Origin of the sequence: Pseudomonas sp. V88_4, from assembly GCF_029967985.1 — a bacterium.
Taxonomy (GTDB): Bacteria; Pseudomonadota; Gammaproteobacteria; order Pseudomonadales; family Pseudomonadaceae; genus Aquipseudomonas; species Aquipseudomonas glycinae.
In genome coordinates, this window is the sequence record NZ_JASCAF010000006.1 from 1 (window position 1) to 43920 (window position 43920).

Annotated in this window: 30 protein-coding genes; 17 read left to right on the forward strand and 13 right to left on the reverse strand. The window is 61.0% G+C overall.

Annotated features, from left to right (window positions below):
* Positions 1-94: 94 nt before the first annotated feature.
* Together QLG12_RS06185 and QLG12_RS06190 are read right to left on the reverse strand one after the other, a co-directional pair.
* Positions 95-439, reverse strand: coding sequence for a hypothetical protein (locus tag QLG12_RS06185; protein WP_282474132.1), 345 nt, complete (start codon positions 437-439; stop codon positions 95-97).
* A complete protein-coding gene (locus QLG12_RS06190) occupies positions 436-13488 on the reverse strand; it encodes a hemagglutinin repeat-containing protein (RefSeq protein WP_282474133.1) in 13053 nt (4350 codons plus the stop codon). Before QLG12_RS06190 ends, QLG12_RS06185 begins: the two co-directional genes overlap by 4 nt.
* A gap of 413 nt (positions 13489-13901) precedes the next feature.
* On the opposite strand from QLG12_RS06190, the gene QLG12_RS06195 reads away from it, so the two are divergent.
* The 3 genes from QLG12_RS06195 to QLG12_RS06205 are packed head-to-tail and all read left to right on the forward strand — an operon-like array spanning position 13902 to position 19365.
* On the forward strand, positions 13902-15146 hold the full coding sequence (locus tag QLG12_RS06195; protein WP_282474134.1) for an exonuclease SbcCD subunit D C-terminal domain-containing protein: 1245 nt from the start codon (positions 13902-13904) through the stop codon (positions 15144-15146).
* A complete protein-coding gene (locus QLG12_RS06200; RefSeq protein ID WP_282474135.1) occupies positions 15143-18784 on the forward strand; it encodes an AAA family ATPase in 3642 nt (1213 codons plus the stop codon). Before QLG12_RS06195 ends, QLG12_RS06200 begins: the two co-directional genes overlap by 4 nt.
* Positions 18781-19365, forward strand: a complete 585-nt coding sequence (locus QLG12_RS06205; protein WP_197868040.1) for a glutathione S-transferase — start codon at positions 18781-18783, stop codon at positions 19363-19365. The genes QLG12_RS06200 and QLG12_RS06205 overlap by 4 nt, the downstream gene beginning before the upstream one ends.
* 5 nt (positions 19366-19370) lie before the next feature.
* Here QLG12_RS06205 and QLG12_RS06210 read toward each other — a convergent pair whose 3' ends face one another.
* The 8 genes from QLG12_RS06210 to QLG12_RS06245 all read right to left on the reverse strand — a co-directional run bounded on the left by QLG12_RS06210 (position 19371) and on the right by QLG12_RS06245 (position 26063).
* Positions 19371-19628, reverse strand: a complete 258-nt coding sequence (locus tag QLG12_RS06210) for a hypothetical protein (RefSeq protein WP_197868041.1) — start codon at positions 19626-19628, stop codon at positions 19371-19373.
* Entirely contained in the window at positions 19625-19837 is a 213-nt protein-coding gene (locus QLG12_RS06215) for a hypothetical protein (protein WP_236195421.1), read from the reverse strand. The genes QLG12_RS06210 and QLG12_RS06215 overlap by 4 nt, the downstream gene beginning before the upstream one ends.
* Positions 19838-20092: 255 nt before the next feature.
* A complete protein-coding gene (locus tag QLG12_RS06220) occupies positions 20093-20272 on the reverse strand; it encodes a hypothetical protein (protein ID WP_064380406.1) in 180 nt (59 codons plus the stop codon).
* Positions 20273-20428: 156 nt separating this feature from the next.
* Positions 20429-21604: a lactonase family protein gene (locus QLG12_RS06225; protein ID WP_282474136.1), complete on the reverse strand. Its 1176-nt coding sequence runs from the start codon at positions 21602-21604 to the stop codon at positions 20429-20431.
* The gene (locus QLG12_RS06230; RefSeq protein ID WP_236195423.1) at positions 21601-21909 is read right to left on the reverse strand and encodes a DUF5629 family protein; all 309 of its coding nucleotides are present in this window, start codon (positions 21907-21909) and stop codon (positions 21601-21603) included. Before QLG12_RS06230 ends, QLG12_RS06225 begins: the two co-directional genes overlap by 4 nt.
* A 98-nt stretch (positions 21910-22007) precedes the next feature.
* Positions 22008-23588, reverse strand: a complete 1581-nt coding sequence (locus tag QLG12_RS06235) for an aldehyde dehydrogenase (NADP(+)) (protein WP_282474137.1) — start codon at positions 23586-23588, stop codon at positions 22008-22010.
* Positions 23589-23597: 9 nt separating this feature from the next.
* A complete protein-coding gene (araD1, locus tag QLG12_RS06240) occupies positions 23598-24590 on the reverse strand; it encodes an AraD1 family protein (RefSeq protein WP_282474138.1) in 993 nt (330 codons plus the stop codon).
* A 150-nt stretch (positions 24591-24740) separates the two neighbouring features.
* Positions 24741-26063: an MFS transporter gene (locus tag QLG12_RS06245; protein ID WP_197868048.1), complete on the reverse strand. Its 1323-nt coding sequence runs from the start codon at positions 26061-26063 to the stop codon at positions 24741-24743.
* Positions 26064-26256: 193 nt separating this feature from the next.
* Here QLG12_RS06245 and QLG12_RS06250 point away from each other — a divergent pair, with 193 nt between their 5' ends.
* Together QLG12_RS06250 and QLG12_RS06255 are read left to right on the forward strand one after the other, a co-directional pair.
* Positions 26257-27993, forward strand: coding sequence for an IlvD/Edd family dehydratase (locus QLG12_RS06250; RefSeq protein WP_282474139.1), 1737 nt, complete (start codon positions 26257-26259; stop codon positions 27991-27993).
* Positions 27994-28179: 186 nt separating this feature from the next.
* Positions 28180-28899, forward strand: a complete 720-nt coding sequence (locus tag QLG12_RS06255; protein ID WP_039766869.1) for a FadR/GntR family transcriptional regulator — start codon at positions 28180-28182, stop codon at positions 28897-28899.
* 262 nt (positions 28900-29161) lie between these two features.
* On the opposite strand, the gene QLG12_RS06260 is transcribed toward QLG12_RS06255, so the two are convergent.
* Both QLG12_RS06260 and QLG12_RS06265 read right to left on the reverse strand, forming a co-directional pair.
* Positions 29162-31546 (reverse strand): RND family transporter, encoded by a 2385-nt coding sequence (locus QLG12_RS06260; protein WP_236195428.1) that lies wholly within the window; start codon positions 31544-31546, stop codon positions 29162-29164.
* A gap of 28 nt (positions 31547-31574) precedes the next feature.
* Positions 31575-32603, reverse strand: a complete 1029-nt coding sequence (locus QLG12_RS06265; protein WP_064380420.1) for a YCF48-related protein — start codon at positions 32601-32603, stop codon at positions 31575-31577.
* Positions 32604-32927: 324 nt separating this feature from the next.
* Between QLG12_RS06265 and QLG12_RS06270 the strand changes: the two genes are divergently transcribed.
* From QLG12_RS06270 to QLG12_RS06300, 7 genes are all read left to right on the forward strand, one after another.
* On the forward strand, positions 32928-33518 hold the full coding sequence (locus QLG12_RS06270) for an amino acid synthesis family protein (RefSeq protein WP_007957412.1): 591 nt from the start codon (positions 32928-32930) through the stop codon (positions 33516-33518).
* A gap of 31 nt (positions 33519-33549) precedes the next feature.
* Positions 33550-34383, forward strand: a complete 834-nt coding sequence (locus QLG12_RS06275; protein ID WP_039766874.1) for an alpha/beta fold hydrolase — start codon at positions 33550-33552, stop codon at positions 34381-34383.
* Positions 34380-35861 carry an aldehyde dehydrogenase gene (locus QLG12_RS06280; RefSeq protein ID WP_282474140.1) on the forward strand — a complete coding sequence of 494 codons (1482 nt, stop codon included), beginning with the start codon at positions 34380-34382 and terminating at the stop codon, positions 35859-35861. Before QLG12_RS06275 ends, QLG12_RS06280 begins: the two co-directional genes overlap by 4 nt.
* Before the next feature lie 12 nt (positions 35862-35873).
* Positions 35874-36359, forward strand: coding sequence for a flavin reductase family protein (locus tag QLG12_RS06285; RefSeq protein ID WP_197868051.1), 486 nt, complete (start codon positions 35874-35876; stop codon positions 36357-36359).
* 135 nt (positions 36360-36494) lie between these two features.
* Complete coding sequence (locus QLG12_RS06290) at positions 36495-36884, forward strand: carboxymuconolactone decarboxylase family protein (protein WP_065259878.1); 390 nt, start codon at positions 36495-36497, stop codon at positions 36882-36884.
* A gap of 58 nt (positions 36885-36942) precedes the next feature.
* Positions 36943-37695 (forward strand): GntR family transcriptional regulator, encoded by a 753-nt coding sequence (locus QLG12_RS06295; RefSeq protein WP_282474141.1) that lies wholly within the window; start codon positions 36943-36945, stop codon positions 37693-37695.
* A 1-nt stretch (position 37696) separates the two neighbouring features.
* Positions 37697-38260 (forward strand): NUDIX hydrolase, encoded by a 564-nt coding sequence (locus tag QLG12_RS06300; protein WP_085711336.1) that lies wholly within the window; start codon positions 37697-37699, stop codon positions 38258-38260.
* Between the two features lie 18 nt (positions 38261-38278).
* Here QLG12_RS06300 and QLG12_RS06305 read toward each other — a convergent pair whose 3' ends face one another.
* Positions 38279-38572, reverse strand: coding sequence for a DUF1330 domain-containing protein (locus QLG12_RS06305; protein WP_011334617.1), 294 nt, complete (start codon positions 38570-38572; stop codon positions 38279-38281).
* Between the two features lie 65 nt (positions 38573-38637).
* On the opposite strand from QLG12_RS06305, the gene ribBA reads away from it, so the two are divergent.
* From ribBA to QLG12_RS06330, 5 genes are all read left to right on the forward strand, one after another.
* Complete coding sequence (ribBA, locus tag QLG12_RS06310; protein WP_197868054.1) at positions 38638-39747, forward strand: bifunctional 3,4-dihydroxy-2-butanone-4-phosphate synthase/GTP cyclohydrolase II; 1110 nt, start codon at positions 38638-38640, stop codon at positions 39745-39747.
* Positions 39748-39913: 166 nt separating this feature from the next.
* Positions 39914-40939 carry an ABC transporter substrate-binding protein gene (locus QLG12_RS06315; protein WP_085703580.1) on the forward strand — a complete coding sequence of 342 codons (1026 nt, stop codon included), beginning with the start codon at positions 39914-39916 and terminating at the stop codon, positions 40937-40939.
* Positions 40936-41880, forward strand: a complete 945-nt coding sequence (locus tag QLG12_RS06320) for an ABC transporter permease (protein ID WP_064380433.1) — start codon at positions 40936-40938, stop codon at positions 41878-41880. The genes QLG12_RS06315 and QLG12_RS06320 overlap by 4 nt, the downstream gene beginning before the upstream one ends.
* 6 nt (positions 41881-41886) lie before the next feature.
* Positions 41887-42696 (forward strand): ABC transporter permease, encoded by an 810-nt coding sequence (locus tag QLG12_RS06325; protein ID WP_197868055.1) that lies wholly within the window; start codon positions 41887-41889, stop codon positions 42694-42696.
* Positions 42697-42713: 17 nt separating this feature from the next.
* Positions 42714-43868 (forward strand): ABC transporter ATP-binding protein, encoded by a 1155-nt coding sequence (locus tag QLG12_RS06330; RefSeq protein WP_207983019.1) that lies wholly within the window; start codon positions 42714-42716, stop codon positions 43866-43868.
* Positions 43869-43920 lie beyond the last annotated feature (52 nt).

Consider the following 43920-nt stretch of genomic DNA (forward strand, 5'->3'; position numbering starts at 1 on the left):
GGCTGAGGTCAGGAAAAACGGGCATGCTAAACATGTTAAGTAAGTGCCATTCGGGGCAGATTTATTTAATCAAATAAATCTGCCCCCCTTTTACTCACACTTCCGAACGAACAAGATCAATGGCAGCCATCAGCTTTCTTCGCTCTCCCTTGGATAGCTTTTTTCGAATATAACTTTCAACCGACCACACTTCGACTAATGGACCGTTCGACATTCCGCTCACTGAGCGAGGAATTTCAATAATCGCTAACCGTGAAGCGTCAACAAGCACCCAGTAAATATCTTCGGCCTGCTCAGGAATCCAGTCTAGGACAAACGCGATATTTATGGTTGGAAAACTCTCCTGCATTACCCTTAGCAATTCGGTATTCGTCTGCCCCGAAAACAGCGACTCCTTGGACTCCAGCAACTCCTTTTTCAGTTTTTCATCCGAAATCATTCCAGCACTCCCGGAAACGCCGTAACCAAATTACCAAATTTGTCAGTCATGACGGTCATTATTTGAGTGCCTTTACCGTCATTGAATTTATCTGTCCCAATCTCTCTGCCGACATTAACTTCACGCACATATCGTTCCCCCTGCTTGCTCTCAACTATTCTCGTTATCGGCGTGCCTATCACCGTTTTGCTCTGCAAAAGCGTACGAATTTCGGCTTCACTGAGAGAAAACTGGCTAGCATTCGACTTACCTGAAAGATGACGAGAAATCAAATGCTCCATGCCGGAGTTTTTTAAATTGACACGAGTTTTCACTCGACCTGGAATGATAGGTAATGTTGGCCCCTTATCACTCTCTAGATGTGGCTTACCAGGTCCTGGGCCGCCACTTACACCCAAAATTCGGCCGCCGGCCTTGATGCCTAAGCCGGTAACCCCATCCAAAACAGCACCAAGTAGAAACTTGGTAGCCATCACGTATGGATCCCCCTTTAACGTGCTGTCAGGGTTCGACTTGTCGCTCTCGTGAAGGTACCTCATGTCATCCGGAGTACGACCCGTCACCCTGGCTGCCAACGCAATAGCTGCGTTCTCCATAGCCTCATCGTATTGTTCTTTGACTAGGCCTTTCAGCGCGCTCGCCGTCACAGTTACGACCAGCTTGAACGGCCCCATCAATGCCTGGATCGATAGCGAGATGGCCATAAGTTGCTCTGGCGGAACTTTGCCCGCAAGCTTTAACGCAGTAACAACCGGGGCGAGTAATGCCTCACCCGCATTTCGAGGAAGGTCATCGGTGAACGTTGTACCGATTTCAAGAAGCTGTCCCGGTTTCCAGCCATCCTGTTGATTCAACTTACACGTATTGTTTTTGATGCAGTCCTGCAGCTTGCCATCGTAGATCGCGGCTTGAGCCTCAAAATCGACAAGCGCCTGGACGATTTTAGGATCAAGGGTTTCCAGTATTTCTGGATCAAGCCCGGCGCGAACCAGATTCTTGGTAATGGTGAGCGCGCGTTTCTCTCCAAACTTTTTAATTAAGCCTTTCGAAACATCATCAGCTTCTACGTGCTGAGCCTGAATATCATTCCAGACATTATCTATGGAGCTCAAAATCAGAGCTATCTGGGCCGCTTGATCCTTTTGATTCTGGGTAAAGTCAGCAACGCTCTTTTCCCAGTTTTCTAGCGTGGTAATTGGGTGTCTTACTGCATCAATTGAACTACTGCTGACATACAGATCCGTACGATGCTCTTCATCCTTGGTGACCTCGTAGGCCTTATTCACATCCCGATTCAGCCCGACCGTGGAATCCTGTCCGGTGACCTTGTCGTTGCGAACGATGATCTGGCCCGCGCCGACGGTGGCATTGAGGGTCTGCTCACGATCCTTGTCGTATTTGTAGCCTTCCACCGCCCAGCTTTTCTTGGCCTCCCCCTCCATGCCTTTGTTGGGCTTATCGGCTTGGGCATCACCGCCCGGGCTATAACTGCCGCTGACATTGAGGTAGTAACCGTGCTCGTTGTCCTTGCCGGTGATGTTGCGGTAGCCGAGGGTTCCGGTGTCGAGCTTCAGGTTGCCGTTATCAGCCGTGATGACCGCACCGTCCAGCTGCGTGTGGTCCTGGGTGCGGATATCGACTTTGCTCTTGCCATTGATGACCGTCTGGTTTTCGACCCAGTTGGTTTTACCGGTGGTTTTGCCGTAGCCAACGGAACCGCTCGCACCATAGAAAGAGCCGGTAATACTCAAGTCGAGTTCTTGTCCGCTGACCTTGCCGGTGTTCGGCACCGACGTCACGGTGAGGTTTCGCCCGACATCGCCGATGACTTCATCACCACGCAGCGTGGCGCCCGCGATGTTGGTGTCGCCCTTGCTCTCGAAACTCAGTTTGTTACCGGCGTACAGATAGGCTTCCTGCTGCTTGACACCCTCACTATTGAGGTCACCGATCCCCACATTCGCCGAGCCATAGATGCCGAAACCTTGCTGGCCAAAGATGATGCCGCCCTCGGCCCCCCAGCTGCGTCGATCATTCGAGCTGCTGTAGGCGTTCTGTGACGACAGGATGTTCAGGTCATTGCCGGCCTTAAGCTTGATGTCACGCTCTGCGGTGACCTGGGTACCCACCAGTGTCAGATCGTTTTTTGCATCCAGATTGATGCTGCCGCCAGCATTCAACTGAGCGGTCGTCGAAGTCCCCTGCGCGGACTCGCCTACGTTACCGGCGTTGCTGACCCCTACACCGAGTTTGAAGCCGCCGGTGGTGCCGCCTTTCACGCCGCCTTTGCTTTGGGTCGAATGATCCTCGGCGTTCTCGGAACCGTGGGCCACATCGAACCGGATGTCTTTGCCCTTGACGTTGATGTCACGCCCGGCATTGAACTGGCTGCCGCTCACATTGACGTTGTTCCCTGCATCAACGGTGATGTCGCCTCCCGCCGACAATGTCGACGGACGTTGAGTCACCGAGGTCTGCGTGCTGCTGGAACTGACGCTGGAAGCACCGGCATGTCCGTCAAACTTAGGCCCGCTGAAGAATTGATCGAGGGTATCGACCGACTTCAGCACGCTGGAGCCCTTGCTGACCCCGTCCTCACCCTTGCCCGTGCCTTTGAGGCCGTCAATGGTGTTGCCGATGTTGTAGGCAACCGTCGTGGTCGTCCCGTTGCGTTTCACGCTGTCACGAATGGTGACTTCGCTGGCTTCTTCCTTGGCATCGATATTGATGTCGCGGTCGGCCTTAAGCCGGATATTGTTTCCCGCCGTAAAATCGGAGCCTTGCTGGTTGATGTCACGACCGGCATTTACATTGAGGTTCATCCCGGCATCGATGGAGCTACCGGCAGCGGTGTAGCCACTGCTGTCGACACCGTGTTTGATCGTCTCGTTACCGACAAACGTAGTGAATCCATTGTTGTCGATGGTCTGTTTGATGCCGTAGCTCTTGTCGGTTTTCCACTCATTGCTGCGTTGCTTATCGATCGACGCGACCACGTTGACATCGCGTCCGGCGTCAAGCGAAGCGTTGTTATCGGCACTGATGCCGCTGCCGATGATGTTGATGTCACGGGCCGCATTGAGAATTGCATCGTGACCGGCATTTACCTGACTGCCGACACTGTTGGAGCTGATGACCTCGCGCCCGTTTTTGTGCGATGCATTGAGCGTGATGTCAGCTCCCGCACCCGGCGTGCCCGCGAACAGACCGATGGTGTCCTTGAGCGACAGGCCCAGCTTTTTCTTGTACTCCTCGGCGCGGCTGTAGGCCTGATCGTCGGCTGACGACAGGGTGATGTCGCCTTCCTTGTCCACCAGCCCCGCGTGCAGCTCGGCATCGTTATCGGCATTGATCTGGCTGGCGTTCAGACGCACATCGCGTCCAGCCAGCACCACTGCGTCCCGGCCGGCGTTGAGTTCGCTGCCAATCTGGGTGACGGTGGTCTGCAGCTGGCTCTTGCCGCTGCTGGACATGCCGAACAGCCCGGTCTTGGTTTTCTTGCTGTAGTTGCCTGCCTCTTCAGTGGCGGAGAGCACGGCCACGTCTTTGGTCGCACCGACCACCAGGTCATTACCTGCCTTCAACTGGCTGCCGATGATGGTGACGTTGCGTCCACCATCGAGACTGACCGAGCCATCCTCATCCTTGGATGTGTTGACGGTGAGGTCGTGGCCCGCCTCGATCACCGAGGCGACGTTCTCGCTTTCATAGCTTTGGCGCTCGGTCGTCTTGCTACGCCCGAACGAACCTTTTTTCTTCTTGTAGTAGTAGGACGAACTCTCGTCCTTGGCGGAAGCAACCGTGATGTCCTGAACCGCATCCAGGCTGACGTTTTCCTCGGCCTTGATACGACTGGCGATGATGCCCAGATCATTGCCCGCGTTCAGCGCGATATCGCGTCCGGCGTTCAGCACGGATGCTTGTTGAGTGATGCTGTGGGTTTCGTTGGCGAACCTCTTGCCACGCGCAACGTAGCCGCTTTCATTGGCCGCCGAGGTGATGATGATGTCGTTACCGGAATCGATACTCAGATCCCGCTTCGCATCCAGCCGACTGCCCACAACCGCCACATCACGATCGGCACTGATCGTCAGATCCCGCCCGGACTTCACTTCAGCGCCATGCTGGGTAATGGTCTGATTGAGGAAGCTACTGCCCCGCCCTGTGGTGCTGCGATCCTGAACCGAGGTGATGTTGACGTCGCGATCGGCGTCGAGCGTCATGTCACGGCCGCTTTGCAGCACACCGCCGATGTTGTTGATGTCTTTGCCGGATTTGATCGTCAGGTCATTGGCTGCTTCGATCCGCGCGGCATTATTTAGATAGTCGCGGTGGTACACATTGCCACCGCCACTGACATCGACACTGGTCACGTCACGCTGGTTGATCACGCTGCCGTTGGTGGCGGTCAGGCTGACATCCTTGCCGGAGATAATGCCGCCGGACTTGTTGATGATGTCGTTGCCGGCCTTGAGGGTCAGGCGTTCGCCGGCTTCGATCAGGCCGGTGTTGGTGAGGTTGTTGCCGGCCTCGGCCGACAAATTGTTGGAGGCACGCAGGGTGCCGGCGTTGTTCAGGTCGCCACCGGCGATCAGGGTCACGTCACCGCCCTGGATCAGCGCGCCGTTCGGCGCCAGACGGTTGTTGGCCTGGGCCAGGTACAGCACCGGCACCAGCACCTTTTCACCGTTCACTTCGTGCTCTTCGAGCCAGACGATGTCGTGGGTCAGCGCCGCCACTTGCTGAGCCGTCAGGGTCACGCCGAGGGACAGATTGAGCTGATCCTTGCTGGCGACCGCATTGTTCATCAGGTACTTGAACATCGCTTCGTCGGAGGTCTGGCCGTCGATGAAACGCTGGCCGGTGCGGGCGACCACGGCCTGCTGCACCATGCGCTGCTCGAACAGGCCGTCACCCAGGCGTTTGGCGCTGGTGTCGGGGTCGTAGCCGAGCTTGCCCAGCAGGTAGTCCGAGCTCATGAACTGCTTGAGGTTGGTCAGCGCCGGGTTGGTTTCGATCAGGTACTTGTGCGGGTTGGAGCGCACGCTGGTGTCGGGCAGGCCCTGTACGCGTGGTACGTCGAACGAAACCTGGCCACGGTTGGGCGCCAGTACGCCGACCGGGCCGTCACCGGCGACCGCGTTGACGTTGATCAGCACGGTCTTGTCGTTGAGGTTCAGCGACGGACGCGAGGCCAGTGTCAGGTCACGCTTGTTCGTCGAGACCGGATCATTCTGGTCGAACTGCAGTTGGGTAGTCGGTCTGGCGGGCATGCCGTCCGAGCGCTGGGTGGAGCTGGCAGCGATGGTGCCGATGGTCCAGTCGCGACCGGCTACAAGGTTTTGTTCACTACCGTCCTTGCTGCTCAGATGAAACAGGCCGTTGTTGCCGGTTGGCAGGGTAAAACCCGGGAGAGCCAGCGGGTTGACCTGTTGTTGGGCAAGGTCCGGTGGCAACTGGGAATTGATGCGGATGACCGTCGGGATTACCTGGCCACCCAGTTGAGTGGAGCCCAGACGAGAGGCGCCGCCCGCCGATGCGTTGCCGTTGCGAACGACGCCGTTGTCCAGTTTGTTTGTTGCGTTGATGTAGACGGTGCCGCCTGCCTGGACTACTGCGTTGGCGTTTGCAGTCGGGCTGCGTTCAACGATGGTATCCCTGAAATACGCTGCATTCTTGGCGGCGTCAGGTGCCTCTACTCGTACCCCGTCATTGTAGTGGGGCGCTGGAATGTAGAACTTGCCGTCATAATCGAGATGGAATGAACCGAATGCGATATATCGAGCCGCCTCATTACCCGCCGTACGACTGCGCACACGCGTCAACGATTCAACCTCATTGACGTTCCAGACATGCAGGTTGGGTCTGGCAAATGCACCTTGCCCCGCGATATAGCCGAGCTCCCCGGAATCGTAATCCGGATCGTTAGCCGCGTTGTAACTCAAGACTGCTTCCCAGAATCTCGGGTCTTTGGGAGCGTTGAACCAACGGGTAACGGTGTATTCACCGACAGACGCCCCCTGGTTGGTAAAGTTCTGGACATTAAGCGTCAGGTTGCTGCCCGCGCTGACCACGGAGGCGTTGTTTATAAACTCGCGGCCATTGCCGGTCAGGTTTCGACCTGCCGTCAAAGTGCCCGAAGCCGAGTCCTTAACAATGGTTGACTTGTAGTTTTCAACCCAGACCATATGACTCGGGGAACCTTCACCTTCACTGAACTCACCGAAAGAAGTACAGCTGTAGCACCGAACACCAATCGCCCCGGAGATCAACCCGCCCCCGGCAGCCACCTCAAACACATCCTTGCGGTTCTCGATGTGATCCGCCGCCAGGCTCAGGTCACCAGTGCTCTCGATGGTCCCGGAAATGTTGTTGATCGAGGAACTCCAGCCATTGCTGTCGTCCCGGGCGATGCTGATGTTGCCGATGCCGTAGATGTCGGCATAACGGTTGGTCAACGTACCGACCCGCAACGCCATGTCATCGCCGCTGAAGATCAGCCCGTTCTGGTTCAGCAGGGAATTGCTGTTGATCCGCAGCTTTCCACCGCCACCAAGAGTGCCGTTGTTGACCAGAGAATCGGCATTGACAGTCAGTCGATCAGCCGAGGTGAGGCGCCCGAGGTTGGTCAGGCTGCCGCGACTGGTGATCGTGGACTCAGAGGCGCCGGTGATGCTCGCCGCGGCAGTCACATCTATCTGCGAAGCGGTGAGGCCCATAGTGCCAACGCTACTGATCCGGCCATTCCCGCCGTAGCTACCACCCAGTTGGATATCCATCCCGCTATCACTGGCAATCAACCCGTCGTTGTACCAGTTCACCCCGCGCCCGGTGAGCTGGTTCGAGGCCAGCACCTGGCCGCTGGCCGTTTGCGTGAAGTTGTTGATGTTGAGTGTCAGGCGCCCGGCCTGAATCACGCTGCTGTTGGTCCAGCTGTCGGCGTTGAGGGTCAGGCCGCCACGAGTCACCAGCGAGCCGCCGGCGTTCATCACGTTGGCGGTGGAGATGTCGAACTCGCCCACGCCCACGTGAGTGACCGACCCACCGGCGTTAAGGAAACTCGGCGCTGCCAGAGTGAAATGAGTGTTGGCGGTTTCCACCAGGCCGTTGCGGTTATCGAACAGGCTGCCGATCTGGAAGTCAGTCTTGCCGCTGGTTCCGAGGGCGCGCAGTTTGCCGCCCTGGTTGTCGAGGTTGGTGGCACGCACAGCCAGGGTGCCGGCGCTTTCGATCAGACCACCACGGTTGGTCAAACTCGTGCCCGCACCGAGGTCGATAACGCTGCCGCTGACCTGGCCGGCATTGTTGTTCATCGAGCCGGCGCTGACTTTTACCTGGCCTTTGGCGTAGATGCCGCCGCCGCTGGTGTCGAGCGCATTGACGCCGGCATCCAGCAGGATGTCGCCACTGTTGGCAGCGATGCGGCCGCCGTCGCTGTAGATGCCGCCGAGTGCGCGCAGGTCGAGGCGGCTGCCTTCGATCTTGCCGCCCTGGCCGTTGCGTAATACACCGGTCAGACGGGTTTGCAGCAAGCCCTTGAGACTGGACAGCACCCCGCCCCGACTGTCGAGGCTGGCGGCGGTGATGTTCAGGTCACCGGTCTGGGCGATGAGTTTACCGCCCTGGTTGTCGATGGCCCCGGTGCCGGTGTTCACGGTCAGCGCGGTGAAACTCTGCACCGCGCCTTTGCCGTTGTTCAGCGCGGCGGCGGTCAGGTTGACGGCGGCATCGCGGCTGGAGATCAGGCCGTCGGCGTTGTTGTGCAGGGTGCCGTCGGTCTTGAGGTCGAGTTGGCCGTTGGCCGAAATCGTGCCGCCCGCGCTGTTGTTCAGGTCACCGTGGGTCAACAGGTCGAGCAGGCTCTGGCTGATCAACTGGCCACCGCGGTTGTCGACGCTGGCCGAGCGCTTGATCACCAGCGGCCCGGTGCTGCCGAGCGCGCCGTTGACGTTGATCAGGGCACCGAGCAGGTCGAGGGTGACGCAGTCCTTGCCGACCAGACTGCCGCCGCTGTTGTCCAGTTGCGTACCGGTGAAGGTCAGCGCTTTGCTGGCCGTGATCCGGCCACCGGCGTTGTTCAGGGTGGCCGCGCGAACATCGAGGGTGTCGCCGCTTTCAATGAAACCACCGGCGCCGTTGCTGATCGTGCCGCCGGTGAAGGTCAGGGTCTGTTTGCCACCGCTGGTGACGGTGCCACTGGTGTTGTCCAGGCGGGTGGCCTTGATGGTCACCTCGCCGATGCCGCCCAGCCCGCCGTTGCTGTGGTTGATCAACGCACCGCTGAGGTCGATGTTCAGGTTGCCGAGCAGGCTGGAGACGCTGCCTTCCTGACTGTTGTCGAGGGTGCCACCATTGACGGTCACGCCCTTCCAGCCAGAGATCAGACCGCCCTGGTTCTTCAGCTCCGACGCGGTGAGGGTCAGTTGATCGTTGCTGATCAGGTTGCCGCCGCGGTTGTCCAGACTGTTACCGGTGAGGCTGAAACTGTTGACGCTGGAGATTTCACCTTTCTGGTTATTCAGGGCACGCAGCGTGGCGATGCTCAGCACGCCCTTGCTGTTGATCACGCCGTTCTGGTTATTGAGGTCACGCAGGTGGGCAATGCTCAGCAGGCCTGTGCTGCTGATCATGCCGTCCTGGTTGTTCAGGTCCTGAGCGGTAGTGCCCAGGTCAATGGCCAGGCCGGCAATGCCCACCAGCGTGCCGCCCTGGTTGTCCAGACCGGTGCTATTAAGCGTCAATTGTTGCGCCGCCTTGATGCTGCCTTTGTTGCGGTTGCTCAAGAGGCCGTCGACGGTCACCTCGAGATCGCTGTCGCTCAGCAACACGCCACCATCGCTGTTATCCAGGCTCGCCGCCCGGATTTGCAACGCGGCGGCGGCGATCTTGCCCTTGATCGAGGTCAGGGCCTTGTCGATGGTCAAGGTGAGTTTCTGGTTGCTCAGCATCTGGCCGCCGCTGTTGTCCAGCGACGTGGCGATCAGGTCGAAGGCCTGCTCGCTCGAAATCTCGCCGCCCCGGTTGTTCACCTCACCGAGTTTTTTCAGCAGCAATTGGCCCGGTGCCGTGATGAAGCCGTCCTGGTTGTTCAGCGCACCGCCTTTCAGATCAAGACTCAGGTTGCCGGTACTGAACAGTTTGCCACCCTGCTGATCGAGCCCCTTGAGGTTGGCCACCAGAGCATTGGCCGCGCCGATGCTGCCGCCAGTATTGGTCACTTGATCTGCGTTCAACTCCAGTCGATCGGCCGAGTAAATGCTGCCCTGACTGTTGTTGAGGTCACCGGTGTTGATGTTCAGGCCGGTCTTGCTGCTGATGACACCCTTTTGCTGGTTATCCAGCGCACTGCTGTTGATCGTCAGCGCGGTGTCGGTGAGCAGTTTGCCGCCCTGGTTGCTGACGGCGCCTCGGGTGTCGACCGTGAGGTTTTTGGCGCTGGAGAGCGTGCCGCCGTTGTTGCTCAGGCTTTGGGCATTGATCGCCAGTGCGCCTTCGCTGATCAGGCTGCCCTGATTGTTGTTCAGGTCCGATGACAGGGTGATCGCCAGGTCTTTGCCGCTGCTCAGACGACCGCTGTTTTCCAGGGTCTGCCCGGTCAGTGTGAGACCGCTGTCGCCGCTCATCAGGCCCTTGTTGTGGTTGATGACCTGGCCCACCGTCAGCGCCAGATTGCCGCCGGCAGCGATGTAGCCGCTGTCGCTGTTGTCGAGCCAGGCGCCAATCAGGCTCACACCGGCCTTGCTCGACAGCTCACCGCTGCGGTTGTCGACGCGGTCAACGGTGAGTGTCAGCGCTTTTGTAGACCCCACCAGACCTTCCTGACGGTTGTCCAGCAGGGCCGCCGTGACGCGCAGGCCATCGTCCGCGATGACCACGCCGGCCTGGTTGTCGAACAGGTCGGTCACGGTCAGGTCGACCTCGCCGCGCCCACGGATTTCGCCGCCGGTGTTGTCCAGGCTGGCGCTGCGGCTGTCGAGGCCGGCAGAGGTAATCAGGCCCTTGATGTTGCTCAAGGCCTGATCGACAACCAGCGTCAGCTTCTGGTTGCTCAGCAACTTGCCGCCGTCGTTGTTCAGGCTTTGCGCATTCAGGCTCCAGGCATTCGCACCGGAAATTTCACCTGCGCTGTTGTTCACCTCGGCGAGGTTTTTCAGCAGCAGCTGACCCGGCGTGTGCAGGTTGCCGCGCTGGTTGTTCAACAAGCCATGGTTCATGTCCAGCGTCAGGTCAGCGTTGCTGAACAGCTCGCCGCCATCCTGCTCCAGCGAAGTGACCGACACGTCGAGTTGCTGCTGGCTGCCGATGCGCCCGCCGGAGTTGTCCAGGTGGGCGGCTTTCAGCTGCAGGGTGCCGTCGGTGGCCAGGCTGCCTTCATGACGGTTCTTGAATTCACCGGTGGTCAGCGTCGAATCGGCCTTGGCGCTGATGATGCCCTGGTCGCTGTTGTCGAGGCTTCCGCTGTTGAACACCAGGCCTTTTTGCGAGGCGATCAGACCGCCCTGGTTCATCACTGCGCCGGTCGAGGTCAATGCCATCGCCTCAAGGCTCGACAGTTTGCCCAGACGATTGTCGAGGCTGCCGGCCTTGAGAGTCAGCCGTCCTTCGCTGCTGACCAGACCGCCCTGGTTGTCCATGGCTTCATCGAAGGTCAGTTGCAGATCCGCCTGGCTGACGATCCGCCCGCCGACGTTGCTCAAACCAATGCCACTGAGCGTGCTCGCACCCTTGCTGAAAATCAGGCCGTTGGTGGCGTTGATGATCTGCGCGACCTTCAGGCCCAGCGTGGTGTCGGACAACACCTTGCCGCCTTCGCTGTTATCCAGACGCGCACCGTTGACCAACAGCGCTTGCTGGCTGGACAACGAACCGCCGCGGTTGTCGATCTGCTCGACATTCACGGTCAGGTTTTTCAGCGAGCCAACCAGGCCGTCCTGGCGGTTGTCGAGGTTTTTGCCGGTGAGCAGCAAATTGCCTTCGGCGACCAGTTCACCGCCCTGCTGGTTCAGGGTGTCGATGTTGGCGTCGATATCGGCCTTGCCGGAAATTCGCCCGGCAGCGTTGTTCACTTCGCCGGCCTTGAGCGTCATCAGCCCGGTCGAGGTCAGCAGGCCGCCATTGCGGTTGTCCAGCGTGCGGCCTTCAAAAGTCAGTGCCGCTTTGCTTTCGAGCCGGCCCTTGTCGCGGTTGTCCAGTTCGTCGACCAGCGCTTTCAGCGCCTTGTCCGAACGAATCACACCGCCACGGTTATCCGTGTTGGCACTGCTGACCGTCAGGCTGTCGAGGCCGGAAATCTTGCCGGCGCGGTTGTCCAGGCGAGTGGCCTGCACGTCCATGGCGCCGTTGGCCTGAATCAGGCCCTTGTTCTGGTTGTTCAACTGGCCGCTGATGCGGGTGGTCAGCGTGCCTTCGCTGATCAACTGGCCTTGCTGGCTGTTGTCGAGATTTTGCGCGTGCACGTTCAAGGCAGTCTTGCCACCGAGTTTGCCGGTGGCGTTGTTAATCGCTCCCGACGCGGTGATGTCCAGCATCCGCCCGGCCATCATCAGGCCGGCGACGTTATCCAGCGACGTGACGGTCAACACGGTGTCGCCCTGACTGCTCAGTTCACCGTTGCGATTGATGAGCTGTCCGACCGTGCCGGTCAGGTTGCCCGCGCTGTTGATCACGCCCTGGGTGTTGAGCACCTGACCGGCGTTGAGGTTCAGGGAGGCGCTGCCCAGCATGCGGCCGACGTTGCGGTTGTCCAGCGTGCCGGCGGCAATCCGGGTGTTCTGACCGCTGAGCGTGCCGCTCTGGTTATTCAGGGTTTGTGTGGCGTTGACCGTCAGGTTGCGGCTCGCGACCAGGCCTTTGCCACGGTTGTCGATGTTTTGCGCGCTCAGGCTCAGATCACCATTGGCATTGCGACTGCCGTCAGCATTGACCCCGGCCTCAATGGCCCCGGCGTTAGTCAGCTGACCGCCCGCACTGAGGCTGATGCTGTCCCGCGCCGCAAGCGTCTGCCGGTTGGTCAGGTCGCCCTGGGTCTGTACATTCAGCGAGGTGCCGGCGTACACCGCCGAGCGGGTTTCCAGGCCGGCGGCCTTGACGTTGACCGCGCCAGTGGCGGAGGTCTCGGCCAGGCTCAACTGGCCGTTGGCGTCGAGCTGGATGTCGCCGCCGCTGGCGATCAGTTTGCCGTCGAGTTTCACCCCGACCCCGGCCTCGGTGCCGACCAGTTTGATCGCCCCGGCGTACATCCCGCCCAGTGCCGAAGAGTCGATGGCCAGTTGCGGCTTGGCGCTGCCGTCGTCGGCGCGGGCCGTAGCATTGAGGTTGTCGGCGTTGACGTCGTTGCGCCCGGCAACGATGGTCAGGTTTTTCGCCTGGATTTCGGCGTTGATCTTTGCGCTGCGGGTGATGATTTCGAAGCGGTCGACGTTGGTTGCGTTGAGCCCGGCGCCCTCGATGGCGACGCTGCCCTGATCGACCTGGAAACGATCCAGCCGACCGCTGCCATCCAGCACCGGTTTGCCGGTGGCGAGGGTGACGCGAGGCGTGTTGATGAAACCGCAACCGTTGCAACTGATGCCGTACGGGTTGGCGACGATCACCCGTGCCGACTGCCCCGCCACTTCGGTGTAGCCGCGCAACTGGCTCGGGCTGCCACCGATGACTTCGTTGAGAATCGCCTGTGCCGAACCGCTGTTCTTCAGGTGCGGGTTGTCAACGATGTAGCCGCCCAACTGAGTGGACGAAGCCTGGTTGGAGCCGTTGTTGAGGATGACGCCCTGCGCGCTGACGTTGTAGTCATGAAACTGGTTGTGCGACAGACCAGCCCCATTGGGCGTGGCGATGTTGATGATCTGCACGCCGTTGCCGGCGCGGTCGAGCGTAGTGCCAGGGTTGGCCACCACAATGCCGTCGGCCTGGGCCCACATCGGTTGCCAGAACATGACGTTGGCCAGCAAAAACGCCAGTCCGCGCTTGGGCATACCGCAGAACTGATCACGGTTCTTTACGGCGGCAGATGGCAGGCGAGCGAGAAAGGCGAACTGACGAACGTCCATGTAAAGGTCTCAATGCACAGGCAGGATGGGCGATTTGAAGGCAGGCGCGACGATTCCGACGGGGTTGCGAATGGCGCCCGTCAGAGCAAAATCGAATAGGAAGAAAGTTGCGCAATGCGATCAAGCGTTGCCCGGATGATCACGGCAAAAGCCATGAAAGCCCGTTCGTTCCCTCGTAGCGGCACACTGATATCAAATTAGTGGCGCGATATTAGATGGCCACTATTTTGACGTCAATTAATGGTTGCAACACTCCAGCGTTGCCGACGAACGGTCATGACCCCGTTACATACTCGTTAGCTGACGTCCCCGGCCCCGGTCAGCCCTCCTGGCGCAATAATCTGTAAACTCTCCCCTCTTTCGCCGCCCTCTCATTCCGGCGGCCATCACCTCTTTATATTGCGGAGTCAGCCTTGCGTCTGTTTCACACCTCCGACTGGCACCTTGGGCAGAACCTGCACGGCCAGGAGCGCGATTTCGAGCACGCCTGTTTTCTCGAGTGGCTGCTGCGCCAATTGAAGCTGGCGCAGCCGGACGTGCTGCTGATCGCCGGCGATATCTTCGACACGGTCAATCCGCCGGTCAAAGCCCAGGAACGCCTCTACGATTTCATCGTCAGCGCCCACGAACAACAGCCGTTGCTGACCATCGTGATGATCGCCGGCAACCACGATTCCGGCTCGCGGATCGAACTGCCGGCGCCGTTGATGCGGCGTTTGCGTACCCATGCGCTGGGCCGGGTGTTGTGGCTGGACGACGGGCAGCTGGATGCGGAACGCCTGCTGTTGCCGCTGCCGGACGCCACCGGTGAAATCGCTGCATGGTGCCTGGCGCTGCCGTTCCTGCGGCCTGCCGAAGTGACCGGCGCGCATCTGGGCGACAACTATCTGCGCGGCATTGGCCAGGTGCATGAATGGCTGATCGAAGCGGCGAATGCCAAGCGTCAGCCGGGTCAGGCATTGGTCGCCATCAGCCACGCGCACATGGCCGGCGGCTCGGTGTCGGAAGACTCCGAGCGCAGCCTGATCATCGGCAACGCCGAAGCCCTGCCTGCCAGCCTGTTCGGGCCAAGCATCAGCTATGTCGCCCTCGGCCATTTGCACAAGCCGCAGAAGGTCAACGGTGAAGAACGGATTCGCTACAGCGGCTCGCCGATTCCGTTGTCGTTTTCAGAAATCAGTTATCAGCACCAGGTTCTCGACGTCGTTCTGGACGGCGAAACCCTGGTCAGCGTCGAGCCTATGCTGATCCCCCGCTCCGTAAACTTGCAGCGCCTCGGCCCTGCGCCGCTGGCCGAAATTCTGCTGCAACTGGCGGACCTGCCGAACATCGACCTCCTGGCCGAAACCCAGCGCCAACCGTGGCTGGAAGTGCGGGTGCGCCTCGACGAGCCGCAACCGGATCTGCGCCATCAGGTCGAAAGCGCCCTGCAAGGCAAGGCTGTGCGACTGGTGCGGATCGCCGCCGAATACGCTGGCAACCGTGGCGCTGACGGCGCCGAGGACAGCAGCGCGCTGATCGAGCTGGACCAGCTCACGCCGCAGGAATTGTTCAGCCGCGCCTGGCTCGACAATTACGGCAACGAGGTCGACGAGCAAACCCTCAAGGACTTCGCCGAACTGCTGCAAGACGTACAAATGGAGGGCGAGCAGCCATGAAGATTCTCGCCATTCGCTTGAAGAACCTCGCTTCGCTGGCCGGCCCTTTCGAAATCGACTTCACCGCCGAACCGCTGGCCAGCGCCGGCCTGTTCGCGATCACCGGCCCGACCGGCGCCGGTAAAAGCACTCTGCTCGATGCCTTGTGCCTGGCGCTGTTCGGCGCCGTGCCACGCCTGAACAACACCGGGCGTGACGCCAAGGTGCCGGACGCCGACGGCGAAATCGCCACCGGTGACCCGCGCACCCTGCTGCGTCGCGGCACCGGTGAAGGTTTTGCCGAAGTGGATTTTGTCGGCGTCGATGGCCGTCGCTATCGCGCGCGCTGGGAAGCCAACCGCGCCCGGGAAAAGGCGGGTGGCAAGTTGCAGGCCAGCCGTCAGAGCCTGCGCGACATCGATCAGGATCAACTGCTCGCCAGCCAGAAAGGCGAGTACAAGACTCAGCTCGAAGCCGCACTGGGCCTGAACTTCGAACAGTTCACCCGCGCCGTGCTGCTGGCCCAGAGCGAGTTCAGCGCCTTCCTCAAGGCCGATGACAACGACCGCAGCGAACTGCTGGAAAAGCTCACCGACACCGCGCTCTACACCCGCCTCGGCCGCCGCGCGTTCGACAAGACCAAAGAGGCCCGCGAAGCCCACAAGCAGTTGCAGGATCAGGCCACCGGCGTGACTCCGCTGGCCCCTGAGGCCCGCGCGGAGCTGGACGAGCGCTTCAACGCCGTCCAGCAACAACTGAAGTTGCAGCAGGCGCAGCTCAAGCAGATCGAGCAACAGCACGACTGGCTCAAGGAGCTGCTGCGGCTGCAAGACTCGCAACAAGCCGCCGCCGAACAACTGCGCAGCGCCGAGCACGAACGGGAGTCGCTGGCCGGTGAGCGTCTGAAGCTCACCCGCCTGGAACAGCTCGCCCCGCAACGGCACCAGTTCGCCCGCAAAACCGAACTGGATGCACAACTGACGCCATTGGCGGAACAGATCAATGCGCACACCCGGCAACAAGGCGAACTGGCTGAGCGCCAGACGCGACTGGAACAGGATCTCGCCGCCGCACAGATCGCCCTGACCCAGGCGCAAACGCAGTTGAGCGAAAGCGCCCCACTATTGCGCCAGGCTTTCGAGGAGCAAAGCACCCTCGCCCGCCTCGCCAAGGACGTTGCGTCCGGCGCCGAAGCGAAGCACGCCGCAGAGCAGGCCTGCACTCAGGGCCAAAGCACGATCCAGTCCCTGCTCGATCAGCAAAAACAGGTCGCCGAACGCTTGCAGCACATCGCCACCGATCTTGAGCAAAGCGCTCATCTGGCACCGTTGAGCGAAGCGTGGAATGCCTACCGCGACCGCTTGCAGCAACTGATGCTGATCGGCAATCGATTGAACAAGGGCCAAAGCGAACTGGCGTCCCTCGAAGAAAACGCCACCCGCGCCACCGAAGCGCTCGCCACGCAGAAGCAGCAGCTGGAAGTGCTGTTCAAGGAGGCCGGTGCCGAACCGGACGCCGTCGCCGAACAGATTGGCATCCTCGGCACTCTGTTGCAGGACAATCGCAAGCAACTGCGCGCCATCGAAGACCTGACGCGCCTGTGGGCCAGTCAGCAAGAGCTGGACAAGCGCAGTGCCGAACTGCAACAGCGTCAGTTCGATGCGCAACAGGAGCGCGAGCGCCTGACTCAGGACGGGGTGAAAACCAAGTCCGAGCTGACCGTCGCCGAACAGACCCTCAACGTCACCCGCGAACTGCTCGAACGCCAGCGTCTGGCCCGCAGTGCCAGTGTCGAAGAGTTGCGCGCGCAGTTGCAGGACGACCAGCCGTGCCCAGTGTGCGGCAGCAACGAGCACCCGTATCACCAGCCGGAAGCCCTGCTGCAAAGCCTCGGCCGTCACGATGAAAGCGAGCAGGCCAGCGCGCAGCAAGCCGTCGATCAACTGAAGGAAAAACTCACCGAGCTGCGCGCTGATGTCGGTGGGGTGATTGCTCGGCAAAAGGAACTGCTGCAACAGCAGGAACAACTGGCCGCCCAGCAGCAGGCGCTGACGCCGAGCATCGAGGCACATCCGCTCGCGACATCGTTGCTGAATCAGGACACTGACAAACGCACTGCGTGGCTCACCCGCCAGAATGAACAACTGAATCAGAGCATCACCCAGGACGAACAGCGCCAGACCGCCTTGCTCACGCTGCAACAGGAGGCGGCGCGCCTGACTCAGCAATTGCGTCAGGCCGAGACCGCACACCAGCAAGCGACCCAGCACCTGAGCAATCAGCAACGTGAGCTGAGCGCTGACCGCCAGCGCCTGGACGAAGAACTCGCAGCGTTTGCCACACTGCTGCCGAGCGACACCCTCGATGCCTTGCGCGCTGAACCGGCTGCGACCTTCATGCAGCTTGACCGGCAGATCGCCGAACGTCTGGCGCAAGTCGATCAGCAAAAGGAAGAGCTGGCCGAACAGCAACAACGCCAGCAGACGCTCGAGAAAGAACAGGACCGCCAACAGGGCCGTGTGCAGCAGCTGCAAAACGCTGAGCAGCAGCTCAACTCGCTGACCGCGCAACAACAGGCCAGCCAGGAAAAACTGGCGCAATTGTTGGGCGATCACAGCTGCGCCGAGCACTGGCAGCAGCAACTGGAACAGGCCGTGGAGCAGGCGCGCAACGCCGAATCCACGACGACTCAGGCGTTGCAGGACGCACGTACGCAGCGGGTGCAAATCGCCGCCGAACTGAAAGCGCAGCAAGAGCGTCTGCAAGCGCTGGAAACCGAAGATCGTGATCTGGCCGGCAAGATTGCCGACTGGCGTGGGCGCCATCCGGAACTGGATGACGGTGGCCTCGAAGAGCTACTGCGGATCGATGACGCGCAGGTCGACGAACTGCGCCAGCGCTTGCAGCACAACGAAAAAGCCGTTGAACAGGCCAAGGTGTTGTTGCAGGAACGCGATCAGCGCCTGCGCGATCATCAGGCCCAACACAACGGCAATCTGGATGCCGAACAACTCGCCAGCGCCCTCGCCGACCTGCAAAACCAGTGCACGGCCAGCGAACAGCAATGTGCCGAACTGCGCGCCGAGCAGGCCGAAGACCAGCGGCGCCAGAACGCCAATCAGGCGCTGGCGCAGCAGATCGCCGATGCCTATGCCGAGTATCAGCGCTGGGCGCGGCTCAATGCGCTGATCGGCTCGGCCACCGGCGACACCTTCCGCAAGATCGCCCAGGCCTACAACCTCGACTTGCTGGTGCATCACGCCAACGTGCAGCTGCGGCAACTGGTCAAGCGCTATCGCCTCAAGCGCGGCGGCAGCATGCTCGGCCTGCTGGTGATGGACACCGAAATGGGCGACGAACTGCGCTCGGTGCATTCGTTGTCCGGCGGCGAAACCTTCCTCGTGTCGCTGGCCCTCGCCCTGGGCCTGGCCTCGATGGCGTCGAGCACGTTGAAGATCGAATCGCTGTTCATCGACGAAGGCTTCGGCAGTCTCGATCCGGAATCCCTGCAACTGGCCATGGACGCCCTCGACGGCTTGCAGGCGCAGGGGCGCAAGGTCGCGGTGATTTCCCACGTGCAGGAAATGCACGAGCGGATTCCGGTGCAGATTCAGGTACAGCGCCAGGGCAACGGTCTGAGCACACTGGAGGTGAAATGAACACGCTGTATTCCTTCCGCCGCTGCCCGTACGCGATGCGGGCACGGATGGCCCTGCGTTATTCGGGCGTGCCGGTGGAGATCGTCGAAGTCAGTCTGAAAGCAAAACCGGCGCAGATGTTGGCGATCTCGCCCAAGGGCACGGTGCCGGTGCTGGATGCGGACGGTCAGGTGATCGATGAGAGCCTGGAAATCATGCGCTGGGCGCTGGCGCAGAATGATCCGGATGACTGGTTGCTGGGTGGTGATTCAAGGATCGCCGAGTTGATCGAAGCCAACGATCGCGTATTCAAGATTCACCTGAATCGCTACAAGTACGCCGAGCGCTATCCGGAACAGCCGATGGAGGTTTATCGGGCGGAAGGTGCTCTGTTCTTGCAGAAACTGGATGAGTTGCTCGAGGGTCGCGATTACTTGCTGGCCGGGCATCCGAGCCTGGCCGATATCGCGCTGTTGCCGTTCGTTCGCCAGTTTGCTCACGTTGATCGTGACTGGTTTGCACAGACGCCTTACGTGCGGTTGCAGGCCTGGTTGCAGCGGTTTCTGGAATCGGAGCTGTTCACCGGCATCATGAAAAAGTAGGCGCGTTACGCCAGCACTTCACACATGCCTATAGCCGAGCAATCCACTTCGAACGGGCCGAGAAAACCGCTGTGGGTTTTCACTGGTGGGTTGCCGGCCAGAAGCCCCAGCGCATTGGCCCGTTCGATGTTGTGAGCAATGCTGTGGTTGGCCTCTATGGCCCGGGCCAGTCCGCCGACCGAACCCTGGCCGAATCCCAACAGGGAAGCACCGTTGGTCATGAACGCCAGCCCGGCGATGACCCAGAGTCTGTAGCCTTTCATGCTCCGCCGACTCCCGCGAGTTCAGTTGAGCCGACCGCCGCGTTTTGCGAGCGAAGTTCGAACTGGATGCCAGGATGGGCGACGTCGATCGGTGCTTCGAAGCTGTGTTGCGACTGCGACGCCAGACTGACGAACAACACCATGACCAGGTACAGACCGATGGCCAGGTAGGCGCCGCGTTTGGCGGAAGTGATGATTGAACTGGCCATGATGTGTGCTCCGTGGACAATGTTTCGAGGTCCACAGAATCGATCAAAAAAGCCGGGGTAACCACTCAGGGTTTTCCATAGTAACCATCAGCTTCGTTGATTATTTAGCCGGTCTATCTCGCCGTTTGAAAATCGCTATCGCCGGTCGTTGCGCAGACAAAAAACTGCCCAAGGCTGCGATCTTTTGATTTTGCTTTTTGGGAAACAAGATCAAAGGATCGCAGCCTTGGGCAGTTCCAGGGCGTGACGGAAATTTCAGTGTTGAGCTTTGTGATCCAGCGCGGCGTAGAAGTTGGCGCTTTGTTGCAGGTATTTCTGGGTGTAGCTCTGGGTGTGGGCTTTTTTGTCGCTGATTTCAACGTTGGCGCTGGCTGGCAGAGCCACGGTAGCGGAGATGGCGGAAGCGGCAATTACGGAGAAGAGATTGAAGTTCATGGCGGTAACCCTCGTGTTCAGTTGGCTGGCTTGCCCGGTTGGGCCGTGAAGCAAACTTAACGCTCGAGGGTTGATCGCTTGAAATGCTTTGCAACATTACCTGTTATCAGCAGGATTAATACAAAGCTTCAGGCCCCGCAGACCGGGGCCTGCGGCTTATTGACGCACAAGAAACTTGAGATCGCTCGGGGCGTCCATCGGCAGTTTTTGCACGGTTTTGCCCAGCAGACCGGTCTTGCCGTCGCGCTCGACCACGACAATCTGGTTGCTCTTCTGGTTGGCGATCAGCAGGAATTTGCCGCTTGGATCGAGGCTGAACTCGCGCGGGTGATCGCCTTCCACCGAACGTCGCTGCAGCTCCTTGAGCTGGCCGCTGGCCGGGTCAATGGCGAACACCAGCAGCTGATTGGCGGTACCACGGTTGCTGACGTAGAGGAATTTGCCATCGGCGGACGCGTGCAGCGCGGCGGCGGCTTTGTCCGAGGTTGGCTGGCCGGCCGCCAGATCGACCAGTTGCGTCTGGGTCAGCACGCCGTCCTTGTAGTCGAACACCGCGACCTGAGCGCTCATTTCCATGGTCAGCCAGGCATGGTTGCCGTCCGCGCTGAACAACAGGTGACGCGGGCCGCTGCCGGCTGGCAGTTGCACCGACGCGGTTTTCGCCGGGGTCAGCGGCAGGTCCGGGTTGGCTTTCGGGTCGAATTGGTAGATGAAGACCTTGTCCGCACCCAGGTCATTGGAGAACACGTAACGGCCGTCCGGCGAGGACACCGTCGAGTGCACGTGGTTCGAGGCCTGACGCTCGGGATTGACCCGGCTCGCCGGGTGCGCGCTCATCTGCACCACCGGTTTGAGCTTGCCGTCGCTGCCCACCGGCAATACCGCGAGGGTGCCGCCCGGATCTTCAACCACCGAGTAGTTGCTGACGAACAGATGGCTGGCGTCGCCGCTGAGGCTCGAATGGGTCGGCTCGTTGCCCAGGCTCTGGACCTGATTGATCAGGGTCAGCGCGTAGGTCTTCGGATCGATGGCGTAGCTGCTCACACGGCCGACCGGATCTTGCTGGCCTGGGCCGTTTTCGTTGACCACGAACAACCGGCGCTGATCCTTCGACAGGGTCAGCCACGACGGGTTTTCGCTCTTGATCACTTGCAGCGGCTTGGCGTCGATCTGTCCGGTGGCGCTGTCGAAGTTCATCCGGTAGATGCCTTGACTGGTGCCGGCGGTGTAGGAGCCCACCAAAAACTGGAAGCTCTCGGCCGAGGCACTGGAAAGTCCCATCGCGCCGACGCTGCCGGCCATCAGCAATGGCCAGAATTTACGCATGTTCATTCGGCTTCATCCTCGTCGTCGGCGCTGCTCAGTACATCCCCGAGGCACACCAGACGGTGTTCGCCGACGGTCTTGGTATCGCTGGAAAAACCGACGATCAGCCAGCTCTGCAGGTCTTCATCAAACGTCGCCGCCGTCACCTGAGCCGGGGTGAATTCCCAGTGCTTGGCTGTTCGGCCATCGATGCATTCGATGTGCAGGTTGTCGTCTTCGTCGAGGGCGAATTCGAAAGCGTGCAGGCCGTCGATTTCGACCATACCGCAGTGTTCGAGGGCGTTGAGAAGGGAGTCGGTTACGGCAGTCATGGCAATCATGTCTTTCAGGGGGAAAGGGGCAATGATAGCTCAAAGCCCCGCTCTTGATCGTTCCCACGCTCCCCGTGGGAACGATCATGGCATGGGGCTTAGAGGGCTTCGCGCGATGGCTTGCCGTCGACCAGCCGCTGAATACGCAGCGGGTTGGCGTTCTTCAGCGGCTCCGGCAGCAGGCTGTCGGGGTAATTCTGGAAGCACACCGGGCGCAGGAAACGATCGATTGCCAACGTACCCACCGAAGTGCCGCGAGCATCGGAGGTCGCCGGGTACGGCCCGCCGTGAACCATCGAGTCACAGACTTCGACACCGGTCGGATAACCATTGAGCAGGATCCGTCCGACCTTTTGCTCCAGCAATGGCGTGAGTTCCGGGAAGCGCTCGAAATCCGCCTGCTCGCCGATAATCGTCGCCGTCAGTTGCCCATGCAGGCCCTGCAACGCCGCGCTCAGCTGCGCCTTGTCAGCCACTTCAACGATCACCGTGGTCGGGCCGAACACTTCTTCCTGCAGCACTTCATCGCCATCGATCAGCAGGCTGACATCGGCCTTGAACAACTGCGGCTGCGCCTGATTGCCCTGCTGCGGATTGCCCGCCAGATGCTCGATGCCGGCGTGGGCCAAGAGTTTTTCCAAGCCTTTGCCGTAGCTGCCCAGCGTTCCGGCATTGAGCATGGTTTGCGCCGGTTGATCACCGATCAGCGCCGCGACTTGCTCAACGAATGCGGTGAACTGTGGCGAACGGATACCGATCACCAGACCCGGATTGGTACAGAACTGACCGCAGCCCTGCACCACCGACGCGGTCAGATCGCGGGCGACGGTTTCCGAACGCACGGCCAAAGCCTGGGGCAACACGATCACCGGGTTGATGCTCGACATCTCGGCAAATACCGGGATTGGCTGAGGCCGCGCGGCGGCCATGTCACACAGCGCCCGTCCGCCTCGCAGCGAACCGGTGAAACCCACGGCTTGAATGGCCGGATGTTTGACCAGCCATTCGCCGACACCGCCGCCGTAGATCATGTTGAACACGCCAGCGGGCATCGCGGTTTTTTCTGCGGCACGGATTAGCGCATCGGCGACAAGTTCAGCGGTGGCCATGTGACCGCTGTGGGCCTTGAACACCACCGGGCAACCGGCCGCCAGCGCCGACGCGGTATCACCGCCGGCGGTGGAGAATGCCAGTGGAAAATTGCTCGCACCGAACACCGCCACCGGGCCGAGGCCGATGCGGTACTGGCGCAGATCCGGACGCGGCAGCGGCTGACGATCCGGCAACGGCAGGTCGATGCGTGCACCGTAGAAATCACCGCGCCGCAGCACTTTGGCGAACAAGCGCATCTGGCCGCTGGTACGCCCTCTTTCACCTTGAATCCGTCCGGGAGGCAGTGCGGTTTCGCGGCAAACCACGGCGATGAAGTCATCGCCCAGCGCGTCAAGCTCATCGGCAATCGCATCGAGAAACTGCGCGCGGCGTTCGGCGCTGAGGCTGCGATACGCCGGATACGCCGCCGCAGCGGCCTTGGCGGCAGCGTCCACTTCCGTTTCCGTGGCTTGAATGAAATCGTGGGGCAGTGCTTCGCCCGTGGTGGCGTCGACGCTTTGCAGTTTGACGTTGCCCGCCGCGCTGCGACGACCGCCGATGTAGTTGTGACCGAGAATCTGAGTCATGGGATCTCCTTAAAGGGTGCCGATGCTGTCCGATTCGAATGCCGCTGCGACCGGGTCGATGCCGTTGACCAGCGGTGCGCCGAATTCGGACTGGCTGATTTCGAACACGTCGCCCGGTTGAGTGCGAATGCCATCGGCGAACGACAGGGTCGCGGTGCCGAAAAAGTGAATATGCACGTCGCCCGGGCGCAGGAACTGGCGGTACTTGAAGTGGTGGTACTCGAGGTTCGCCAGGCTGTGGCACATGTTGGCCTCGCCGCTGAGGAACTCGTTTTGCCACAGCACTTCGCCGTCGCGCAGGATACGACTGGTGCCCGCCAGGTGTTGAGGCAATTCACCCGTGCGAAGTTCCGGGCCGTAGCTGCAACTGCGCAGTTTGGAGTGGGCCAGGTACAGGTAATTCTTGCGCTCCATGACGTGATCGGAGAACTCGTTGCCCACCGCAAACCCCAGGCGATACGGCTTGCCGTCGTGGCCGATGACGTAGAGGCCGGCCATCTCCGGTTCCTCGCCGGCGTCTTCGGCAAACGGCGGCAGCGGGAATGGCTGGCCAGGACGCACGACGATGCTGCCGTCGCCCTTGTAGAACCATTCCGGCTGCACCCCGGCCTGCCCCGCCGCCGGTTTGCCGCCCTCCACGCCCCATTTGAAGATACGCATGGTGTCGGTCATCTTCGCTTCGTCGCCGACCTGCTGATGCATCTTGTCCCGGGCCGAGGCACTGCCCAGGTGCGTGAGGCCGGTGCCGCTGACCAACAGGTGCGCCGGGTCCGGGTGGTCCAGTGGTGGCAGGATGCGCAGTTGGGCCAGCAGTTCGGCGTAATCGTGGCTGATGCCCAGGCCAAGGGACTGTACTTGCTGTGCGAGCGTGTTGCCGGCCTCGATCGCGGCCAGGGCCAGATCACGAACCGTGCGCGCATCCTGCACTTCACGCACCAGACCGTCCTCGACCACCCCGACACGGCGCTCGCCGCTACTCAATTCGAATTGAACCAGATGCATAAATCCTCTCCTGTAAACAAGCCTTCGAAACACCCCAAGACCCTGTGGGAGCTGGCTTGCCAGCGATAACCATCTGTCAGATACATCAATGCTGAATGTGCTGACGTCATCGCTGGCAAGCCAGCTCCCACAAGGGATAGCGCCGATCATTCAGGTTCGAGTGGCACCCCGTGCACTCGCTGCAAATTGGTCGACTGGCAGTACATGCTTGCGCTCCAGCACGCGATAGACGACGCCCGTCAGAATCAGCCCGAACACCATCACCCCGGACAGGAAGTACAGGCCCGAAGCGAGGTTGCCGGTGTATTCCTTCAAGGCGCCGATCACGAACGGGCCGATGTAGCCGCCGAGGTTGCCCACCGAGTTGATCAAGGCAATCCCGGCCGCCGCACTGGCACCGGCAAAGAACCGCCCCGGCAGCGTCCAGAACACCGCTGTGCAGGAAAACAGCGCGAACGCCACCAGACACAACGCCGCCAGTTGCGCCACCGGCAGCGACAGCCAGGCACTGAGGAACAGGCCCATGGCGCCCAGCACATAGAGCACCGCCAGATGACCATAGCGATCATTCAAACGGTCGGAACTGCGCGGAATGATCAGCAGGCCGATAATCCCGAAAATGTACGGCACCGATGACACAAAACCGGTCACCAGATCACTGCCGCCAAACTGTTTGATCAGGGTCGGCAGCCACAGGCCCAGGCCATAAATGCTCAGGGTCACCGGCAGATAAAACAGCGCCAACAGCAACACACGTTTGTCTTTCAGCGCATGCAGCGGATTGCCGTGACGGGTCTGGCCGTATTCCTGCAGGTCCCTTTTCAGCTCACCGGTCAGCCAGTCCTTCTCGGCCTGGTCCATCCATTTCACTTGCTGCGGGCCGTCCGGCAACCAGCGCAATACCGGCCAGGTCAGCAGGATCGCCGGGGTGCCGATGACGATGAACAGCCACTGCCAGCCGTGCAGACCGAGGATGCCGTCCATGCCAAGCAGGCCGCCGGACACGGGGCCGGTGATCATCATCGCGATGGGTTGAGAGAGGATGAACAGCCCGAGGATCTTGCCGCGATGACGCACCGGGAACCACTGAGTGATGTAGTACAGAACGCCGGGAAAGAACCCCGCCTCCGCCGCGCCGAGCAGAAAGCGCATCACGTAGAAACTGTGCGGGCCCTGAACGAAGGCCATGCCAATGGTGATCGCGCCCCAGGTGATCATGATCCGCGCAAACCAGCGCCGCGCGCCAAAGCGTTCGAGCATCAAATTGCTGGGGATCTCAAACAGAAAGTAGCCGATGAAAAACAGCCCGGCGCCGAGGCCATAGGCGGCATCGCCAATGCCGATGTCGGCGCCCATGTGCAGCTTGGCGAAGCCGACGGCGGAGCGATCCACATAGGCGATCAGGTACAGCAGGATCAGGAAGGGAATCAGTTTCAGCGTGATGCGCCGGACAAGCCGCAGTTCCTGGCTCATGGGATCGGTCTCCGATTGTTGTTTTTATGGAACCTCGGGGGACGCCTCTCGCGAAAAACCGCCAGGGCCATCCCTCCGTCGAAAACGACTATATAGTAATACTAATTACGCAACAACACTTCCAAAGCAGCGATTTTGCGCTTATGTTTAGCCGAAGCTCGCAAACAATAGTCTTACAATAAGAGAATCGATCATGTCTGATAAGAAACCCACCCTGCGCTCCGCCCAATGGTTTGGCACGGCCGACAAGAACGGCTTCATGTACCGCAGCTGGATGAAGAATCAGGGCATCGCCGACCATCAGTTCCACGGCAAGCCGATCATCGGCATCTGCAACACCTGGTCGGAACTGACCCCGTGCAACGCGCACTTCCGCCAGATCGCGGAGCACGTCAAACGTGGGGTGATCGAGGCCGGTGGCTTTCCGGTGGAATTCCCGGTGTTCTCCAATGGCGAATCGAACCTGCGCCCGACTGCCATGCTCACCCGCAATCTGGCGAGCATGGACGTCGAGGAAGCGATTCGCGGCAACCCGATTGACGGCGTGGTGCTGCTGACCGGTTGCGACAAGACCACCCCGGCCCTGCTGATGGGCGCAGCCAGTTGCGACGTGCCGGCGATCGTCGTCACCGGCGGGCCGATGCTCAACGGCAAGCACAAGGGCAAGGACATCGGCTCCGGCACCGTGGTCTGGCAGCTCAGCGAACAGGTCAAGGCCGGCACCATCACGATTGACGATTTCCTTGCGGCCGAGGGCGGCATGTCCCGCTCCGCCGGTACCTGCAACACCATGGGCACCGCGTCGACCATGGCCTGCATGGCCGAAGCACTCGGCACTTCCCTGCCGCACAACGCGGCGATTCCGGCGGTGGATGCGCGGCGTTATGTGCTGGCGCACATGTCCGGCATGCGTGCGGTGGAGATGGTGCGTGAAGACTTGAAGCTGTCGAAGATCCTGACCAAGGAAGCCTTCGAAAACGCGATCCGGGTCAACGCAGCCATTGGCGGTTCGACCAACGCGGTGATCCATCTCAAAGCCATCGCCGGGCGCATCGGTGTCGAGCTGGATCTGGATGACTGGACCCGCATCGGCCGTGGCATGCCGACCATCGTCGACCTGCAGCCGTCCGGGCGTTTCCTGATGGAAGAGTTCTACTACGCGGGCGGCCTGCCGGCCGTACTGCGGCGTCTTGGCGAGGCCAATCTGATTCCCAACCCGAACGCGCTGACCGTTAACGGAAAATCCATCGGCGAGAACACCAAGGACGCACCGATCTATGGCGAGGACGAAGTGATCCGCACCCTCGACAACCCGATCCGCGCTGACGGCGGGATCTGCGTATTGCGCGGCAACTTGGCGCCACTGGGCGCGGTACTCAAGCCGTCAGCCGCCACGCCGGAACTGATGCAGCACCGTGGCCGCGCCGTCGTTTTCGAGAACTTCGACATGTACAAGGCGCGGATCAACGATCCGGAACTGGACGTCGATGCAGACTCGATTCTGGTGATGAAGAATTGCGGGCCGAAGGGTTATCCGGGCATGGCCGAAGTCGGCAACATGGGGTTGCCGGCCAAGCTGCTGGCACAGGGCGTGACCGACATGGTGCGCATCTCCGATGCACGGATGAGCGGCACCGCTTACGGCACCGTTGTCTTGCACGTTGCTCCGGAAGCGGCGGCCGGCGGGCCTTTGGCGGCGGTGAAAGAAGGTGACTGGATCGAGCTGGACTGTGCCAGCGGGCGTCTGCATCTGGATATTCCGGACGCTGAACTGGCGGCGCGGATGGCGGATCTGCAACCGCCGCAGCTGCTGTTGGTCGGTGGGTATCGTCAGTTGTACATCGACCATGTGCTGCAGGCGGATCAGGGTTGCGATTTCGACTTCCTCGTCGGTTGCCGAGGAGCTGAAGTGCCGCGCCACTCGCACTGACACCGCCGCCCCTGTGGGAGCTGGCTTGCCAGCGATTACGGTCTGCAAGCTGACATTCATGTTGACTGACACTCCGCCATCGCTGGCAAGCCAGCTCCCACATTTGCTCTGTGTATCCACCTCAAGATTGTGTCGTGCCTGCTATGATGCGCGGCATCTCCATCGCTCAGGATCGCGCCACTCCCCATGGATTACCGCAAACCTTCCGACCGTAAAAGCATGCACTCGCGCATCGTCCAGGAACTGGGCATGCAGATTGTTTCCGGACGCTTTCTGCCCTGCGACAAACTGCCCGCCGAAGCCTTGCTCTGCGAGGAGTACGCGGTCAGCCGGCCGGTGTTGCGCGAAGCCACCCGGGTGCTGGTCGCCAAGGGCCTGGTGTATTCGAAGCCGCGCGTCGGCACCGTGGTCAAGCCACGCCGCGAATGGCACATGCTCGACCCGGACGTACTGCACTGGCTGATGCAAAGCAGCCCGCAGAACGAGTTCTTCAATGTCCTGACCAGCGTGCGCAGCATCATCGAACCGGCCGCCGCCGCCCTCGCCGCCCAGCATGCGACCGATGCCGATATCGCATCGATTGCCGAGGCTTACCAGCGCATGGAAGCCGCACCGACCCCGGAAGCCTTGCTGCAACCAGATCTGGATTTCCATAGCCGGATTGCTGACGCGACCCACAACGACTTGCTGGCTAACCTGTGCAACATGCTTGCGGTGGCGATTGCCGAGGCGTTGAAGCATTCGAATCAGCGGCCGAATCTGCATGAGCTGGCATTGCCTCGGCACAAGGCGATTCTGACCGCGATCGAGAATCGGGATGCGCTGGGGGCGCGGCATGCGACGTTGGTGCAGCTGGATGATGCGCGCAGTGCGCTTAGCGTCGTGCTTGGCACTGAACTCTCTTAAGCCTTGAGACCGCTTGCCCTCACCCTAACCCTCTCCCAGGGGGAGAGGGAACCGATTGGGGGATATTGAAGAGATACACCGACTTGAACGATCTGCTTTGAATCCATAATCGACTCGGTTTTTCAGGTCGATGTTTGACGAAGTACAACTCGGTCAGTCCCCTCTCCCTTTGGGAGAGGGCTAGGGTGAGGGGGCTTTTGATCTTGCCCCATAAAAAAGCCGCAACCCTAAGGTTGCGGCTTTTTCATTTCAGCCAAATGGATCAGTGAGCAAACAGAGAATTACCCTTCTGCCCCGCCAGTTTCTCCGGCTTGATCAGGAACTTCGCCAGTGCCGGCAGCAGCCACAGCGCACCGAACATGTTCCACAGCAGCATGAAGGTCAGCATCAGGCCCATGTCGGCCTGGAACTTGATCGCCGAGAAGATCCAGGTGCACACGCCGATGGCCAGGCACAGACCGGTGAACAGCACCGCTTTACCGGTGGATTTGAGGGTCTGGTAATAGGCTTCCTGCAACGGCAGGCCGGCACGCAGGAAACTTTCCAGGCGGCTGTAGATGTAGATGCCGTAGTCCACGCCGATGCCCACGCCCAGCGCCACCACCGGCAGCGTCGCCACCTTAACGCCGATGCCCATGAACGCCATCAGCGCGTTGCCCAGCACCGAGGTCAACACCAGCGGCAGCACGATGCACAGGGTCGCCGCCCACGAGCGGAAGGTGATCATGCACATGACCGCCACGCAGATGTACACCAGGATCAGGATGGTCAGCTCGGACTTCTTGATCACCTCGTTGGTGGCCGCTTCGATCCCGGCGTTACCGGCCGCGAGGATGAATTCCAGGCCTTCCTTGTTGTTTTCCTTGGCGAAGTCCTGCACCGCATGCACTGCGCGGTCGAGGGTTTCGGCCTTGTGGTCGTTGAGGAACACCAGCACCGGCGCCAGCGAGCAACTGTTGTTGTACAGACCATCGGCCCGGGCGATGGAGTTGTTCAGCACGTCCGGGTTGCGCGACAGGGTTTCCCATTTCAGGTTGCCCTCGTTCATGCCCTTGATCATCTGCTTGGACACGGTCACCAGCGAGATCGCCGACTGCACGCCCTCGGTGTTCTGCATCTTCCACATCAGCTCGTCGATCGGCGCCATGGCTTCATAGCGCGAGCAACCTTCGGACTTGGTCTTGACCATCACCACCAGCACGTCGGAACTGGTCGAGTAGTTGCTGATGATGAAGTTGTTGTCCTTGTTGTAGCGCGAATCCGGACGCAGTTCCGGCGCACCCTGGTCGAGGTCGCCGATCTTCAGGTTCTGGCTGTACCAGAGGCCACCACCAAAGGCGACCAGCGCCAGAGCGATGGAAATCGGGGCGACTTTCGGATTGGCAAAGTTCGACAGCAGGCGCCAGAACGGATGTTCGCGGTGCGCGTCCTTCTTGCTCTTGGCGATGGCGCGCTTGCTGATGCCGACATAGGAAATCGCCACCGGCAGCAGGATCAGGTTGGTGAACACGATCACCGCCACGCCGATGGAAGCCCCGATGGCCAATTCGCGGATCACACCGATGTCGATGATCAGCAGCGTGATGAAGCCGACGGCGTCCGCCAGAATCGCGATCATTCCCGGCAGGAACAGTTGCCGGAACGTGCGCCGCGCGGCGGTCAGGGCGTTGTCCGCCTCGCCGGATTGCAGGGCGATCCCGTTGATTTTCTGCACGCCGTGGGAAATGCCGATGGCGAAGATCAGGAACGGCACCAGCATCGAATACGGATCGAGGCCGAACCCGAAGAAGTGCATCAACCCCAATTGCCAGACCACCGCCACCAGCGTGGTGCTCAACACCGCCACGGTGCTGCGCAGGCAGTTGGTGAACCACAGCAGCAGAATCAGGGTGATGACGAAGGCGATGCCGAAGAACATCACCACCATCACCAGACCGTCGATCAGGTCGCCAACCTTCTTGGCGAAACCGACGATGTGGATCTTGACGTTGGGGTTCTGCGCTTCGAACTTGTTGCGGATCTTGTCTTCGAGCTCATGGGAGAACTTGCGGTAGTCCAGCGCCAGCAGCTTGCCCTGGTCCTGCGGGTCCGGGTAGGACTCCAGCAGCGGGATGTCGACGATGCTCGACTTGAAGTCGTTGGCCACCAGACGCCCGACCTGACCGGACTTGAGCACGTTGTTGCGCAGCAGGTCGAGGCTGTCCTGGGAGCCGTTGTAGCTCTGCGGGATCACTTCGCCGCCGGCAAAACCTTCCTCGGTCACTTCGGTCCAGCGCACGCTCGGGCTCCACAGCGACTTGAGGCCGGAACGGTCGACGCCGGAAATGTAGAACACCTCGTCGTTGATCTGACGCAGGGTCTCCATGTACTCCTTGGAGAAGATGTCGCCGTCCTTCGCTTCCACCGAAATGCGCACGGTGTTGCCCAGGTTCGCCAGATCGTTGCGGTGCTCCATCATCTTTTCAATGAACGGATGCTTGAGCGGGATCATCTTTTCGAAACTGGTGGACGGGCGGATCAGCGTGGCCTGCCAGAACAGGAAAATGCTGACCAGCAGGCAGATCACGATCACTGCCGGGCGGTTGTTGAAGATCAGGCGCTCGAGAAACGTCGCCTTGTCCTGATGATGAGTGCTCAAGGAAGTCATAGCCCCGCCTTCTTATTATTGATTCGGCTCATTTGCCCAGCTCGGCGCCGTTCGGCGAAGTGACCCGGACGCCACCCTGCCCGCTCAGGATCAGATTGCCGTTGCCGGCGGCGGTGACCGACGACAGCGAGATGCGATCCGGACGGTTGAACACGCTGAAGGTTTCACCGTTGTCACTGCTGCTGACCACCGAACCGCCGTTGCCGACGATGACGATGGAGCCATCCTCGAGCAGCGTGGCGCCGGACAGGCCGAACTCCAGCGAACCGCGCGCGGCTTTCAGCTCGACCTGCTCCCACGTGCTGCCGAAATCGGTGGAGCGGTAAAGATTGCCGCGCAGGCCGTAGACCAGCAGGGTTTGCGGTTGCGCCGTGCCGATCACGCCAAACAGCGACCCTTCGTACGGACCTTCGAGTTTTTCCCAGGTCTGGCCCCCGTCGGCGGAGCGGAACATGCTGCCCGACTCGCCGACGATGAACAGGCCGGCGTCTTTTACCGAAGCGATGGCGTTGAGGTGGAACTGGTCTTCGTTGTCGAGGCGATCGCTGACGTCTTCCCAGTGCTTGCCGCCGTCGGTGGTTTCCAGCAGCGCGCCGTAGGCCCCCACAGCGAGGCCGCTGTTGAGGTCCTTGAACCAGACGTCGAGCAGCGGCGATTCGCGCTTGAGGTCTTCGAACTGTTTGGTCCAGGTCAGGCCGCCGTCTTCGCTGGCGAGGATCTGTGCGTCGTGGCCGACGGCCCAGCCGTGCTTGTCATCGACGAAATACACGGCCGTCAGCAACTGGCGACTCGGCACCTTGGCCTGGGTCCAGGTCTTGCCCTGATCGTCGGAATAGAGAATGTGCCCGCGATCCCCGACCGCCACCAGCCGGGTTCCGGCGTGAACGACATCGAGCATCAGGCTTTTCGAGGCCTTGGCCGATTCGGTGGCATAGACCACGTCGGCGGGCGCTTCGGCGGCGAGAACCGGCGCCGACAATGTGGCAAAGCCCAGCAGAGAGAGTGCTGTGGCCAGCAACGCGGTGTTGCGTAACGCCGGCGGGCGGCAACGACTCATAGACCTTCCCCTGTTTATTATTGTTGGTCATGGACCTTAAGGGCGCCGCAAGGGTGCTCACGGTGACTGCCTGGTCACAAGCATAGTCCTGAAACCCGCTATCCAGAGCCCCTTCGGAAGCTGGCTCATCCTATCGGGCATTCGAAACGTCTGACAATCGGCGCAACGTTATCTTTTGTTAACCGAAAGGGACTACGGCGGCGGCTGAATGCGCAGGCATTCGTCCGACTGATGGCAGGGAATCTTGCGAGGGGGACTTGCACGATCGGTATTATGGTATACCATCAGACGCACAGACACTCTTTATCCCCTACGGAGCAGCTCATGAGTTTCGAAATCCGCAAGATCGTCAGCTATGTCGAAGAGACCTTCATCGAAGGCGGCAAGGCGTCCGACACCCCGGTGACCATGGTCGGCCTGGCCGTCGTGATGAAGAACCCGTGGGTCGGCAATGGCTTTGTCGAAGACCTCAAGCCGCAGATCCGCGCCAATTGCTCGGATCTCGGCGCGATGATGGTCGAGCGTCTGGTTGGCATCATCGGTGGCGCCGAGAAGATCGAGGCCTACGGCAAAGCCGCGGTGGTCGGCGCCGATGGCGAAATCGAGCACGCGTCGGCGGTGATCCACACCCTGCGCTTCGGCAATCACTACCGTGAAGCGGTCAAGGCCAAGAGCTACCTGAGCTTCACCAACAAGCGTGGCGGTCCGGGCACTTCGATCCAGATTCCGATGATGCACAAGGATGACGAAGGCCTGCGCTCGCACTACATCACCCTGGAAATGCAGATCGAAGACGCCCCGCGCGCCGACGAAATCGTCGTGGTGCTCGGTTGCGCCGACGGTGGTCGCCTGCACCCACGCATCGGCAACCGCTACATCGATCTGGAAGAACTGGCCGCCGAAAAAGCCCAGTAATCACAATAAGAAGGCATTGCAGGAGCGCTCCATGATTCGGCTCACCGCTGAACTCACCCCGGCCGGCACCAGTTATCTGGCGACAGGCGTTGGCCAACCCGTGGTGTTGATCCACGGCGTGGGCTTGAACAAAGAAATGTGGGGCGGCCAGATCGTCGGCCTGGCCACGCAATACCGGGTGATCGCCTACGACATGCTCGGCCATGGCGCCAGCCCGCGACCGGCCAGCGGCACCGCCCTGCTCGGCTATGCCGATCAGTTGCTGGAGTTGCTCGACCACCTGCAATTGCCCGAGGCGTCGGTGATCGGCTTTTCCATGGGCGGTCTGGTGGCGCGGGCGTTTGCCCTGCATTACCCGGAACGCCTGAAAAGCCTGGTGGTGCTCAACAGCGTGTTCAACCGCAGCGAAGAGCAGCGCGCCGGGGTCATCGCCCGTACCGCACAAGCAGCGGAACATGGGCCGGACGCGAATGCCGAAGCGGCACTGTCGCGCTGGTTCAGCCGTGAATATCAGGCGGCCAACCCGGCGCAGATCGCTGCGATCCGCCAGACCCTGGCCGGCAATGATCCGCAGGGTTACCTGACCACCTATGAACTGTTTGCCACCCAGGACATGTACCGCGCCGACGACCTGGGCAGCATCCAGGCGCCGACGCTGATCGCCACCGGCGAGCTGGACCCCGGATCGACCCCGGAAATGGCCGAGCAATTGGCCGCGCGCATTCCCGGTGCGAAGGTTGCCGTGCTGCCCGAGCAACGGCATATGATGCCGGTAGAGTCGCCACGGCTGGTGAACCAGACGCTGCTGGAATTTCTCGACACCGCACACGCCCGACAAAACCATATAAAGGGGATCGTTGCATGACGCTCGCACGCTTCCAGATGTGCATCGGCGGAGAATGGGTCGACGCCCTCTCCGGCAAGACGTTCGAAAGCCTCAACCCGGCGCTCGCCGAACCCTGGGCTGAATTGCCCGACGCTGACGAAGCCGACGTCGAGCGCGCCGTGCAAGCCGCGCAGACCGCCTTCGACAGCCAGGCGTGGCGTGGTTTGACCGCAACCGCGCGTGGCAAACTGCTGCGTCGGCTCGGTGACCTGATCGCCGAAAACAAGGAACAACTGGCGCAGCTGGAAAGCCGCGACAACGGCAAGCTGATCCGCGAAACCCGGGGTCAGGTCGGTTATCTGCCGGAGTTTTTCCACTACACCGCCGGCCTCGCCGACAAGCTCGAAGGCGGCACCCTGCCGCTGGATAAACCCGATCTGTTCGCCTACACCGTGCACGAAGCCATGGGCGTGGTCGCCGCGATCATTCCCTGGAACAGCCCGCTTTACCTGACCGCGATCAAACTGGCGCCCGCGCTGGCTGCCGGCAACACCATTGTGATCAAGCCGTCCGAACACGCCTCGGCGACCATTCTGGAACTGGCGCGCCTGGCCCTCGAAGCCGGGATTCCACCAGGCGTGGTCAACGTCGTCACTGGCTACGGCCCGAGCACTGGCGCCGCCCTCACCCGTCATCCGCTGGTCCGCAAGATCGCCTTCACCGGCGGCGCGGCCACGGCCCGGCACGTGGTGCGCAGCAGCGCCGAGAACTTCGCCAAGCTGTCGCTGGAACTGGGCGGCAAGTCGCCGAACATCATCTTCGCCGACGCCGACCTCGACAGCGCGATCAACGGCGCCATCGCCGGGATCTATGCCGCATCCGGGCAGAGCTGTGTATCAGGTTCGCGACTGCTGGTGCAGGACGAAATCTACGACGAGTTCGTCAGCCGACTGGTGGAGCGCGCCCAGCGCATCCGCATCGGCAACCCGCAGGACGACAGCAGCGAAATGGGCCCGATGGCTACCGCGCAGCAACTGGCGGTGGTTGAGGGTCTGGTGGCTGATGCAATTGCTGAAGGCGCGCGCCTGCGTCTGGGTGGCAAGCGTCCGAGTGGCGTCGGTGACGGTTGGTTCTATGAACCGACGCTTTTCGAGTGCGACCGCAATTCGATGAAGATCATGCAGGAAGAAGTCTTTGGTCCGGTCGCCTCGGTGATCCGTTTCAAGGACGAGGCCGAAGCTCTGGCGATTGCCAACGACTCGCAGTTCGGCCTCGCCGCCGGCATCTGGACCCGCGATCTGGGCCGCGCCCATCGCCTGGCCCGGGACGTGCGTTCGGGGATCATCTGGGTCAACACCTACCGCGCGGTGTCGGCCATGGCACCGATCGGCGGCTTCAAGAACAGTGGCTATGGACGCGAAAGCGGCATCGATTCGGTGCTGGCCTACACCGAACTGAAAACGGTGTGGATCAACCTCTCCCAGGCACCGATGCCTGATCCGTTTGTGATGCGTTAGGAGTCCCGCGACATGATCGAACCCGGCATTTACAAAGACGTCATGAGCTCGTTCCCGTCCGGGGTCACGGTGGTCACCACCCTCGACCCGGACGGCGGCATTGTCGGGATCACCGCCAGCGCCTTCAGTGCGCTGTCGATTGATCCGGCGCTGGTGCTGTTCTGCCCCAACTACGCCTCCGACACCTACCCGGTGCTGCGCGACAGCAAGAAGTTCGCGATCCATTTGCTGTCCGCCGACCAGACCGCCGAGGCCTACGCCTTCGCCGGTAAAGGCAAGGACAAGGCCAACGGCATCGAGTGGCATTTGAGCGAACTGGGTAATCCGATCCTCGCCAAAGCCACGGCGATCATCGAGTGCGAACTGTGGCGCGAATACGACGGCGGCGATCACGCGATCATCGTCGGCGCGGTGAAGAACCTGATCCTGCCGGCGCAACCGGTGACGCCGATGATCTATCACAAGGGCAAGCTCGGCGCGTTGCCGACCCTGGCCTGACGGAACAATGCAAAACCCTGTGGGAGCTGGCTTGCCAGCGATGGCGGTGGATCAGCCAGCATAGATGTCGAATGTGATGCCGTCATCGCTGGCAAGCCAGCTCCCACAAGGGGATTTGTGGTGTGAGGGGAAATGATGAACAACGAGAAGTATGAAAAGGGCCTGAAGATCCGCACCCAGGTGCTGGGCGAAGCCTATGTGCAGCGCTCGATCGAGAACGCCGACGACTTCACCCGCCCGCTGCAGGAAATGGTCACCGAATACTGCTGGGGCCACGTCTGGGGACGCGAGGGTCTGTCGCTCAAGGAGCGCAGCATGATCAACCTGGCGATGATCTCGGCGCTCAACCGCCCGCACGAACTGAAACTGCATGTGCGCGGCGCCTTGCGTAACGGCCTGAGTCGTGAGCAAATACGCGAAATTCTGCTTCAGGTCGGTATTTATTGCGGCGTCCCGGCAGCCGTGGACAGTTTCCGGCTCGCCCGTGAAGCCTTCGCCGAAGCCGACGCCGAGGCCTCCAGTTAACCCCTCGGCTGTTTTGATGCCCGTCTGGCATGGACAGCCACCTTAAAGAGCGGACCCCATGAAACGCCTGCCACTCGACGACAGCTTCAAGGTCAATCGCAACCCCGTCACCCTGCGCGAAATCGTGCTGGATAAACTGCGAAGCGCCATCATGAACTTCCAGTTGCTGCCGGGCGATCGCCTGGTGGAGCGCGATCTGTGCGATCGCCTGGGCGTGAGCCGTACGTCGGTGCGTGAAGCCTTGCGTCACCTGGAATCCGAAGGCCTGGTGGAGTTCGCCGACGCCAAGGGCCCGCGCGTGGCGATCATTACCCTCGCCGATGCCGTCGACATCTATGAACTGCGCTGCGTGCTCGAAGGCCTGATCGTCCAGCTGTTCACCCTGCGCGCCAAGGCCAAGGACATCAAGGCCCTGGAAAAAGCCCTCGACGAAAACCGCAAGGCGCTCAAGGACGGCGAACTGCAACAGGTAATCGATTCGGTGCAGGGTTTCTACGACGTGCTGCTGGAAGGCTCCGGCAACCATGTCGCAGCCACTCAGTTGCGTCAGTTGCAGGCGCGTATCAGCTACTTGCGCGCAACATCGGTGTCCCAGGAAAACCGTCGCGGCTCCAGCAATCAAGAGATGGAAAAAATGGTCGAGGCGATCAAGAGCGGCGATCCGCTGGCGGCGCATCAGGCGTGCGTCGATCACGTGCGCGCTGCGGCTGCCGTCGCTCTCGATTACCTCAAGCGCAAACAGGAAGAGACCGGCGACACACCGCCAATCACCCTGCCCATCGCGCTGAAAGAACCGCGCATAGGTCACTGACATGTTCAGCCCGAGCTTTTGCCCGAAATGCGGTGGCGCTGACCTCGGTCAGCAAGTGCCGCCGGGCGATACGCACGAGCGCCTGATGTGCCGCGGCTGCGGCTACATCCACTATGTGAACCCGAAAATCATTGCCGGCTGCATCATCGAGCAGGACGGCAAATACCTCTTGTGCCAGCGGGCGATCCCCCCTCGCCCCGGCACCTGGACCCTGCCCGCCGGTTTCATGGAAAGCGGCGAAACCACCGAGCAGGCGGCCCTGCGCGAAGTCTGGGAAGAAAGCGGCGTGCGCGCGGAAATCGTTTCGCCGTATTCGATCTTCAGCGTGCCGAAGATCAGCGAGGTCTACATCATCTTCCGCGCCCTCGCGCTGGAAATCACCGGCCAGTACGGCCCGGAAACCCAGGACTGCAAATTCTTCGCCCCCGAAGACATCCCGTGGGAGCAGATCTACTACCCGGCCATCCGGCAGATCCTCGAACGCTACATCGAGGAACGCCAGGCCGGGGTGTATGGCATGTACATGGGCAATGACGACAGCGGCAAGATTCATTTCATGCGTTGATCGTCCTGCCCGTACTGCTTAAGGCACCATCCCTTCCACAATAACAATCTCCGCCCTCGCCCACTCCTCGCGATAGCTTTTCGCTTCCTGATACGCCGCCGAGCGGTAGCACGCCACCGCCTGCTCGTAGCTGTCGAACTCGATCACCACGCTACGCTGTGGCGTCGTCCGGCCTTCCATCGCTTCGCTGCGCCCGCCTCTGGCTAAAAACCTCGCGCCAAACTCGGCGAACGCTTTCGGCGCGCGCTGGGTGTATTGGCTGTAGTGATCGGGATCGGTGATGTCCACGTGTGCAATCCAGTACGCCTTCATAGTGACCTCTTGGTTGATTTTGTATTATGGTATACCACGAATTTCATCCACATCGAGAGTCCATCATGGCCTTCAACAGCATCGAAGAAATCATCGAAGATTATCGCCTCGGCAAAATGGTGTTGCTGGTCGATGACGAAGACCGGGAAAACGAAGGTGACCTGCTGCTGGCCGCCGACCGTTGCACGCCCGAGGCGATCAGTTTCATGGCCCGTGAGGCTCGGGGGCTGATCTGTCTGACGCTGACTGACGATCATTGTCAGCGTCTGGGGCTGGAGCAGATGGTGCCGAGCAATGGCAGCGTGTTCAGTACCGCATTCACGGTTTCCATCGAAGCGGCGGTCGGCGTGACTACCGGCATTTCTGCTGCCGACCGCGCTTGTACGGTGGCCGCTGCGGTGGCGCCGAACGCTCGCGCTGAAGACCTGGTGCAGCCCGGCCATATCTTTCCGTTGCGCGCCAAGGAAGGTGGCGTGTTGACCCGCGCCGGCCACACCGAAGCCGGTTGTGATCTGGCGCGGCTCGCGGGCTTTACGCCGGCCTCGGTGATCGTCGAAGTGATGAACGACGACGGCACCATGGCCCGCCGCCCGGACCTGGAAGTCTTTGCGCGCCAGCACGGGATCAAGATCGGCACCATCGCCGACCTGATCCACTATCGCCTGAGCACCGAACACACTATCGAGCGTATCGGTGAACGTGAGTTGCCGACGGTGCATGGCACCTTTCGTTTGATCACTTTCGAAGATCGCATCGAGGGCGGCGTGCACATGGCGATGGTCATGGGCGAATTGCGCCGTGAGGAGCCGACGCTGGTGCGCGTGCATGTGATCGATCCGCTGCGCGATCTGGTCGGCGCCGAGTACAGCGGGCCGACGAACTGGACGTTGTGGGCAGCGCTGCAACGGGTCGCGGCCGAAGGGCATGGCGTGGTCGTGGTGCTGGCCAATCATGAGTCGTCCCAGGCGCTGCTGGAGCGCATTCCGCAACTGACTCAGCCGCCTCGACAGTTCAGTCGCTCGCAATCGCGGATCTATTCGGAGGTCGGCACCGGGGCGCAGATTCTGCAGAACCTGGGCGTGGGCAAGCTGCGCCACTTGGGCCCGCCGCTGAAATACGCCGGTTTGACCGGCTACGATCTGGAAGTGGTCGAGAGCATTCCCTTCACCGAATAACCCCGTTTGCCAGATAGCCGGTACGGCAAAGTGCTTGCACAAAGTTTGGAATACCATAATATGATATTCCATAGACCGGACGACCTGAAAAACCGTCCAGCTACTGCTCCCGACAGGCGGGCAACAACGCAAGCCCGCTCAAAAACACAACAATGAGGGCGTAAAAATGGTGTTGAACAAAGCTGCAACCGCGATCTTTCTTGCGGGACTGCTGAGCGTGACCGGCCAGGCCGCGATGGCCGCCGAGAGTGTGAACTTTGTCAGCTGGGGCGGTAGCACCCAGGATGCGCAGAAACAGGCCTGGGCCGATCCGTTCAGCAAGGCCAGCGGCATCACCGTCGTGCAGGACGGCCCGACCGACTACGGCAAACTCAAGGCCATGGTCGAAAGCGGCAACGTGCAATGGGATGTGGTCGACGTCGAAGCCGACTTCGCTCTGCGCGCCGCCTCCGAAGGTCTGCTCGAACCCCTCGATTTCAAACAGATCCAGCGCGACAAGATCGACCCGCGTTTCGTCAGCGACTACGGCGTCGGCTCGTTCTTCTTCTCCTTCGTTCTCGGCTACAACGAGGGCAAACTCGGCGCCAACAAGCCGCAGGACTGGAGCGCACTGTTCGACACCAAGACCTTCCCCGGCAAACGCGCCCTGTACAAATGGCCAAGTCCCGGCGTGCTTGAGCTCGCCCTGCTCGCCGACGGCGTGCCGGCCGACAAGCTCTACCCGCTGGATCTGGATCGCGCCTTCAAGAAACTCGACACCATCAAGAAAGACATCGTCTGGTGGGGCGGTGGCGCGCAGTCGCAGCAACTGCTAGCCTCCGGTGAAGCGAGCATGGGCCAGTTCTGGAACGGCCGGATCCACGCCCTGCAGGAAGACGGCGCACCGGTCGGCGTGAGCTGGAAACAGAACCTGGTCATGGCCGACATTCTGGTCGTGCCAAAGGGCTCGAAAAACAAGGACGCGGCGATGAAGTTTCTGGCCAGCGCCAGTAGCGCGAAGGGCCAGGCCGACTTCTCCAACCTGACCGCCTACGCCCCGGTCAACGTCGACAGTGTGCAGCGTCTGGATTCGACGCTGGCCCCGAATCTGCCGACTGCCTACGCTAAGGATCAGATCACTCTTGATTTCGCGTACTGGGCCAAGAACGGTCCGGCCATCGCGACACGGTGGAACGAATGGCTGGTCAAATGAAAATGGCGGCCACCGCGTCCCGTCCCTCCACTGCCACCGGGAGCGCTGCAAGCGCTGCCGGCCTGGCATCCGGCAAGGCGAGTGCAATGGCGCAAGCCCCGTCCCTCAAGCAACGCTGGCGCGGCGCCGGCAACCTCGCGCCGGCGCTGTTGTTCCTCGGCCTGTTCTTTCTCGCCCCGCTGATTGGCTTGTTGCTGCGCGGCGTGCTGGAACCGGTGCCTGGCCTTGGCAACTATGAACAACTGTTCGCCAACTCGGCGTACGCCCGGGTGCTGTTCAACACCTTTTCAGTGGCGGGACTGGTGACGGTGTTCAGTCTGCTGCTGGGCTTTCCGCTGGCCTGGGCGATCACGTTGGTGCCGCGTGGCTGGGGCCGCTGGATCCTCAACATCGTGCTGCTGTCGATGTGGACCAGCCTCCTCGCCCGCACCTATTCGTGGCTGGTGCTGTTGCAGGCTTCGGGTGTCATCAATAAAGCCCTGATGGCGATGGGCATCATCGATCAGCCGCTGGAAATGGTGCACAACCTGACCGGCGTGGTGATCGGCATGAGCTACATCATGATCCCGTTCATCGTGCTGCCGTTGCAGGCGACCATGCAGGCCATCGACCCGATGATCCTGCAGGCCGGTTCGATTTGTGGCGCCAGTCCCTGGACCAACTTTTTCAGGGTGTTCCTGCCGCTGTGCCGGCCGGGTCTGGCGTCCGGCGGCTTGATGGTGTTCGTGATGTCGCTCGGTTACTACGTCACCCCGGCGCTGCTGGGCGGGGCGCAGAACATGATGCTGCCGGAATTCATCATTCAGCAGGTGCAGTCGTTCCTCAACTGGGGCCTGGCCAGCGCCGGCGCCGCGTTGCTGATCGTCATCACGCTGGTGCTGTTCTATGTCTACCTGAAGCTGCAGCCGGAATCCCCGGTTGGCGCCAGTCACGCGAGGTAAGCCGACATGCTCCTGACGCCCAATGCCATGAGTCGCCGGATGCGCTTCGGCCTGTATTTCACCACCGGACTGATCGGCCTGTTCCTGCTGTTGCCGATCGTGTTCATCGTTCTGCTGTCGTTCGGTTCGTCCCAGTGGCTGGTGTTCCCGCCACCGGGCTGGACCATGAAATGGTACGTGCAGTTTTTCTCCAACGCCGACTGGATGAGCGCAGCACTGGCCAGCCTCAAGGTCGCGGTGCTGACCACGATCTGCGCCGTCGCCTTGGGTTTACCGACTGCCTTTGCGCTGGTGCGCGGGCGCTTCCCCGGCCGGGAAATGCTCTACGGCCTGTTCACCCTGCCGATGATCGTGCCGCTGGTGATCATCGCCGTGGCGGTGTACGCGCTGTTCCTCAAGCTCGGCTACACCGGGACGATGTTCGCTTTCGTCGTCAGCCATGTGATCGTCGCGCTGCCGTTCACCATCATCTCGATCATCAACTCGCTGAAGCTGTTCGATCAGTCGATTGAAGATGCGGCGGTGATCTGCGGTGCGTCACGCCTGCAAGCGGTGTTCAAGGTGACCTTCCCGGCGATCCGCCCGGGAATGGTGGCCGGCGCCCTCTTCGCCTTTCTGGTTTCGTGGGACGAAGTGGTGCTCAGCGTGATGATGGCCAGCCCGACCCTGCAAACCCTTCCCGTGAAAATGTGGACCACCCTGCGCCAAGACCTGACACCGGTGATCGCCGTCGCCTCGACGCTGCTGATCGGTCTGTCGGTATTGGTCATGGTGATCGCCGCCGCCCTGCGCCGGCGCAACGAAATCAGCGCCTGAGCGCCCAGGAGTACGACATGAGTGCCGTGATCAAAGACGCATCCCAGCAGAACGACAAACCCCTGGTCAGCCTGCGTAACCTGAACAAGCACTACGGCGATTTCGCCGCCGTGGACAACATCTCGCTGGACATCAAGGACGGTGAATTCCTGACCTTCCTCGGCTCCAGCGGCTCGGGCAAAAGCACCACGCTGTCGATGCTCGCCGGTTTCGAAACGCCGAGCAGCGGCGAGATCCTGGTCAACGGCCAGTCCCTGGTGAACGTGCCGCCGCACAAGCGCGACATCGGCATGGTGTTCCAGCGTTATTCGCTGTTCCCGCATCTGTCGGTGCGCGACAACATCGCGTTTCCGCTGGCGATCCGCAAACTCGCTGCCGCCGAGCGGGACAAACGCGTCGATGCGATGCTGAAACTGGTGCAGCTCGAACAATTCGCCCATCGCCGTCCTTCGCAACTGTCCGGCGGCCAGCAGCAACGGGTCGCCATTGCACGGGCGCTGGTTTACGAGCCACGCATTCTGCTGATGGACGAGCCTCTCGGGGCGCTGGACAAGAAACTGCGTGAAGACCTGCAGGATGAATTGCGCCAGCTGCACCGTCGCCTCGGCATCACCATCGTCTATGTAACCCACGATCAGGAAGAAGCCATGCGCCTGTCCCAGCGCATCGCGATTTTCAGTCACGGCAAGATTGTCGGGCTCGGCAGCGGTTACGACCTTTATCAGAATCCGCCGAATGCATTTGTGGCGTCGTTTCTGGGTAACTCGAACTTTCTCAAGCTCAAGGCGCAGGGCAATGCGGCGGCGAGTTTTGAGGGGCAGTCGCTGTCGATCCGTCTCACCGCAGGATTGCAGACCGGGCAGGATGTGTTGCTGATGGTGCGTCCGGAAAAGGCGTTGGCGTTGAGTGTGCAGCAGGCGGCGAGTGAGCCGTTGGCGGCGGGCTGGAACGAGGTTTCGGCGAAGGTGGTCGAGGTGCTGTTTCTGGGCGAGAGCCAGACTTGCAGCGTGGTGACTTCGGGCGGGACTTCGATGACGGTGAAGGCGTTGTCGGCGGCGGGGATGCCGTTGAAGGCTGGGGATCCGGTTCGAGTGCGTTGGGCGACGGCGGATGCTTGCGTCTATACCGAGTGGGCTGAGAGTGATTTGAACAAAGCGGCGGGGGCTCATTAACACCGAGTCGCCTGCCCGCCCTCACCCCAGCCCTCTCCCGGAGGGAGAGGGC

What these genes read in the sequence shown, in the direction of transcription:
- QLG12_RS06220 (WP_064380406.1), bottom strand. Translation starts at nt 20,272, where the DNA reads ATGAACTTCAATCTCTTCTCCGTAATTGCCGCTTCCGCCATCTCCGCT.
- QLG12_RS06330 (WP_207983019.1), top strand. Translation starts at nt 42,714, where the DNA reads ATGAGTGCCGTGATCAAAGACGCATCCCAGCAGAACGACAAACCCCTG.
- QLG12_RS06270 (WP_007957412.1), top strand. Translation starts at nt 32,928, where the DNA reads ATGAGTTTCGAAATCCGCAAGATCGTCAGCTATGTCGAAGAGACCTTC.
- QLG12_RS06285 (WP_197868051.1), top strand. Translation starts at nt 35,874, where the DNA reads ATGATCGAACCCGGCATTTACAAAGACGTCATGAGCTCGTTCCCGTCC.
- QLG12_RS06290 (WP_065259878.1), top strand. Translation starts at nt 36,495, where the DNA reads ATGAACAACGAGAAGTATGAAAAGGGCCTGAAGATCCGCACCCAGGTG.
- QLG12_RS06280 (WP_282474140.1), top strand. Translation starts at nt 34,380, where the DNA reads ATGACGCTCGCACGCTTCCAGATGTGCATCGGCGGAGAATGGGTCGAC.
- QLG12_RS06320 (WP_064380433.1), top strand. Translation starts at nt 40,936, where the DNA reads ATGAAAATGGCGGCCACCGCGTCCCGTCCCTCCACTGCCACCGGGAGC.
- QLG12_RS06250 (WP_282474139.1), top strand. Translation starts at nt 26,257, where the DNA reads ATGTCTGATAAGAAACCCACCCTGCGCTCCGCCCAATGGTTTGGCACG.
- QLG12_RS06325 (WP_197868055.1), top strand. Translation starts at nt 41,887, where the DNA reads ATGCTCCTGACGCCCAATGCCATGAGTCGCCGGATGCGCTTCGGCCTG.
- QLG12_RS06260 (WP_236195428.1), bottom strand. Translation starts at nt 31,546, where the DNA reads ATGACTTCCTTGAGCACTCATCATCAGGACAAGGCGACGTTTCTCGAG.
- QLG12_RS06295 (WP_282474141.1), top strand. Translation starts at nt 36,943, where the DNA reads ATGAAACGCCTGCCACTCGACGACAGCTTCAAGGTCAATCGCAACCCC.
- QLG12_RS06185 (WP_282474132.1), bottom strand. Translation starts at nt 439, where the DNA reads ATGATTTCGGATGAAAAACTGAAAAAGGAGTTGCTGGAGTCCAAGGAG.
- QLG12_RS06225 (WP_282474136.1), bottom strand. Translation starts at nt 21,604, where the DNA reads ATGAACATGCGTAAATTCTGGCCATTGCTGATGGCCGGCAGCGTCGGC.
- QLG12_RS06315 (WP_085703580.1), top strand. Translation starts at nt 39,914, where the DNA reads ATGGTGTTGAACAAAGCTGCAACCGCGATCTTTCTTGCGGGACTGCTG.
- araD1 (WP_282474138.1), bottom strand. Translation starts at nt 24,590, where the DNA reads ATGCATCTGGTTCAATTCGAATTGAGTAGCGGCGAGCGCCGTGTCGGG.
- QLG12_RS06275 (WP_039766874.1), top strand. Translation starts at nt 33,550, where the DNA reads ATGATTCGGCTCACCGCTGAACTCACCCCGGCCGGCACCAGTTATCTG.
- QLG12_RS06205 (WP_197868040.1), top strand. Translation starts at nt 18,781, where the DNA reads ATGAACACGCTGTATTCCTTCCGCCGCTGCCCGTACGCGATGCGGGCA.
- QLG12_RS06300 (WP_085711336.1), top strand. Translation starts at nt 37,697, where the DNA reads ATGTTCAGCCCGAGCTTTTGCCCGAAATGCGGTGGCGCTGACCTCGGT.
- QLG12_RS06215 (WP_236195421.1), bottom strand. Translation starts at nt 19,837, where the DNA reads ATGGCCAGTTCAATCATCACTTCCGCCAAACGCGGCGCCTACCTGGCC.
- QLG12_RS06235 (WP_282474137.1), bottom strand. Translation starts at nt 23,588, where the DNA reads ATGACTCAGATTCTCGGTCACAACTACATCGGCGGTCGTCGCAGCGCG.
- QLG12_RS06200 (WP_282474135.1), top strand. Translation starts at nt 15,143, where the DNA reads ATGAAGATTCTCGCCATTCGCTTGAAGAACCTCGCTTCGCTGGCCGGC.
- QLG12_RS06255 (WP_039766869.1), top strand. Translation starts at nt 28,180, where the DNA reads ATGGATTACCGCAAACCTTCCGACCGTAAAAGCATGCACTCGCGCATC.
- QLG12_RS06305 (WP_011334617.1), bottom strand. Translation starts at nt 38,572, where the DNA reads ATGAAGGCGTACTGGATTGCACACGTGGACATCACCGATCCCGATCAC.
- QLG12_RS06230 (WP_236195423.1), bottom strand. Translation starts at nt 21,909, where the DNA reads ATGACTGCCGTAACCGACTCCCTTCTCAACGCCCTCGAACACTGCGGT.
- QLG12_RS06190 (WP_282474133.1), bottom strand. Translation starts at nt 13,488, where the DNA reads ATGGACGTTCGTCAGTTCGCCTTTCTCGCTCGCCTGCCATCTGCCGCC.
- QLG12_RS06210 (WP_197868041.1), bottom strand. Translation starts at nt 19,628, where the DNA reads ATGAAAGGCTACAGACTCTGGGTCATCGCCGGGCTGGCGTTCATGACC.
- QLG12_RS06265 (WP_064380420.1), bottom strand. Translation starts at nt 32,603, where the DNA reads ATGAGTCGTTGCCGCCCGCCGGCGTTACGCAACACCGCGTTGCTGGCC.
- QLG12_RS06245 (WP_197868048.1), bottom strand. Translation starts at nt 26,063, where the DNA reads ATGAGCCAGGAACTGCGGCTTGTCCGGCGCATCACGCTGAAACTGATT.
- ribBA (WP_197868054.1), top strand. Translation starts at nt 38,638, where the DNA reads ATGGCCTTCAACAGCATCGAAGAAATCATCGAAGATTATCGCCTCGGC.